General features: G+C 61.3%; 48 protein-coding genes, 1 other RNA gene and 1 riboswitch (2 of these 50 cut by a window edge). Of the genes, 23 read left to right on the top strand and 26 right to left on the bottom strand.

All coding sequences use genetic code 11. The features are described 5' to 3' along the window. The 9 genes from rsgA to WHH00_RS06490 form a co-directional block, all read left to right on the top strand. Positions 1–904, top strand: the 3' portion of a protein-coding gene (rsgA, locus tag WHH00_RS06530) for a ribosome small subunit-dependent GTPase A (RefSeq protein ID WP_406637483.1). 212 nt of this gene lie to the left of the window's left edge; the window shows 904 of its 1,116 coding nt (coding positions 213–1,116); its start codon lies off the left edge, out of view; the stop codon is at positions 902–904. Between the two features lie 47 nt (positions 905–951). Further along, the gene (gene hisN / locus WHH00_RS06525; protein ID WP_231455085.1) at positions 952–1,764 is read left to right on the top strand and encodes a histidinol-phosphatase; all 813 of its coding nucleotides are present in this window, start codon (positions 952–954) and stop codon (positions 1,762–1,764) included. Between the two features lie 160 nt (positions 1,765–1,924). Next, a riboswitch (SAM riboswitch) is annotated at positions 1,925–2,038 on the top strand. Positions 2,039–2,072: 34 nt separating this feature from the next. Then, a complete protein-coding gene (locus WHH00_RS06520; RefSeq protein WP_406637480.1) occupies positions 2,073–3,530 on the top strand; it encodes an aminotransferase class V-fold PLP-dependent enzyme in 1,458 nt (485 codons plus the stop codon). Positions 3,531–3,619: 89 nt separating this feature from the next. Beyond that, complete coding sequence (locus WHH00_RS06515; RefSeq protein WP_406637478.1) at positions 3,620–4,378, top strand: class I SAM-dependent methyltransferase; 759 nt, start codon at positions 3,620–3,622, stop codon at positions 4,376–4,378. A 49-nt stretch (positions 4,379–4,427) separates the two neighbouring features. Continuing rightward, positions 4,428–5,156, top strand: a complete 729-nt coding sequence (locus WHH00_RS06510) for a metal-dependent transcriptional regulator (protein WP_406637476.1) — start codon at positions 4,428–4,430, stop codon at positions 5,154–5,156. Beyond that, entirely contained in the window at positions 5,153–5,581 is a 429-nt protein-coding gene (locus tag WHH00_RS06505) for a CrcB family protein (RefSeq protein ID WP_231455089.1), read from the top strand. Before WHH00_RS06510 ends, WHH00_RS06505 begins: the two co-directional genes overlap by 4 nt. Continuing rightward, positions 5,578–5,991, top strand: a complete 414-nt coding sequence (locus WHH00_RS06500; RefSeq protein ID WP_406637474.1) for a fluoride efflux transporter FluC — start codon at positions 5,578–5,580, stop codon at positions 5,989–5,991. The genes WHH00_RS06505 and WHH00_RS06500 overlap by 4 nt, the downstream gene beginning before the upstream one ends. 58 nt (positions 5,992–6,049) lie before the next feature. Then, positions 6,050–6,418: a hypothetical protein gene (locus WHH00_RS06495; protein WP_406637473.1), complete on the top strand. Its 369-nt coding sequence runs from the start codon at positions 6,050–6,052 to the stop codon at positions 6,416–6,418. Positions 6,419–6,510: 92 nt separating this feature from the next. Then, positions 6,511–6,645 (top strand): hypothetical protein, encoded by a 135-nt coding sequence (locus WHH00_RS06490; protein ID WP_281359112.1) that lies wholly within the window; start codon positions 6,511–6,513, stop codon positions 6,643–6,645. 402 nt (positions 6,646–7,047) lie between these two features. Here the strand turns inward: WHH00_RS06490 and ssrA are convergent. The 5 genes from ssrA to ftsE all read right to left on the bottom strand — a co-directional run bounded on the left by ssrA (position 7,048) and on the right by ftsE (position 11,213). After that, positions 7,048–7,416, bottom strand: a transfer-messenger RNA (tmRNA) gene (gene ssrA / locus WHH00_RS06485). 73 nt (positions 7,417–7,489) lie between these two features. Further along, on the bottom strand, positions 7,490–7,963 hold the full coding sequence (smpB, locus tag WHH00_RS06480; RefSeq protein ID WP_050054575.1) for an SsrA-binding protein SmpB: 474 nt from the start codon (positions 7,961–7,963) through the stop codon (positions 7,490–7,492). Positions 7,964–8,047: 84 nt separating this feature from the next. Beyond that, complete coding sequence (locus tag WHH00_RS06475) at positions 8,048–9,496, bottom strand: peptidoglycan DD-metalloendopeptidase family protein (protein WP_406637470.1); 1,449 nt, start codon at positions 9,494–9,496, stop codon at positions 8,048–8,050. A gap of 26 nt (positions 9,497–9,522) precedes the next feature. Then, entirely contained in the window at positions 9,523–10,437 is a 915-nt protein-coding gene (gene ftsX / locus WHH00_RS06470; RefSeq protein WP_310111008.1) for a permease-like cell division protein FtsX, read from the bottom strand. After that, positions 10,434–11,213 carry a cell division ATP-binding protein FtsE gene (gene ftsE, locus WHH00_RS06465; protein ID WP_406637467.1) on the bottom strand — a complete coding sequence of 260 codons (780 nt, stop codon included), beginning with the start codon at positions 11,211–11,213 and terminating at the stop codon, positions 10,434–10,436. Before ftsE ends, ftsX begins: the two co-directional genes overlap by 4 nt. Before the next feature lie 461 nt (positions 11,214–11,674). On the opposite strand from ftsE, the gene WHH00_RS06460 reads away from it, so the two are divergent. Continuing rightward, positions 11,675–13,390 carry a S8 family serine peptidase gene (locus WHH00_RS06460; RefSeq protein WP_406638517.1) on the top strand — a complete coding sequence of 572 codons (1,716 nt, stop codon included), beginning with the start codon at positions 11,675–11,677 and terminating at the stop codon, positions 13,388–13,390. A gap of 33 nt (positions 13,391–13,423) precedes the next feature. Here the strand turns inward: WHH00_RS06460 and prfB are convergent, their stop codons facing one another. From prfB to WHH00_RS06420, 8 genes are all read right to left on the bottom strand, one after another. After that, positions 13,424–14,542 carry a peptide chain release factor 2 gene (gene prfB, locus WHH00_RS06455; protein ID WP_363937853.1) on the bottom strand — a complete coding sequence of 373 codons (1,119 nt, stop codon included), beginning with the start codon at positions 14,540–14,542 and terminating at the stop codon, positions 13,424–13,426. A gap of 116 nt (positions 14,543–14,658) precedes the next feature. Continuing rightward, positions 14,659–15,105, bottom strand: a complete 447-nt coding sequence (locus WHH00_RS06450) for a pilus assembly protein TadG-related protein (protein ID WP_231455628.1) — start codon at positions 15,103–15,105, stop codon at positions 14,659–14,661. Beyond that, on the bottom strand, positions 15,102–15,491 hold the full coding sequence (locus WHH00_RS06445) for a hypothetical protein (protein ID WP_406637465.1): 390 nt from the start codon (positions 15,489–15,491) through the stop codon (positions 15,102–15,104). Before WHH00_RS06445 ends, WHH00_RS06450 begins: the two co-directional genes overlap by 4 nt. A gap of 112 nt (positions 15,492–15,603) precedes the next feature. After that, positions 15,604–15,981 (bottom strand): TadE/TadG family type IV pilus assembly protein, encoded by a 378-nt coding sequence (locus WHH00_RS06440; RefSeq protein WP_406637463.1) that lies wholly within the window; start codon positions 15,979–15,981, stop codon positions 15,604–15,606. A gap of 51 nt (positions 15,982–16,032) precedes the next feature. Further along, entirely contained in the window at positions 16,033–16,278 is a 246-nt protein-coding gene (locus tag WHH00_RS06435; protein WP_231455632.1) for a hypothetical protein, read from the bottom strand. Between the two features lie 62 nt (positions 16,279–16,340). Continuing rightward, positions 16,341–17,282, bottom strand: a complete 942-nt coding sequence (locus WHH00_RS06430) for a type II secretion system F family protein (RefSeq protein ID WP_406637461.1) — start codon at positions 17,280–17,282, stop codon at positions 16,341–16,343. Continuing rightward, positions 17,279–18,136, bottom strand: a complete 858-nt coding sequence (locus tag WHH00_RS06425; protein WP_231455635.1) for a type II secretion system F family protein — start codon at positions 18,134–18,136, stop codon at positions 17,279–17,281. The genes WHH00_RS06430 and WHH00_RS06425 overlap by 4 nt, the downstream gene beginning before the upstream one ends. Continuing rightward, positions 18,133–19,356: a CpaF family protein gene (locus WHH00_RS06420; RefSeq protein WP_406637459.1), complete on the bottom strand. Its 1,224-nt coding sequence runs from the start codon at positions 19,354–19,356 to the stop codon at positions 18,133–18,135. The genes WHH00_RS06425 and WHH00_RS06420 overlap by 4 nt, the downstream gene beginning before the upstream one ends. A gap of 682 nt (positions 19,357–20,038) precedes the next feature. On the opposite strand from WHH00_RS06420, the gene WHH00_RS06415 reads away from it, so the two are divergent. Beyond that, complete coding sequence (locus WHH00_RS06415; protein WP_406637457.1) at positions 20,039–22,096, top strand: lysozyme; 2,058 nt, start codon at positions 20,039–20,041, stop codon at positions 22,094–22,096. Positions 22,097–22,174: 78 nt separating this feature from the next. Here WHH00_RS06415 and rfbA read toward each other — a convergent pair whose 3' ends face one another. After that, the gene (gene rfbA / locus WHH00_RS06410) at positions 22,175–23,041 is read right to left on the bottom strand and encodes a glucose-1-phosphate thymidylyltransferase RfbA (protein WP_406637455.1); all 867 of its coding nucleotides are present in this window, start codon (positions 23,039–23,041) and stop codon (positions 22,175–22,177) included. Between the two features lie 55 nt (positions 23,042–23,096). Between rfbA and rfbB the strand changes: the two genes are divergently transcribed. The 4 genes from rfbB (at position 23,097) to WHH00_RS06390 (ending at position 27,566) form a co-directional block, all read left to right on the top strand. After that, complete coding sequence (gene rfbB, locus WHH00_RS06405) at positions 23,097–24,095, top strand: dTDP-glucose 4,6-dehydratase (protein ID WP_406637453.1); 999 nt, start codon at positions 23,097–23,099, stop codon at positions 24,093–24,095. 4 nt (positions 24,096–24,099) lie between these two features. Next, complete coding sequence (locus WHH00_RS06400) at positions 24,100–25,545, top strand: sugar nucleotide-binding protein (RefSeq protein WP_406637451.1); 1,446 nt, start codon at positions 24,100–24,102, stop codon at positions 25,543–25,545. Between the two features lie 9 nt (positions 25,546–25,554). Next, positions 25,555–26,535: a UDP-glucose 4-epimerase GalE gene (gene galE / locus WHH00_RS06395; RefSeq protein WP_406637449.1), complete on the top strand. Its 981-nt coding sequence runs from the start codon at positions 25,555–25,557 to the stop codon at positions 26,533–26,535. Positions 26,536–26,753: 218 nt separating this feature from the next. Continuing rightward, positions 26,754–27,566 carry a glycosyltransferase gene (locus WHH00_RS06390; protein WP_406637447.1) on the top strand — a complete coding sequence of 271 codons (813 nt, stop codon included), beginning with the start codon at positions 26,754–26,756 and terminating at the stop codon, positions 27,564–27,566. Here WHH00_RS06390 and WHH00_RS06385 read toward each other — a convergent pair. The 3 genes from WHH00_RS06385 to WHH00_RS06375 form a co-directional block, all read right to left on the bottom strand. Continuing rightward, positions 27,550–28,599 (bottom strand): glycosyltransferase, encoded by a 1,050-nt coding sequence (locus tag WHH00_RS06385; protein ID WP_406637445.1) that lies wholly within the window; start codon positions 28,597–28,599, stop codon positions 27,550–27,552. The two genes, WHH00_RS06390 and WHH00_RS06385, sit on opposite strands and share 17 nt — an antisense overlap. A 116-nt stretch (positions 28,600–28,715) precedes the next feature. Next, positions 28,716–29,669 carry a glycosyltransferase gene (locus WHH00_RS06380; protein WP_406637443.1) on the bottom strand — a complete coding sequence of 318 codons (954 nt, stop codon included), beginning with the start codon at positions 29,667–29,669 and terminating at the stop codon, positions 28,716–28,718. A 121-nt stretch (positions 29,670–29,790) separates the two neighbouring features. Beyond that, a complete protein-coding gene (locus tag WHH00_RS06375; RefSeq protein WP_406637441.1) occupies positions 29,791–30,708 on the bottom strand; it encodes a glycosyltransferase in 918 nt (305 codons plus the stop codon). 603 nt (positions 30,709–31,311) lie between these two features. Here WHH00_RS06375 and WHH00_RS06370 point away from each other — a divergent pair. From WHH00_RS06370 to WHH00_RS06350, 5 genes are all read left to right on the top strand, one after another. Further along, entirely contained in the window at positions 31,312–32,052 is a 741-nt protein-coding gene (locus WHH00_RS06370) for a glycosyltransferase family 2 protein (protein ID WP_406637439.1), read from the top strand. Continuing rightward, positions 32,049–32,444: a DUF2304 domain-containing protein gene (locus WHH00_RS06365; RefSeq protein WP_406637437.1), complete on the top strand. Its 396-nt coding sequence runs from the start codon at positions 32,049–32,051 to the stop codon at positions 32,442–32,444. The genes WHH00_RS06370 and WHH00_RS06365 overlap by 4 nt, the downstream gene beginning before the upstream one ends. 32 nt (positions 32,445–32,476) lie before the next feature. Further along, positions 32,477–33,640: a glycosyltransferase family 4 protein gene (locus tag WHH00_RS06360; RefSeq protein WP_406637435.1), complete on the top strand. Its 1,164-nt coding sequence runs from the start codon at positions 32,477–32,479 to the stop codon at positions 33,638–33,640. A 203-nt stretch (positions 33,641–33,843) separates the two neighbouring features. Continuing rightward, positions 33,844–35,826, top strand: coding sequence for a DUF6541 family protein (locus WHH00_RS06355; RefSeq protein ID WP_406637433.1), 1,983 nt, complete (start codon positions 33,844–33,846; stop codon positions 35,824–35,826). Between the two features lie 226 nt (positions 35,827–36,052). Beyond that, on the top strand, positions 36,053–37,282 hold the full coding sequence (locus tag WHH00_RS06350) for a lipopolysaccharide biosynthesis protein (protein WP_406637431.1): 1,230 nt from the start codon (positions 36,053–36,055) through the stop codon (positions 37,280–37,282). A 244-nt stretch (positions 37,283–37,526) separates the two neighbouring features. Here WHH00_RS06350 and WHH00_RS06345 read toward each other — a convergent pair whose 3' ends face one another. Beyond that, the gene (locus WHH00_RS06345) at positions 37,527–38,102 is read right to left on the bottom strand and encodes a Mu transposase domain-containing protein (RefSeq protein WP_406637429.1); all 576 of its coding nucleotides are present in this window, start codon (positions 38,100–38,102) and stop codon (positions 37,527–37,529) included. A 723-nt stretch (positions 38,103–38,825) separates the two neighbouring features. Here WHH00_RS06345 and WHH00_RS06340 point away from each other — a divergent pair. Then, entirely contained in the window at positions 38,826–39,311 is a 486-nt protein-coding gene (locus WHH00_RS06340) for an ATP-binding protein (RefSeq protein ID WP_406637427.1), read from the top strand. A 686-nt stretch (positions 39,312–39,997) separates the two neighbouring features. Here WHH00_RS06340 and WHH00_RS06335 read toward each other — a convergent pair. From WHH00_RS06335 to glf, 4 genes are read right to left on the bottom strand one after another with little or no spacing between them, the layout of a single operon-like run. Then, positions 39,998–40,723, bottom strand: coding sequence for an ABC transporter ATP-binding protein (locus WHH00_RS06335; RefSeq protein ID WP_406637425.1), 726 nt, complete (start codon positions 40,721–40,723; stop codon positions 39,998–40,000). Next, entirely contained in the window at positions 40,724–41,605 is an 882-nt protein-coding gene (locus tag WHH00_RS06330; RefSeq protein ID WP_406637423.1) for an ABC transporter permease, read from the bottom strand. Beyond that, positions 41,602–43,623 (bottom strand): glycosyltransferase, encoded by a 2,022-nt coding sequence (locus WHH00_RS06325; RefSeq protein ID WP_406637421.1) that lies wholly within the window; start codon positions 43,621–43,623, stop codon positions 41,602–41,604. The genes WHH00_RS06330 and WHH00_RS06325 overlap by 4 nt, the downstream gene beginning before the upstream one ends. Beyond that, a complete protein-coding gene (gene glf, locus WHH00_RS06320) occupies positions 43,620–44,807 on the bottom strand; it encodes a UDP-galactopyranose mutase (RefSeq protein ID WP_406637419.1) in 1,188 nt (395 codons plus the stop codon). The genes WHH00_RS06325 and glf overlap by 4 nt, the downstream gene beginning before the upstream one ends. 222 nt (positions 44,808–45,029) lie before the next feature. Between glf and WHH00_RS06315 the strand changes: the two genes are divergently transcribed. Then, positions 45,030–49,181, top strand: coding sequence for an FtsK/SpoIIIE domain-containing protein (locus WHH00_RS06315; RefSeq protein WP_406637417.1), 4,152 nt, complete (start codon positions 45,030–45,032; stop codon positions 49,179–49,181). Positions 49,182–49,196: 15 nt separating this feature from the next. On the opposite strand, the gene WHH00_RS06310 is transcribed toward WHH00_RS06315, so the two are convergent. Then, positions 49,197–49,574: a hypothetical protein gene (locus WHH00_RS06310; protein WP_406638515.1), complete on the bottom strand. Its 378-nt coding sequence runs from the start codon at positions 49,572–49,574 to the stop codon at positions 49,197–49,199. 341 nt (positions 49,575–49,915) lie between these two features. Here WHH00_RS06310 and WHH00_RS06305 point away from each other — a divergent pair, with 341 nt between their 5' ends. Further along, complete coding sequence (locus WHH00_RS06305; protein ID WP_015937605.1) at positions 49,916–50,164, top strand: WhiB family transcriptional regulator; 249 nt, start codon at positions 49,916–49,918, stop codon at positions 50,162–50,164. 121 nt (positions 50,165–50,285) lie between these two features. Here WHH00_RS06305 and WHH00_RS06300 read toward each other — a convergent pair whose 3' ends face one another. The 3 genes in view from WHH00_RS06300 to WHH00_RS06290 are tightly spaced (at most 57 nt apart) and all read right to left on the bottom strand, a layout consistent with a single transcriptional unit that may run on beyond the window. Next, complete coding sequence (locus WHH00_RS06300) at positions 50,286–51,752, bottom strand: sensor histidine kinase (RefSeq protein WP_104184989.1); 1,467 nt, start codon at positions 51,750–51,752, stop codon at positions 50,286–50,288. Between the two features lie 28 nt (positions 51,753–51,780). Continuing rightward, complete coding sequence (locus WHH00_RS06295) at positions 51,781–56,634, bottom strand: NAD-glutamate dehydrogenase (RefSeq protein ID WP_406637414.1); 4,854 nt, start codon at positions 56,632–56,634, stop codon at positions 51,781–51,783. 57 nt (positions 56,635–56,691) lie between these two features. Then, on the bottom strand, positions 56,692–57,671 hold the 3' portion of the coding sequence (locus tag WHH00_RS06290) for a CpaE family protein (RefSeq protein ID WP_406637412.1). 328 nt of this gene lie beyond the right edge of the window; the window shows 980 of its 1,308 coding nt (coding positions 329–1,308); the start codon falls outside the window, past its right edge; it ends in the stop codon at positions 56,692–56,694.

The following is a 57,671-nucleotide window of genomic DNA, read 5'->3' as shown; positions in this document are numbered from 1 at the left end:
CCGGAACCCGGTAGTCGCAGGAGACTTCGTCTCGCTGGTCGGCGACGTCTCCGGGGAGCCGGACACCCTGGCGCGCCTGGTGAAGATCCAGGACCGCAAGACCCTGCTGCGGCGCAGCGCCGACGACACGGACCCCGTTGAAAGGGCAGTGGTGGCCAATGCCGACCAGCTGGTGATTGTGGTGGCAGCAGCCAACCCTGAACCACGGACCGGCTTTATCGACCGTGCCCTGGTGGCAGCGTACGACGCCGGCATCGATCCGATCCTGCTGGTCACGAAAGCGGACGTTAAAGACCCTGCGGAGCTGCTGTCCAACTACACCCATCTGGACTTTCCCGTGATCATCAGCCGGACCGCCGATGCCAGCGCTTCCGGCATTGACGCCCGTTCCGATGACGGCCTGTCCGCGCGACTCGACCTCTCCGCCGTCGCCGAGATGCGCGGCCACCTGGACGGCAAGGTCACCGTCATGCTTGGGCATTCCGGCGTTGGCAAGTCAACCATGGTCAACGCGCTGACTGGGGCGGAACGGGCTACCGGTGGAGTGAACGCCGTGACGGGCCGCGGGCGGCACACGTCGTCGTCGGCCCTTGCACTGAAGCTCGCGGACGCGCCGTCCGGAAGCTGGATCATCGACACCCCCGGCATCCGCTCCTTTGGCCTGGCGCACGTGGACCCCGACCGGATCCTCCGTTCCTTCCCGGACCTCTCCCCCGGCATAGACGACTGTGAGCGCGGGTGCAAGCACACCGCCACCGCGGTCAACTGCGGGCTGGACGCATGGGTGGGTGCGGGGCATGCCGGCCCCACCGGAGCAGCGAGGCTGGGGTCCCTGCGGCGCCTCCTCGGCACGGACCCGAGGATGGAAGCCCAGGAGGCCAAGGAACTGGGCAGCGTCACCTGACGGGCCCGCTTCCCGGCAGAACGGCGCGCAGACGGTAGTTTGGAACCATGATCCAACCCGCTTCGAGCTACAACGATGACCTGCGCCTGGCCCATGTCCTGGCCGATTCCGTGGATGACCAGACCATGAGCCGCTTCAAGGCCCAGGACCTCCACATTGAGACCAAGCCGGACCTGACGCCCGTCACCGATGCGGACAAGGCAGCCGAGGAAGCCATCCGCGGCCAGCTCTCCCGCTCCCGTCCCCGCGATGCCGTCCTCGGTGAGGAGTTCGGCAGCACGGGGCATGGGTCGCGGCGGTGGATTATCGACCCCATTGACGGCACCAAGAACTTCGTCCGGGGCGTCCCGGTCTGGGCCACCCTGATCGCCCTGGTGGATGAAGGCGAACCGGTGGTGGGCGTGGTCAGCGCGCCTGCCCTTGGCAAGCGCTGGTGGGCCGCCAAGGGCATGGGAGCCTATATGGGGCGTTCGCTCGCCGCCGCAACCCGCCTTCGGGTGTCCAATGTGTCCAGCCTGTCCGATGCTTCCCTCTCTTACTCGAGCCTTGGCGGCTGGAAGGAACGTGGAAACCTTGACGAATTTCTAGGGCTCACCGAGGACGTGTGGCGGACCCGGGCCTTTGGCGACTTCTGGTCCTACTGCATGGTGGCCGAAGGTTCGGTGGACATCGCCTGTGAACCTGAACTGAATCTCTACGACATGGCCGCGCTGGTGCCCATTGTGGTGGAAGCGGGGGGCCGCTTTACCTCGCTGGAGGGCGAGGACGGTCCGTTCGGCGGGAACGCCCTGGCCACGAATTCCATCCTCCACTCCGAGGTGCTGCGGCGCCTGAATCCGAATCTGGACGACCTCCTCTAGTCCACGGATCACGAAATAATCGACGGCGGACGCCCCCGAAAGGAGGCGTCCGCCGTCGTGATCTTCGATTCAACCGCTCCTTTTCAACCGCGCGTAACAAAGCCCTTAACATTCCTGCGGGCTTTTAACCTTCGCGGCCCATGTTCTACGCTCTTAAGCAGGTCACGAGTGCCAGCGCAAAACCCCGGTTTGCTGGCCGGCAACCCTCCATTCGCGGTGGGGTGCCCCGGGTGACGACCAGGCCGGTCCGGAAGGGATGCGGCAAGCGCGGATTCCTGCACGGAGTCCTGTTTTGAAGTGAGGTCTCTGTGACAACTGCCACCGTCTCCCCCCAAGCCGCTGTCTCCCCCCAAGCCGCTGTCCGGCATCAGGCCGTTCCGCCGGAATCATCAGCGCTCTTCGACCAGCGCCGGGCCGCCGCCGGCCGTCCGCTCGCGGCCGTCAGCGGTGCCGAAATCCTGGCTCCCCTGATCCACGGCGGCCACGTCCGGTACGCCAACCTGGATTATGGCGCGTCCGCTCCCGCCCTCTCGGTGGTGTCGGCCTACCTCAACGAGATCCTGCCCTTCTACGCGAGCGTCCACCGCGGTGCAGGCTACGCCTCCCAGATCAGCACCTCGGTGTATGAAAATGCCCGTGCGATCGTCCGCGACTTCGTGGGCGGCCGTCCGGACGATTCGGTAATCTTCACCCGGAACACCACAGACTCCCTGAACCTGCTGGCGGGCTGTCTGCCGGCCACCGACGGACGGCCGGACGGCGACGTCCTGTACCTCGACATCGAGCACCATGCCAACCTGCTTCCGTGGCAGGGCGTCCCCCACCGCAGCATCGTGGCAGCGGACACCATTGCCGGAACCATTGACGCCGTCCGTGCGGAGCTGCAGCAGGGCAGCGTGAGCCTGCTCGCCGTGACCGGGGCTTCCAACGTCACCGGCGAAATCCTCCCCATCCGCGCCCTTGCCGCGCTGGCGCACGAGCACGGCGCACGGATCGCTGTGGACGCGGCCCAGCTGGCGCCGCACCGGCGCGTCAACATCACCACGGACGACGTCGACTACCTCGCCTTCTCGGGCCACAAGCTGTACGCACCCTTTGGTGCCGGCGTGCTGGTTGGCCGGCCGGACTGGCTCGACGCCGGCACACCGCACCTCGCAGGCGGAGGCGCCGTCAAGGAAGCAAGGCTCGACGGCGTCAGCTGGGCAACCGGTCCGGCCCGCCACGAGGGCGGATCACCCAACGTGCTCGGTGCGGCGACGCTGGCCCGGGCGACCCAGGTCATCGCGGAGCTGGACCAGGACCGCTGGCACGCCCACGAATCCGCCATCCGTTCATTCCTGGTGGACGGCCTGCAGGAGATCGACGGCGTGACCGTCCACCAGATCTTCAAGGACACCAACCCGGACACCGACACGATCGGCGTGGTCAACTTCTCCGTGGAAGGATACGACGCCGGCCTGGTGGCCGCTTACCTGTCGGCCGAACACGGGGTGGGCCTGCGCGACGGCCGGTTCTGCGCGCACCCGCTGCTGAAGCGGCTGGGACTTCCGTCCGGTTCCCTTCGAGCCAGCTTCGGCGTCGGCTCAAGGCTGGAAGATGCCGAGCGGCTGCTGGCGGGCATCCGGGACCTTCGGAGCAAGGGCCTGGGCTGGGACTATGTGGTGGACGCGGGCCGCTGGGTTCCCGCCAATGACAACCGTACATACCCCCATTGGGCGCCCAACACCCCGGGAACAGCCGGCGCCGCGCCCTGCCTCGACGACTGACCTGGGGCCGGCCTGTCGGCCGCCGCCCTGCTGCAGCTCATGCGGTAAATTCGGAGGACACTAAAAGTACCGGATGAAGGAGGCCGCGCGTGGCACGGGGTGGCCCACGGCTGGATCACGGCCGGCGCCGGGAGCTCGGCCTGAGTTTCCAGGACGGCGGCAAGCACTACCAGCAGGTGCGGCCCGGCTACCCTGCCGACTCAGCGCGCTGGCTGGTGCCTTCCGCGGCCCGCGATGCGCTCGACGTTGGCGCCGGCACCGGCAAATTCACCGAACTGCTGCTGGGCCTGGGGCTGTCCGTCACGGCCGTAGATCCCTCAGCGGACATGCTCAGGCAGTTGGCCGAGCACTATCCCGCCGCCACGGCTGTCCTTGGCACCGCGGAGGCGACCGGCCTGCCTGACGAGGCCTTCGACGTCGTTACCGTAGCCCAGGCCTGGCACTGGTGCGACGCGTTGCGGGCGAGCACGGAACTTGCCCGCGTCCTCCGCCAGCGCGGAACGCTGGGACTGGTCTGGAACCAGCTGGACACGTCGGTTCCCTGGGTCCACCGGCTTTCCAGGATCATGCATGCCGGGGACGTTTACAAACCCGGCCACCGCCCGCTCATAGGACCTGAGTTTGAGGGCTTGGAGGAGCATGTCACGCACTGGCAGGACTCCGTCACAACCGCGGACCTGATGGAACTGACGAAATCCCGCAGCTATTACCTGCGCGCCGGTGAGGCCACCCGGGCGAAGGTGCTTGCAAACCTTGACTGGTATCTCCATGACCACCTCGGCCACGGGCCGGACGAGGCACTGGAGCTGCCGTACCTGACACTGTCATGGCGGGCGGTCAGGGCATGAGCGGCTGGCAGCCCGCGCGTGGGCAGGGGCAGCCGGTAGGCTGGATCCTGTGAAGACCAGCGCGCCCTCCTCCTCCATTGAGGACTACGTCAAGGTCATCTATTCCTTCACTGAATGGCAGGACAAACCCATCACGTCCTCCCAGCTGGCCCAGCGCCTGGGGGTGGCGAACTCATCCGTCTCAGAGATGGTCCGGAAGCTGAAGGACCAGGGCCTGGTGGACCACAAGCCGTACAGTGCCATCAGGCTCACGGACGCCGGCCTGCAGCTCGCCCTTTCCATGGTGCGCCGGCACCGCCTGATCGAGACCTACCTCGTCCAGCAGCTGGGGTACAGCTGGGACGAGGTCCACGATGAGGCCGAGTTGCTCGAGCACGCCGTGTCGGACACCTTCATAGAACGCGTAGCGGCGAAGCTGGGCAACCCCCAGCGGGATCCGCACGGTGATCCGATTCCGACGGCGGACGGCACGGTCTTTATGCCCCGCGCGCACCTCATGGGCGAGCTGGACCAGGGCCACACGGGCCGGATCACCCGGATCAGCGACGACAACCCGGACCTGCTGCGCTACCTTGCGGCCGAGGAAATAGACCTCGATGCCGAGGTGGAGGTGATGGGCCGCAGGCCGTTCGGAGGCGCCCTGATGGTGCGCGTCCGGGATTCAGGGCGTACGCGCGACTACGACCTGGCTGATGAAATCACGTCGGCGCTGTGGGTACACAGCGACCGGCCCCATCCAGGCTGCCTCCTCGGGGATGCCGGTTTGCCCAAGGCATGAGCGGGCTGAAGACTTCATGGGCACCCAGGGCTGGAGCCTGGCTGGCCGTTGCTGCCGGCGGCCTGGTGGGGACGGAACTTCGCTATGGCCTGGGGCTGGCCTTCCCTGAGTTTCCCGGATCGTTTCCCTGGACCACCCTGTGCATCAATGTGGCCGGCAGCTTTATCCTGGCCGCCCTGACCACCGCGTGGATGGCCCGCCCGCACACCCCCTTCTGGTTGCGGGCAGGGCTGGGGCCGGGTCTGCTGGGGTCGTTCACCACGTTCTCCGCTGTGGTCTTTTCATTGGACCAGCTGGTGAGGGCGGGGCAGCACGGAGTGTGGACTGCGTATCTCGCGGTGTCGCTGGTGCTGGGGCTGGCGGCGGCTGGCCTTGGGTGGCGGACAGGAAAGATTATTGGCCGCCCGTCCCGGAGCCGTCAGTGATTACCGCGGTCCTGGTGGGAGTTCTTGGGGTAACCGGTGCCCTCCTCCGCTTCGGCATTGACAGCTGGTTTGCCCACCACAGCTCCAGGCGGACTGTCCGTGCCGGCGGCCAGAACGGCCCCGCGCGGCTGCACTGGCCTTGGGCAACGCTGCTGGTGAACGTGGCAGGATGCTTCATCATCGGGGCCGCCCACGGCCTTACAGCGGACCTGGGGCTGGGGGCAGAGTGGCAGGCTGGGCTGGCTACCGGCCTGGCTGGCGGGCTTACCACCTTCAGTTCGTGGACCACGGCCACGGTGCGGCTGGTGGCAGAAGAACGCCTCGGATCTGCCGCGGCGAACGTTGCCGCCAACCTGGTCCTGGGCCTCGCTGCGGCCGCTGCAGGGATCGCCCTGGTGTCCTGGGGATAGGAAGCGCGGCCCGGGCCGGAAAGCACTGATTTGGCGGGCTCCCGTATCGTGGATAGTGATGATTAGCAGACGCGACGCGGCCATTGCCCTTGACGTACCGATGGAGATGGCACAGCGCCACGGCCTTCCGAAATGGCTGACTGAGGCGGAGCTGGGTGAGATCCTGGATAACCCTCCGCCCTGGCTGGTTCAGTCCCGTGCGAACCGGACGGGTAAGCGGCCGGTCTGGGTCCACCTCGAATGCGCCGTGTGCGGTTACGAGGAAGCTGCCCGGCCCAAGAAGTGGTGGCCCGACTTTACCTACGTGATCTGCGGCCACCACCGTCCGGACGAGGTGCCCGCTGCCCGTCCGGGCTTGGTCCGGAGCGAGTTCGACGGCGTGGGCACGCGTTTCGTGGGCATCGCGGATGTGCCTGTCCCGGACTGACTTCCTGCTGCTCCAGGCCATTACATTCGGGGCTGAAAAGGCGTAGTTTACGAGGAGGGACGCAGCCCGTCCCCTGCTGTAAGGAGCACGCCATGCCGGACAAGACACCCCACCAAAACCTGGCAAAGAAGCCGGTCAAGACCATCAAGGAAAAACGCGCCGAAAAGAAGGCGAAACACCCTGAAGCCGCCCAGGACCCGGTAGCTCACTTGAAGAAGCGCCGGTAATCCCCCCGCCGTCGGCTTGCGTTCCATTCCGGCGGCCGCTGAAGGTGACGACGGTGCCCGGTGCGGTGAAACCAACCCAGCCGCGCGCATAACCGCGTCTCCGCATATGAGTCCAGCGGGCCGTCGTCGAACTTTTCCGGAGTGGATCCGTGCTGCCGCCCTGGCCTACCTCATGGCTGTTCCGGTCGCCGCGGCTGGGGCGCCTGGATATAGGGAAACGAGCCAAGAACAGCGGCCCGTGATCCGGAGCCGCCACTCCGTCGGTAAACAGATCTTTGTGTTCCCGGGGTTGGGCCCACCTGCGCGGTGGCCGCGCGGCCGGGCATTACGCCCCCAGTTAAGCAACGAAAGACCCGGACCCAAGTGTCCGGGTCTTTCGTTGCGCCTCGCGGCGTTTTGCAAATGTGGAGATGGGGGGAATTGAACCCCCGTCCGATGTCGTGTTGTCAGGGCTTCTCCGGGCGCAGTTTGCGTCGGATTTTCTCGGCCCCAGCCATGCTGCAAACAGCTGGCTGATCCGGGCCCAGTCATCTAAAAGTCCCGTTCACCCCGATGACGGAGGTGGACAGCAGTGGCTATCTAAATGACGCCAGGATCCGGGGCGATAGCAACCTCGGGCTGACGGACTGTCTTACTGCTTAGGCAGCAAGAGCGAAGTCAGTGCGCTTAGATTCGGCACTTATTGGTTTGCAGACAGCGTTTACGAGATAATTCTGCATCCTCGGCCCGCTTCACCTGTCGCGACTAACATCGTCGAAACCGATCATCCCCATATTTTTTTATCAAACCGGCAGGCTGGCCCACCGGACTATTAATCATAACGCACCTGCGCAGAAAAACATTCCTAGCGGCGCCGGTTGCGCTCCCGCATCTCGCGCTGCGCTTCGCGGTTGTCCTGCTGCTCGCGCAGGGTCTGGCGTTTGTCGTACTCGCGCTTGCCGCGGGCCACGCCGATTTCCACCTTCGCACGGCCGTCCACGAAGTAGAGCTGCAGCGGGACGATGGTGTAGCCCGATTCGCGCACCTTGTGGGAGATCTTGATGAGTTCCTCACGGTGCAGCAGGAGCTTGCGGCGCCGGCGGGCCGCGTGGTTGGTCCAGCTTCCCTGGTTGTACTCAGGGATGTGGATGGCCTCCATCCACAGCTCGTCATTGTAGAAGGTGCAGAAGCCGTCCACCATGGAGGCATGGCCCTCACGCAGGGATTTCACTTCCGTGCCCATGAGCGCGATTCCAGCCTCGTAGGTATCCAGCACGTGGTAATCGTGCCGGGCCTTTCGGTTGGTGGCCACCACTTTACGGCCACTTTCTTTAGGCAAGGGAAAGCTCCTCCTTATAAATCGGTTGTCCTCCGGGCCAGCCGGCGCGGAGTCATACCAGTGTACGGCAGGTCAAAGAAGGTGCTACAGCAGCCTCATCGGGTCCACCGGGCTGCCGTTCAGCCAGGTTTCGAAGTGGGCGTGGCAGCCTGTGGAGTTGCCCGTGTTGCCGGAGTAGGCAATCAGTTGTCCCTGCGAGACCCGCTGGCCGTTGGAGACCACGATGCTGGCGTTGTGGTAGTAGATGGTGTTCAGGGTGTTGCCTTCGATGAGGCCGTGGGAGATTTTCACGCGCCAGCCGCCACCGTCACCGGAGTTCCAGCCGGAGCTGAAGACCTCCCCTGCTGCTGCCGCGTAGACGGGTGTGCCGCAGGCCGCGCCAAAGTCCAGCCCGGTGTGCATGTACCCGCCCTGGCCGTAGAAGTCGATGGTTCCCGGCGGGGTGGCCCGCCACCCGAAACCGGACGTAATGGGAACGCTGCCGTCAAAGGGATGCCGGAGGCCGAAGGCCGACGGCGAACCTACCGGCGGCATGAATGACTGCGCCGGCGGGGCGGGAGGCGGCGGCTGGTTTCGCGCAGCGGCTTCTGCTGCAGCAGCAGCCGCAGCCGCAGCGGCGGCTGCTTCAGCCTTCCTGCGCTGCTCTGCTTCCCAGGCTTCCCGCAGCCTGCGGTCACGCTCCTCAATCTCGGCCGCCACCGCATTCTGGCTGGCCTGGACGCCGGCCAGCTGCGACTGGATACCCGGCTTGGCAGCCTGCAGCTCCGCGTCCAGGCGGGTGGTGTCAGCGATGAGTTTATCGACCTGTTCCTTCTTCGCGGCCGCTTCGTCGCGCGCTGCTTTCTCACGCTCCAGGGCTGCATCAGCCTTGGCTTTGAGGTCCTTGATCTCGGCCTCGACGGCTTGGAGGCGCGCTTCAGAGTTCACGTTGGTGGCACTCTGCTGGGACAGTTTGTCCATGGCAGCGTTCTGGCTCCGCATGGCCTGATCCGCCAGGTCCATGGTTTCGGTCAGGCTGCCGCCGTTGTTGGACCCGAAGAAGAGGGACAGGTTGGACGGCACGCCGCCGGACTTGTAGGCCTGCGTAGCAATCTGGCCGATCAGCTTCTTGGTGTCGGCAATCTTCTGCTTGTCCGATTCGAGCTGCTGCGTGATTTTGGCCTTGTTCTGCTGGGCCATGTCAACGCGCGCAGAGAGCGCCTCGACTTCCTTGACGGCACCGGCTACACGGCCCTGCGCCTCAAGGAGCGCTTGCTGCGCACCGGGAAGTTGGCCTTGGTAGATCACGAGGTCGCCGGCTGCCTTGGCGATGCGCGAATCGACGAATTCCAGAGACTGCTGGACCCGCGAAGCCTCAGCTTCGAGGGCTTTCTGCCGGTCTTCAAGCTCGTCAGCGAAGGCCGCCGGCGTGGAGGATGCCAGGCCTGCGGCGAGGACGACGGCCAGCACACCACTCAGGAGGCTGGTGCGGGGCGCTGCACTGCGCGCGCCGTTTCGCCGGGAGGGGGAAGCGTTTTTGTCCGGTGCATTCATGGGCATTCCTTGTTTGGTTTGCATACCTAGACGCGAAGGTATCTGCGTAAGGTCAAGAGAGACGAAATTCCAGCCAAGGATGCACCAAGGATTAGCAGCGCGGGAACCAGGATCAGCGTCTGGCCGGAGGATATGAAGGCAGTGTCCGGGTACTGCTGGGACATGAATTCGCCGAGGAAGAAGTGCGCCACGGCCCAAAGCGTTGCGGACGCCAGGGCGGCGCCGATCACCGCGGCAATGACCCCCTCGAGGATAAACGGCAGCTGGATCACCGTCTTGGATGCGCCCACCAGCCGCATGATCCCCGTTTCGCGGCGGCGGCTGAACGCCGAGAGCCTAATGGTGGTGGCGATCAGCAGGATTGCGCAGACGATCATGACCCCGGCGATGCTGACTGCCACCAGGGAGGCGCCGTTCATCACCGAGAACAGGCGCTCAAGCAGCTGGCGCTGGTCGATGACCGTTTCAACTCCGGGCTGGGAGGAAAAGGTCTCGCTGATGATCTGGTACTTTTCGGGATCCTTCATGTTGATCCGGAAGGAAGCCGGCAGCTGGTCCGGGGTTACCGAGTCCACGATGGGCGAGTTGGAGAACTGGTCCTTGAAGTGGTTGTAGGCCTCCTCCTTGGACTCGAACTGGAAGTCGTTGACATATTGCGACACGGCGGGCGATTCCAGCAGTGCGTTGAGGCTGGCCTGCTGTTCGGCGGTGACCGGTCCGCTGGCGCAACCTGCCGCCGTCGAGCCCTCACTGCACAGGAAGATGGCCACCTGGACTTTGTCGTACCAGTAGCCCTTCATCTGGTTGATCTGCATCTGCAGCATGCCCGCCGCGCCCACGAAGGTGAGCGAGACGAAGGTGACCAGGATGACCGACACCACCATGGACACGTTGCGTCGGAGTCCGCTTCCGATCTCACCGAGGATGAACGCAAGCCTCATCGTTTCGCCTCTCTTTCGCCGGGAAGGCCTGATTCGGGGGTCTCCCGCCCGCTGGCATCCTTGAGCCTGCGCGACTGCCCTACTACCGGAATCATCGAGGTGTAAAGCGCCTTTGCCTCGTCACGGATCACGACGCCGTTCTTGAGTTCAACCACGCGTTTGCGCATTTCGTTGACGATGTCGTCGTCGTGCGTTGCCATGACCACGGTGGTCCCGTTTTGGTTGATCTTGTCCAGGACGCCCATGATGCCCATTGAGGTGGTGGGGTCAAGGTTTCCCGTGGGCTCGTCGGCGAGCAGGATGCCGGGACGGTTGACGACGGCGCGGGCGATGGCCACGCGCTGCTGCTCACCGCCGGAGAGCTCGTGCGGCATGCGGTGTTCTTTGCCTTCAAGGCCGACGGTCTTAAGGACCTCGGGGACGGTGTCGCGGATGACGCTGCGGCTTTTGCCGATGACCTGCATGGCGAAGGCGACGTTTGCGAAGACGTTCTTCTGGGGCAGGAGCCGGAAATCCTGGAAGACGACTCCGATTCCCCGGCGGAGCCTCGGCACGCGCCAGCTGGAGATCTTGGCGACATTCTGGCCGGCGACGTAGACGGCACCGGACGTTGCCCGGTCCTCCTTGAGGACGAGCCGGAGGAAGGTGGATTTGCCGGAGCCGGATGCACCGACCAGGAAGGCGAATTCGCCGCGGTCAATCTCAAGGTTGACAGCGTCCAGCGCGGGCCGGGCTTTCTGGTCGTAGACCTTGGTGACATTTTCGAATCGGATCATGGCCCTAAGTACCCTGCAGGGCATGGCTGATTCTGATGCAGCCCAGTTCTGCAGCCGGTGCGCGGGTTTCGTGTGGGGGAAGTAGGGCCCCGGCCCCTTGACTATACGCAGGAGTTCCCGCGTTTCACACGGCTTTCAGGAGGCGTGTCGCCGGATCTGCTGGAGCGGCGCCGCTGTGCCTCACCTACGGTGCTGCCCGCAAATGGCCGCCCTGTGGCTCCGTGAGCGGAAACGCCGCCTAAAGACCGCTCGGTTTTGCGAAGGTTCCACAAATTCCCCACAGGATCACCTGAGGTTCGTCTGGAGGACACTGGACGCCCCATAAGCTCAGATTCGAAGGCGCGAATGCATTTTCAGCACCCGCCAAGTTCTATGAGGAATCAAACATGCCTTTCGCTTCCCCTGGGCGCGGCGCCCTTGTCGTCCTCCTGATCTCAGTCGTCATTCTCATCTCAGCTCCAATGGCGGTGGCTGGGGAAATGGCGCAAGCGACTGCACGCCCTATGGCGGCGAACGAACCCGGGCGCTACCTGGTTGAGTTCGCACCGGGTGTGGATGTCCCGCGGGAAGTGCTCGCACTGCAGTCCCAGGGAATCGGTGTCAGCCGCAAGTTTGGGACAGCGCTACGCGGTGCAGCAATCAAGGCGACGGTGCGGCAAGCGGAGGCATTGGCCCGCTCAGAAAGGGTTGCTGCCGTGGAGATCGATGCACGGGTGAGCATTTCCGAAACCCAGCAACCAGCTCCATGGGGATTGGACAGGTTGGACCAGCAAAACCTTCCCTTGTCCGGCTCCTATACATTCCCCTCCGGCCAATCGGGTGTCAGGGCCTACGTTCTGGACACGGGGATCCTCGCATCCCACTCCGATTTCGGCGGGCGCGTGACTTCCGGCTGGACTGCACTGAATGACGGACGTGGAACGACCGACTGCAACGGTCATGGCACGCATGTCGCTGCAACCGTCGGCGGGCAAGTCCACGGGGTGGCCAAGTCTGCGATGCTCGTCCCGGTCCGGGTATTGGACTGCAGCGGTTCGGGATACTACTCAGATGTGATAGCCGGTCTCGACTGGGTTGCCGCCGACCACCGTGAAGGAAGCCCTGCCGTAGTCAACCTCAGCCTGGGCGGGCCGACCAGCAAAATGCTCGACGTCGCTGTCCAAAATGTCATTAACGACGGCGTCGCCGCCGTGGTGGCTGCCGGAAACTCCGCCATAGATGCCTGCAACAGTTCTCCTGCGCGGCTTCCCGCTGCCCTCAGTGTCGCGGCCAGCGATTCGTCTGACCGGCAGGCTTCCTTCTCGAACTTCGGAAGCTGCGTGGACTTGTACGCCCCGGGCGTCGGAATCAGTTCCGCTTGGCACACGTCGACAACCGCGACCGCGTCGGCGAGCGGAACCTCAATGGCGGCACCCCACGTAGCTGGGGCCGCGGTGCTCCTGCTGACCCAGGACCCCTTCCTGACGCCTGCCCAAGTAGCCGAGACAATTGTCTCTGCCGCTGTGACAGGGGTCATTGCCAGGTCCGGGGCTAACACGCCAAACCGACTGCTGCATATTCGGCCGGCCAAGACCTCGACGCCGGTTACAGCGTCCCCCTTCACCGACGTATCTACCGATCACGTGTTCTACAAAGAGATAACCTGGCTCGCCGGTAACGGGATCAGCAACGGCTGGACCGAAGCCGACGGCACAAAGACCTACCGTCCAACCCTCGCCGTGTCCCGCGAGGCCATGGCCGCCTTCATGTACCGGCTTGCAGGAAGTCCCGCGTACGTTCCACCGGCAACTTCCCCCTTCACCGACGTATCCACCGATCACGTGTTCTACAAAGAGATAACCTGGCTCGCCGGTAACGGGATCAGCAACGGCTGGACCGAAGCCGACGGCACAAAGACCTACCGTCCAACCCTCGCCGTGTCCCGCGAGGCCATGGCCGCCTTCATGTACCGGCTTGCAGGAAGTCCCGCGTACGTTCCACCGGCAACTTCCCCCTTCACCGACATATCCACCAATCACGGGTTCTACAAAGAGATAACCTGGCTCGCCGGTAACGGGATCAGCAACGGCTGGACCGAAGCCGACGGCACAAAGACCTACCGTCCAACCCTCGCCGTGTCCCGCGAGGCCATGGCCGCCTTCATGTACCGGCTTTCAGCCACTACCTCCAGCCCCTAGCCCGACCGGCGATCAGCCACCGGTCGGAGCAACCTAGGACTTGGCGGCGTTGCGGTTATCCGTGCGCCAGCGGATGCCGGCGTCGATGAAGTCGTCAATTTCGCCGTCGAACACGGCGGAGGTGTTGCCTACTTCGTGCTCGGTCCGAAGGTCCTTCACCATCTGGTAGGGGTTGAGGACGTAAGACCGCATCTGGTCCCCCCAGGAGGCCTTGACATCGCCGGCCAGTGCCTTCTTCTCGGCGTCCTCCTGCTCCTTCTTGAGTAGCAGGAGCCTGGACTGCAGCACCCGCATGGCAGCGGCGCGGTTCTGCAGCTGCGATTTTTCGTTCTGCATGGAGACCACTGTGCCGGTGGGAATGTGGGTGAGGCGGACGGCGGAGTCGGTGGTGTTGACCGACTGCCCGCCGGGCCCCGATGAGCGGAAGACATCGACCCGGATCTCGTTGTCCGGAATTTCGATGGAGTCTGTCTGCTCGATAAGCGGGATGACCTCCACGGCGGCAAAGGACGTCTGTCGCCTACCTTGGTTGTCGAAGGGGCTGATCCTGACGAGCCGGTGGGTGCCCGCCTCGACGCTGAGCGTTCCGAACGCGTATGGCGCCTTCACCTCGAAAGTTGCGGACTTCAAGCCGGCTTCTTCGGCGTACGAGGTATCCATGACTGTTGTGGGGTAGCCGTGGCGCTCCGCCCAGCGGAGGTACATGCGCATCAGCATCTCGGCGAAGTCCGCGGCGTCCACGCCACCGGCCCCTGCACGGATGGAGACGACGGCTTCCCGCTCGTCATACTCACCGGAGAGCAGGGTGACCACTTCGAGTTCCTTCAGGGCCTTCTTGATGGACTCGAGCTCTGCGGCCGCCTCGCCCATCGAATCGGCGTCGTCCTCGTCCTGTCCCAGCTCCACCAGGACTTCGAGGTCGTCGATCCGTGAGGCGAGCTTATTAAGGCGCTCGAGTTCGGACTGCTTGTGCGAGAGCTTTGACGTGATTTTTTGCGCTGCCGAGGGGTCGTCCCACAGGTCCGGCTCGCCTGCCCGCTCGCTCAATTCGGCTATGTCTTCCTTAAGCGCGTCGACATCAGAGACCCGCTCAATGGAGTCGTAGGTGGCGCGAAGGGCGCGGATTTCAGCGGAAAAATCAATATTGGCCATGGTTGTTTAAGCCTACGCTATCCGGCAAAGCCTGCGGCATGGACTGGTTTTGCTGCCTTCCGGGGCTTGGGCAAGAGGCCAGCCGGTACCGGCCATGTGGCCCCGCCGGGGATCGGTCAGCGCGTCAGCCGTGAGCGTGCCGTTGACGTCGCTTCGATCCTTATGCCGTCCGGCACCAGGAAGTTAACCACCGGAGGGTGGACAGCGGCTGTCAGCACCACGACGGCGGTGGAACCATCGGGGCTGCCCGTTGCCCCGGCGACGGCGAGTCCGCTGAATCGCTGGGCAGCAGGGCTCCTTGAGACGAAGTCCGCCGCGACGTTCCTGACCCGTGCCGGGTTCAGTGTTGCAGAAGGACTCCCCCCTTGCGCGTCCACGTCGCCCAGGGTGTAGCTGTCCGCTGCCGCCAGGGAGGCGCCGTCAGCGAGCGAAAGCAGCCGCTTGTGTTCCAGGTACACGGAGGAAATGCCGATTACCACAGTGGCGACCAGCAGAGCCAAGGTCACGTAGCCGAGGATCATGACCATCATCTGGCCGTCTTCATGGTTGGTCCTGGCGGTCATCGGAATCTGCCCACCAATTGTGTTGCGGAGGCCTCAACCTCGCTTGCGGCCAACCGGAAGTCACTGTTGAAGGGCGCAAACGGCAGGGGCACCGACAGGCTCACCGTGATGGTCACCGCTGAGCCTGGAGCTTGGCAGTCTGCGGGGTCGCACGTCGTTGAGATGCTTGCCTTGTCCGGCTGGTGGCCGAAGTCGGCAAGGGCGATAGACACCGCTTGTTCGGCGGCAGCCTGGGCCGTCGGTTGGTCAGGCTGGGCGACGTAGACCTTGGCTGCCTGGTCCGCTGCTCCCACCACGGCAAAAGAGCCGCCCTGGATTTGCCCCACGGTAATGACAAAGTAAACCAGCGGGACCATAAGCAGGAGGGCAAGAAAAGTGAACTCCACAACGGCACTCCCCTGCTCGTGTTCTGCCCTGCCTTTCTGGCCATTGCCTGCTGATTGCGGCCTCAGGCACAGTGCTTGGACCAGCCTGCGTTTCAGGAACAGCGCACAGAGCCTACGGCTGCACGGCTGCATGGCCTTTCACCTCCAGCATGTCCCGGGGACCGATAAGCCCGATGACCGGCATCGGCGCCCGCACTGTCACTTCCAGGGTTCGGAGGCCTTGAACGGTCACTTCGCTGGTGCTCACCTGTTCGGCAAATCCGGCATTCAGCGCTGAGCCGATCAGGCTGCGTGTCCGCTCTTCGGCGTCGGCTGGTCCCCTGTCCGCGAGGGTGCCGTACCTGGCGCCGGAGGCCGCAGCATCGATCAACGTGTTGCGGACGTGCAGGATCAAGGTCAGCTGGATGATGGCCAGGAAGAACATCGTGAGGAGTCCACCCACCAGGACAAAATCCACCACCGCCGAACCCTGCTCCCGCGCCGCGGGCAAGCCGCGAACCCTGCAGGCCTGGCTTGGCGGGCGGGAGGACCTCGACACGGGCTAGCTTCCGACCGTATCCATCGCCTGGTTGAACATCGACTCCAGCGCCGGTCCGGCAAGCGCCAGCAGCGCCGCCACCAGCACAGCCGACATCAGGGTGATCATGACCCATCCAGGCACATCTCCCCTTTCATTGTGGTTGTCATTGTGGTTCCCACCGCGACGGACTCCCGCGCAAAGGGCAGTGCCCAGGGCGGTGTTCACAACAAGGAGCAGGGATGCCCAGCGAGTTCCCATCATTTTCATTTCCCGTCCTATTCCTGGTTCGGTTCTTCGATCAATTGCATTCCGGCGTCCACTGGTTGTTCCTAAAACCCCAGGTTGATGGCCGCGAGCCCTGGGAAAACGGCAAACACCACAGTCAGCGGGAGCACGCCAAAAACAAGCGGCACCATCATGGCGATTTCCTTCTTGCCGGCGGCCTCCATAAGGTCGCGTTTGGCGATATCCCGCACGTCCTGGGCCTGGGCACGCAGGACATCCGCCAGGGGCGTGCCTCTCTGGACAGCGACAATGATGCCGTCTACGAACCTCACCAGAGGGGCCAGATCGGTCCGTGCCGAGAACTCCTGCAATGCCTGCACCAGGGGCTTGCCCGCCCGGGTCTCGGCAAGAATGTCCGCGAACTCCTTGGTGAGCTCCCCCTTGGCGCTGCGACAAACCCGGTCGAGGGCTCCGGTGGCGCTCTCCCCTGCGCTGACGGCCAGCGCCATCAGTTCAGCCAGGCTCGGAAACTCCGCCATCATCCTCGATTCACGCCGTTTGACCTGTACACCAAGCCAATAGTCCCGCAGCATGAAGCCGCCCACAGCACTGCCCAGGACGGCGACCGCGGCGAGCAGTGGGTTGAACCTCCCGGCTGCGGCTCCCAGGGCAGTGACGCCAAGGGCGGCCACGAATCCGGCAGCGGCCCACAGTAGCTGCTCGGCCCGGAAGTCGATGGAGGTCTTGGTGATTCCCGCCTGCGCCAGCCGTCGTGCGGTCGCTCCGGGCGATGGATTCAGCCTCCCCAATGCCGCCATGCCGTCCCGGATCACCGGACGCAAAATCCTTTCAAGCGGACCGAAAGGCGTCAGGTTGGCTTCCCCCAGGCTCAAGAGCCGGGATTCAAGGTTTTGGGACTTCAACTGCGGCTCAATGCGTTCTGCCAGGGTGGTGGCGCGCATCAACGGCGATCTGAAGATGACGAGCCACAGACCGGTCCCCAGGACAATCCCGCAGGCGACGGCGGCAGGAGATATGTCGATCACCTGAGCACCCGCTCATCCTGGGGCAGGGCCCCAATCCTCAGCATGATGGAGTAGCAGACCAGCGAAATTACCAGGCCACCAAGCAGGACTGCTGCACCCATGGCGGTGTTGTATGCCTGCACCGCCTCCGGTCTTGTTGCCAGCAGGAGCATAACGATCCACGGGGCAGCGACCGCAAGGCGTGCGGCGTTGACGGTCCAGGACTGCCTGGCCTCCAGTTCACTTCGGGTGCGGGCACTCTCGCGGAGGAACTCAGCCAACGTGCCGAGCAACTTTCCCAGGTCCGAGCCTCCAACTTCGCGGGTCAGCCGAAGGGCTTCGACTATACGGTCGGCGACCGGGTCTGCGAGCCTGTGCTTAAGTTTGTTGAGCGAGGCGTCGAACTGGCCTCCGGCGCGGTAGTCGGCACCGAACTCCCGGAATACGTGACGAAGCTCGTCAGGCCCCTTTTCCCCCAGCTGAATGAGGGCTTCCGGCAGCGGCAGGCCGGCACGTATGGCGGAGCGGAGGTGATCAACGACGTCGGGCCACAACTGGCGCAACAACGCGCTTCTCTTTTTTGCCCTCCAGCGCAGGATGCTGATGGGAAGCCATGCAGCAAACAGCGCGAAGCAACAGGCGATAGGCCAGGAACGGCTGACGGCGTAAAACACCAATGCCACAAAGAGCCCCAGCCCCGCGCAGGTGCCGATGAGGCCACCCGGGGATACTTTGTCGACGCCGGCGGAGGCGAGAAGGTCGGCCAGGCGGCTTACCTTCGGCGCCATGGGGCGCTGCTCAGGTGTCTCCCAGAAGGACCACCAGATGAGGAAGAGGCCCGTCCCGGCGCCGATACCCAGCAAAGCCGACGTCATCGCGGATCCAGCAGCGCCGCGACGTCGTACCCTGCCCGGCTGAACTTTTCCGCGGCCGGCATCGAGCTGGCGCGTGCCTGAAGGGTACCGTCCACCATCGCAAAGACGGGAGACGACTCGATAATGCCGTTCTCCACTCGCCGGCCCAACGAGAGGATTTCGGTGACCTCCCTACGGCCGTTGGCCTTCCGGCTGCAATGAACCACAAGGTCGATACAGGATGCGACCGTTGGGACGACAAAGGCTGACGAGATGTTCTCGCCTGCGAGCAAGGGCAGCGTGCAGATCTTAGTGACCGCGTCATGCGCCGAGTTCGCGTGTACGGTGCACATGCCTGGCAGACCACTATTCAGGGCGATGAGCATGTCCAGGCTCTCAGCTTCACGGACTTCCCCCACCACCAGGCGGTCCGGGCGCATGCGGAGCGCCTCCTTGACCAGGCGCCGCAACGGAATTTCGCCCTCCCCCTCCAGGTTCGGTTGGCGGCATTGGAGTCCCACGACATCGCGCAGGGGGAACTGCAGTTCGAAGATTTCCTCAACGGTGATCACCCGCTCCCGGCTGCCTATGCTCGCAGCCAGGCAGTTGAGCATTGTGGTTTTGCCGGCCTGGGTTGCGCCTGATACCAGGATGTTGAGGCCACTGGAAACGGCTGCACCCAAAAAACGGGCGGACTGCGGCGTCAGCGTGCCCAGCTCGACAAGATGTTCAAGGCGGCTGGCCTTGACCACGAACTTCCGGATATTGACTGCCCAGTGCTTGCGGGTCACATCCGGGATGACCACGTGGAGCCTTGACCCGTCAGGAAGCGCTGCGTCCACGAACGGAGAGGACATGTCCAGCCGGCGGCCGGAGCTTTTCAGCATCCGCTCAACCAGGTCCCGGACCTGCTGCTCAGTAAGGCTTAGCGAGGTCAGCTCGGATTCACCGTTCCGGGCCACAAAAATTTCGTTGGGAGCGTTCAGCCAGATCTCTTCGACGGTTGGATCGTCCAGCAGCGGCTGTAGGACGCCGAAACCAGCGACGGCGTCAAAGAGGAATCTGCGGGCCGCGTCCAGGGGCCCGAGGGGAGGGAGCGGACCCAAAAGCGCCCGCTCATCGTAGTCCGTTACGGCCGCCTCTACCAGGCGGCGGACCTCGCCGGCCTGATGAAGCGGATCAAGCCCTCGACGACGGATAAGCTCGCGAACTTCATCCTCGACTATTCCCAGCGCGTCCATACGTTCCCCAATACAACTGCCGCCCCCGGCGGAGGCAGTGCAACTGGGATAAAGACTAGGGACCGGACAAGAAGCTGCCAAGTCATAAACATTGTCTGTGGATAAACGCAGGATTGTCACAGGATCCACACATGCACCACCAGCACCTCTGTTGTCACCAGCACCATGGTGCTATGGTGAGCGCGTTAAGTGTCAAATCCCTGTTCGGCTGATTCCTGGGGGAACCATCCGAAACAGCAACCCAGATGAGGACTCCCAGGAGCGCCTCGTTGTTTCCGGAGCCAATATGAAGCGGAACCTGTCTCAGTCCCGTCGCCCCGTCATGAAGTCCTTTGGGATAGCCCTCCTGACTGCATCCCTGGTGGCCGGCCCATGTTTGACGGGTACTGCGTCCGCCGTTGAGCCCGCTCCAACGCCGACAATGTCCTCGCTGCCGAGTGAAACCTCGACTGCTGTCGCACCCTCTCCGGCGGTTCCCTCGGCAACGTCATCCGCCGAAGAATCAGTCCCTGCGGAAGCACCTGCTGCCCAGCCCACGGCCGAGGCCACACAGTCAATGGCGGAAGCAGCCGGCATTGGCGGAGCTGAGATGGGACAGCGGTCTGCACGCGTTACGGCGTCGGCTTCATCCGATTCCTTCAGGCGGCTAAATGCGGAGTCGCTGTCTACCGAAGGCACCTGGATGCCTACTTTCGGCATCCAGGGACTGGACGTTAGCGGCCACCAACCGACCGTGGATTGGCAGCACCAGTGGAACATGGGTGCCCGCTTTGCCTACGTCAAAGCGACTGAAGGCAATTACTACAAGAACCCTTCATACAGCTCCCAGTATCAGGGTTCCCGCAACGTTGGGATGATCCGCGGCGCGTACCACTTCGCCATTCCCAATTGGTCTTCCGGAGCAGACCAGGCACGCTACTTCGTACAGAACGGCGGCGGCTGGTCGGCAGATGGCTATACCATGCCGCCAGTGCTCGACTTTGAGTTCAATCCGTACGAAGGCCGCACGATTAACGGTTTCTACTTCGGCAACACCTGCTACAACATGTCTCCTGCCCAGCTCACGTCATGGGTACGGGACTTCGGCAACACTATGCAGGCCATGACTGGCCGGTTGCCTGTCATTTACACCAACACCAGTTGGTGGAACCAATGCCTGGGCAATCCCGCCGGCTTTGGTGACTACCCGCTGTGGGTTGCGGCCTATCCCAGCTCCCCCACGAACAATGCAGGACCGGTTCCCACGGCGAGCTGGAGCACCTACAGCATGTGGCAGTACAGCAGCACGGGCCCCTTCGCCGGTGACTCGAACGTTTGGAACGGGGATTACGCTTCGCTCCAACGATTTGCCGGTGCGAACTTACCCACTGGCAACTTCGACGAACTGTCTGTCAGCCGCAATGGGCCTGAAGTAAACCTCCGGGCGCGAGGTTGGTCAGTCGACCTAGCCAACGTACCTGCTTCTAATCAAACTCATATCTACGTAACTTCGCCCGACGGACAAACAACTGGATATCCTTGGACAGCCAACGTCTCCAGGCCGGACGTTAATCAAGTTTTTGGTTACGGCCCCTCACATGGGTTTGACGGGGCCGTTCCCATCACGAGATCCGGGACGTACAAGGTTTGTGCTTACTCCATCGGCATCTTTGCTAACACGCCACTTGGCTGTAAAAGTATTGTGGCGACAAACGTGGAGCCACCTATCGGATCGTTTGACGGCTTTGACCAGGTCAGGGCGCCAGAGAAAGTGACCCTGCGCGTGAGCGGCTGGGCGGTTGACCTCGCAAACCCGAGCGCCCCCACGTATGCCGACACTTACATCACGCGCCCAGACGGGACCACGACGGGCTACCGAATGACCGCAAACACCGCACGCCCGGACGTGCATTCCGTAACGGAATTGGGTATGAACCACGGCTTCGACCAACAAGTGACGATTACGTCTCCCGGAATCTATCAGGCCTGTACTTATGCGATCGGTCAAAACTCGAATCGACCACTTGGTTGCAAGACCCTTAATGTCGAGCCCAGCCCAGCACCAATCGGCAACTTTGACACGCTCAGGCTGCTTCTGGATCCCAATTCAGCCATGCTGCGCGTAAGCGGATGGGCTCTGGATCCCACTCAACCTTCCAAGAGCATCAGTGTGAACGTCTCCGTTTCTTATAAGGACGACAGGGGTGTGACAGGCCCTGCGACGGTTTTCGCAGCCAACTTGAAGCGACCTGACGTAAACACTGCTTTGGCGACTGTCGGCGACCACGGCTTCCAAGCGTCTATTCCGATTCGAACTTATGGCGCCTACGCGGTCTGCATTCAGGCCGTCGGAGTAGAACCCATCTCTGCGGGACCAACTTCGCTTGGTTGCAAGGAAATCACGGCTCCTCCAACTCCGCCTACGATGGGCTTCTTGGACCGCGCCAGCATTCAAGTTCTCAACGGACAGGCGTCCATCCAGACTCAAGGATGGACCTTGGACCCCGCATTTCCCGCCACATCCAATCCGGTACACGTGTACGTCACGTATCCCGACGGCAGCACTAAGGGTGTCGCTTTCACCGCAAACCTGCCGCGACAGGACGTAAATAAGACACTCAATACAGTCGGCGATCACGGCTACACGACTTCTGTCCCGGTGAGCGTTCGGGGTCAATACACAGTCTGCGCATATGGGGTCGCGGTTTCCGTGCTCAGCTCGAACAACTCGCAGTTGGGCTGCCGGACACTCACCTATTAACGCAGGAAAGCACCTATAAACGCGGGAAAGCGGGAGACCACGCCTAAATGGCGGGGTCTCCCGCATCTCCGCATAGCGCTATTCTCCTTCGAGGAGTTCCAAAAGGTATGTCCCGTAACCGCTTTTCACCAGGGGTTCGGCCCTCGCCCTCAACTCATCATCGCTAAGGAAGCCAAGGCGCCAAGCGATCTCTTCCGGAGCGCCAATTTTCAGCCCCTGTCGATTCTCAACGGTTCTGATGAAGTTCGACGCATCGTTGAGATCGTTGAAGGTACCGGTGTCCAGCCATGCTGTTCCTCGCGGCAGGATGTCTACTTGGAGCTTGCCGCGCTCCAAGTAAATACGGTTGACGTCTGTGATTTCGAGCTCACCGCGAGCGGACGGCTTGAGGTCCTTGGCAATATCGACGACGTTGTTGTCGTAAAAATAAAGGCCTGGTACCGCGTAATGGCTCTTGGGCTGTAAGGGCTTCTCTTCCAGTGAGAGTGCCTTTCCATTTTCGTCAAACTCGACAACGCCATAAGCCGAGGGATTCTTCACCCAATACCCGAAGACAGCCCCTCCCTCAATGTCCCGGAATCGGCGCAACTGCGTGCCCATGCCCTGCCCGTAAAAGATGTTGTCGCCCAGTACAAGGGCAACATTGTCGTCACCGATGTGCTCTTTGCCCAATATAAACGCCTGGGCCAGCCCGTCCGGAGATGGTTGTTGTTTGTAGGTGATTGAGACGCCGAAGCGGGAACCGTCCCCCAATAGGCGCTCAAACTGCTCTGCGTCGTGGGGTGTGGTGATAATGAGGATGTCCCGGATGCCAGCCAGAATCAGCGTCGACAGCGGGTAGTAAATCATAGGCTTGTCGTAGACTGGAACGAGTTGCTTGCTAACGCCCAGTGTGATGGGGTGAAGCCGAGAGCCGGTACCGCCGGCAAGGATTATTCCGCGCATGCCCCCATCCTTCCTTTCGCTAATGGCCGCGGCAAATCCGGTAGTCTTGGGGACTATGCAGCGACTTCTTGTTACCGGTGGTGCCGGATTCATTGGTTCGAATTTTGTCCACTACGTTCTAGGAAACACAGACGATCACGTCACGGTGCTGGACAAGCTCACCTATGCAGGCAACATCGCGTCCCTGAAAAACCTCCCGGAGGAACGCTTTACGTTCGTTGAGGGAGACATCACCGACGCCGCCCTGGTGGACGGACTCGTCGCTGACACCGATGTGGTGGTGCACTACGCTGCCGAGTCGCACAACGACAACTCCCTGCACGACCCGCGCCCCTTCCTGGATACCAACATCATTGGTACCTACACGCTGATCGAGGCTGCACGGAAGCACAACAAGCGTTTCCACCACATTTCCACGGACGAGGTCTACGGCGACCTGGAACTGGATGACCCGGAGCGGTTCACCGAGCAGACCCCGTACAACCCCTCTAGCCCGTATTCCTCCACGAAGGCCGGCTCTGACCTGCTGGTCCGCGCCTGGGTCCGTTCCTTCGGGCTGCAGGCCACCATCAGCAACTGCTCCAACAACTACGGGCCCTACCAGCACGTGGAGAAGTTCATCCCGCGCCAGATCACCAACGTGATTGACGGGATCCGGCCCAAGCTTTACGGCAAGGGCGAGAACGTTCGCGACTGGATCCACGCTAACGACCATTCCTCGGCCGTGCTGGCGATCATCGCCAAAGGCAGGATCGGTGAAACCTATCTGATCGGTGCCGACGGGGAGAAGAACAACAAGGACGTTGTTGAACTGATCCTGAAGCACATGGGCCAGGCCCCCGACGCGTACGACCACGTTGTCGACCGCCCGGGCCACGACCTGCGCTACGCCATCGACTCCTCCAAGCTCCGCGACGAGCTCGGCTGGGAACCGAAGTTCTCCAACTTCGACGCCGGCATCGAGGACACCATCGCCTGGTACCGCGAGAACGAAAACTGGTGGCGCCCGCAGAAGGCCCAGACCGAAGCCAAGTACAAGGAACAGGGCCAGTAAAACGATGTCGATCGAGTTCTCAAAGAAGCTGACCGCACACGAAACGCCGATCCCCGGCGTCGTCCTGTACGACTTGCCGGTCCACGGCGACAATCGTGGCTGGTTCAAGGAAAACTGGCAGCGGGAAAAAATGGTGGCACTCGGGCTGCCGGACTTCCGCCCGGTGCAGAACAACATCTCTTTCAATGAGAAGGCCGGCACCACCCGCGGCATCCACGCGGAGCCATGGGACAAGTTCATCTCGGTGGCCACCGGGCGGATCTTCGGCGCCTGGGTTGACCTGCGCGAAGGTCCCTCGTTTGGTGCCGTTTTCACCGCTGAAATGGACGCCAGCCAGGCGATCTTCATTCCACGCGGCGTGGGCAACGCCTTCCAGACCCTGGAGGACAACACGGCCTACACCTACCTGGTCAACGACCACTGGTCAGCGGATGCCCAGGGTCAGTACACCTTCCTGAACCTCGCCGACGAGACGGCGGCGATCGGCTGGCCGGTGCCGCTCGAGGAGGCAGAACTGTCCGACAAGGACAAAGCGCACCCCCGCCTCGCGGACGTTGTTCCGATGCCGGCCAAGAAGATCCTCGTGGTAGGCGCCGACGGCCAGTTGGGCAAGGCCCTACGGGAACAGTACGACGGCGATGCAACAGTTGAGTTTGCCGGCCGCGCCGGCTTCGATTTGTGCAGTGAAGCGTCCTTCGCGGAGCGGAACTGGAAGAACTACTCGACAATTATCAATGCCGCCGCGTACACCGCGGTCGACGCCGCGGAAACCGCGGAAGGCCGGGCAGCCGCCTGGGCCGTCAACGTTGCTGCCGTCGCACGGCTGGCGCGTACCGCCGTCGACCATGACCTCACACTGGTGCACGTCTCCTCCGACTACGTCTTTGATGGTGCGCGGGAGAGCCATAACGAAACTGAACCCTTCACGCCCCTGGGTGTTTATGGCCAGACCAAGGCAGCAGGGGACGCCGTGGTCAGCGTGGTTCCCCGCCACTACATCGTGCGGACCAGTTGGGTTATCGGTGAGGGAAACAACTTCGTGCGGACCATGGCATCGCTCGCCGGCCGCGGCATCGAGCCGTCCGTGGTCAACGACCAGATCGGCCGGTTGAGCTTCACGACCGACATTGCCGCCGGCATTGACCATCTATTGAGATCCGGGGCGCCCTATGGCACTTACAACCTGACCAGTGACGGCCCCGAGCAGTCCTGGGCTGACATCGCCGCGGACGTGTACGAGCTATCCGGAGCGTCACGGGAGTCAGTGAGCGGCGTGAGCACCACGGAATACTTCGCTGACAGGCCAGCCGCACCGCGCCCGCTAAACAGCACCCTGGATCTGCGCAAAATTAAGGACACAGGCTACTTACCTCACGAATCTATTCACAGATTGACCGACTACGTTCGGGGACTCGTTTTGGAGTCAGTCCAAATGCAAAGAAACGGATAGGCACAGCAAATGAGCATCTTGGTAACCGGTGGTGCCGGGTACATTGGCGCGCACGTAGTGAGCTTGCTGGCCCAGCGAAACGAGGACGTCATAGTGGTGGACAATTTGTCCACGGGACTCGCTGACCGGATCGGCGCAGCGCCGCTTATCGAATTGGATCTCGCAGCATCTGATGCCAAGGAACAGTTGGTGCAGGTCATGCGTAACTGGAGCGTTGAATCCGTCATACACATTGCCGCCCTCAAACAGGTTGGCGAGTCAATGGCCAACCCTCTGCTCTATTACCGTGAGAACGTCGGCGGCATGATCGCCCTGCTATCTGCAATGGAGGACTGCGCCGTAAAGCGCCTGGTGTTCTCGTCTTCCGCCGCCACCTATGGCATGCCTGGAATTGAGACAGTCACGGAGGCCACTCCCACCCACCCCATCAGTCCCTACGGACAAAGCAAGCTCATCGGCGAATGGATGACGGCTGCGTCGGCCTCCGCTTGGGGGCTTCGTCCCATCAACCTGAGATACTTCAATGTGGCTGGCGCTCAATCCATCGAGCTGGCCGACCCTGCCGCGCTCAATTTAATCCCCATTGTGATCAACAAAGTTCTCAACGGGGAAGAACCGGTTATTTACGGCAATGACTACCCGACCCCCGATGGCACGTGTATTCGCGATTACGTCCACATTGGCGATCTGGCCGACGCGCACCTTGCTGCCTTGGACTCCACGGCAGGTAGTGCGCCACTGGAAACAGTGTTGAACGTCGGAACAGGGCATGGGGCGTCCGTCAGCGAAGTTCTTGACGTCCTTCGTTCTGTTTCCGGACGGAAAATTGATCCCTTGGTTGCTCCGCGCCGACCGGGGGACCCTCCCAAGCTTATAGCCGACGTCACAAAGATTCAGTCCGCGCTGGGGTGGAGCGCCCGGCGGACTCTTATAGACATTGTGGAATCGGCATGGCTGGCCGAAGTCGCTAAGCGGGGGGCTCTCGCGTAGTGATTACAGTCGCCACCTACGGCAGGAACGGTAGCAGCGCAAGGGTTCGCATACACGACTGGTTGGATTATCTCAGGATCGAAGCCACGCGACATTATAGCTACTTGGGCAAGGCTGACAACAGCATCACCACCCTATCCAGTCATCTCCCGCAGGTGATAGCTGCTGAGATTTCGCTGCGTCATCTGGCCGAGTCAGGCACATCGGAGACTCTCCTGATGAGCAGGGAAGCGTCACCGTTGAGCAACGGTCGATTGGAAAGCCGCCTGCTGCGTTCTGCGCAGTACTCGGTATACGACTTCGATGACGCCATCTTCCACAACGGTGCGCCCTTCCCCTACAGCCTGTACCCGAAGGGAAGGGTCTGGCATCGTTCAGTCCGTGCAGCCTCCACGGTCATTGCAGGCAACGACTACCTGGCCGAATTCGCCGCGAAAATCAGCCAGCAAGTGGTGATGATTCCGAGCTGTGTCAACCCTAGTGCCTACCCACTAAAGTCCAGCTACGAACTATCCGAGATCCCAACATTGGTTTGGCTGGGCTCTCCTGCAACGGAACCCTTTCTCAAGATGCTCACTGAACCGCTCTTACGAATCAACGCTGACACACCCATACGGCTGCGCGTGATCTCAAGTGGTGCTCGGAGCCTTGGAGCCTTGGAGGAAATCGTTGACCGAGTTCAGTGGAGTGCAGAGAGCTTCGCTTCCTCATTGGCAGACGCAGACATCGGCTTGATGCCTTTACCTGATACCCCATTTACACGTGGAAAGTGCGCCTACAAACTCCTTCAGTACGCAGCAGCAGGTCTACCTGTTGTCGGAAGTCCAGTCGGGACCAACAAAAAGGTACTTGATGATTTAGAAGGATTGTCCGCTCCGACGCCGTCCGGCTGGGAAGATGCAATACGGGACTTGCTTGCTACTTCTGCCCGAGCACGTTCGGAAATCGGCAAGGCGGGTAGAAATGCAGTGGACGCCGGCTATAGCTTTGAAGCATGGGCACCTTTTTGGCGGGCTACTGTCGGCCTCTAGTCCAGGCTGGACGCATAACAATTCTTCCAAAAGAAACTGCGGCATCGCCGATGATATATTCGAGAGCCGCTCGCACGGTTATTTCACCAGACCGCCACCCGCCGAATACCGACCAATAGGTGCGCCACCTTTCACGGCCTGAACCGAAAATGCGAACAGCCACCGCAATGTCACCGTCCAGGTTGGGAGCTCGCTTGCCTAGCTCATCGGCCATGACTTCGCGCCACCCGGCGCCGACATCGTAGATGGTCCGGAAGAGATTGCGGACAGAACTCGATCCTCGAGTTTTTTGCGAAATGGCGAGCAGGTTTGTGCAACTCCGCCAGAGACTGAATCCCTCCTTCGCTTCCCCCAGTACGTTCTCTCCGTGTTGAACATAGTCTTGGAGAACGTCGTCAATGACAATGCATTGTCCCTCAGAGGATGCGCAGACTGCGATCCAGTGATCGTGGACCTCGGACGGCGAGTCAAAGCGCGGAAAAGGTAGGGCAACGTCAAGGACATTTCGACGGAACACCATGGTTCCTCCTGTGAATTGGTTCTCCACAAAGTAGCTCTGCGGTCTCACAGTGTTGCGTCGGGTCCGTTGAGACAAAACCAATCCACTTGGGTGTTCCACCACTCTCGCTTGGCTTGCAACCAAAGGATATGCCACGAGCTCTGAGACTAAACGCTCAATCTTGTTTGGATACCAATAGTCATCTTGGTCGCTGAGGGCAACCCATTCAGCCGCCGATGGGACGTTCCTTAAAACTCGTTCAAAATTCCCGTAAAAACCAAGCCGTTCATCAAACCCCAAAACTTTGAAACGCGGGTCGCGGCCGACGATACGTGCAAGCTCTGACTCAAGCGCCGCAGAACCTCCATCCGCCGAAATAAGGCAGAGAAAGTTCTCGTGCGTCTGAAGCTTTATCGACTCAATCTGTCGGCGGAAGAGATCCATGTTGGGGCGGTAAGCGGCCATGGCAATGACGCCAAAGGCCATGTTCTGTGGAATGAGGGCTCCCGCGAGCAGGTCCCGATCATTTGGCATTAACTGATCCTAGTATTCGTAGCAAAGGGAGTTAACTTCAGGTTGGCCAAGACCGGGCTGAAGCAGGCTGACAAAATCCAGGGTGGCTACTGGTTGCCTGGTTCCTAGGAGCATGTCTAGACGGCATGGCCGTCCTCGAAGCGGCCTGCCCGTCTAGCCAAGCCGTCCTTGGCCCCAGCAACTATCATTCTCACTACGGTCGTTTTGTCTTCCGCGAGAACTAAGCGAACTGCCTGGTTCAGGATGTCGTGGAATGCCTTGCGAACGAACCACTTAGGATACTTAACCGCAAAGTCTTGGGCAAGAAAAAAACTGTTCCGAGTAATGTAATAGATTCGCTTCGGCGCATGATAAGTATACTCAACCTGACGCCCGAAAAACTTTCCAGTTCTTTTTTCGCCTAAATTATGATTGAGATTGCAACCTTCGCCCATGATGGGCGCATAACCAATTGCCTTGATGCGGAGAGCGAATTCCGAGTCCACATTATCGATAAAATACGCCTCATTAAACCAAACACCTGTATCGAAGACCTCTGAGGGAACGAGCATCCCCGACTGCCAAGGGTCAAACGGAACGCCAAAGGTTCCACCAATGAAGCCGTCTTTTAGGGCAGGAACGCCATTGAAGGTCTCCGCTGACACCAAACCGACATTAACGCCCGCCGTTCGCGCGGCCTCGTATGTCGATATCGCTCTCCGCACGTAGTCGACATCAAGAGAAGAGTCCTGATCCATGGTCAAGGCAAAAAAGGGGTTGGCCAGCTCCAGCGCCCGGCGTACACCAGCATTTAGTGCCGTGGCAATACCGGAATTCCTCAAGTTATGTATAACCAAGGCGCCCAACTCAGAAATCGCGTCAAATGTCTCGGCGTAACGTTGATCCGACCCATCGTTTACGACAATGACTTTGTCAACGTGGGGTTGAAGAAGCTCAAACCGCCTGACAAACTCCGCGTCCGGATTAAATGCCGCTACTATAGCAAAAACAGGCCGCGGCGCCGGTGCCTCATCATTATCTTTCAAAAAGCTCAATCCCTTTTTATATCGGCGGAAAGCTTTGTTATCCACCGTGAGAGAATCTGTCTAAGATGCCGTGGCTACGGACTCAAATGGACGAACTTCGCAATTCCGCGGTTCGGTCGTGCAAAGACGGTTGCCATTCCTCGGCATCTGCAAGGAACTCGCAGACCTAACTCAGAGGGGCGACGTTGCCGTCCGCAACTTTGCTGACCAGGCTTCCGGGCATATCGACTTTGGGGTTGGAAAATACGCCCTGCCAAAGGCCCGTCGCCGAACATCTGAGCCACTGCTTTTTGTTTTCAGTCACCTTCAGCTGTTTAAGCGACAACCCCAGCATCGCTAATGTCACAATGCTCGGCCTGTCAAGAATCGTGGTTCGGTTCGTTTTGAGCTTACTCAGCCAGATGGAGTTCCGAATAAAGAAAAAAAGACGGCCCCCGAGGTCAGTGCGATTATTCTTCTCAGGATGTTTGATCTTGCTGAGTGGTATACATAGCCCCCCAGATTGACTGGCGAGGCGTCTGGTGTACTCGACATCGTCCAGCCAGATGAAGAAATCGCTGTACGGCAAAGGCTGACGGGCAGCTAACTGAAGGTCGATAAGAACCCCAACAAAACTGGCACTTGATACTGCAATGGCGTCCAAATTTGTGGCTTCGAGCTGGGCCTTTGTGTCGTTGGAAACATCCAGCGTATGGTCACGGCTCGCGATACCTTGATCATTGACGACCAGAGAAGTCACGAAACCCGGCCTGCGAGTAGCGTTTTTCATCGCGTTGCACAGATGCTCGACTGCATCGTTGTGCGGTTCCGCATCATCGTCCATGAGCCAGGCGCTTTCGTGTCCGTTGGCAATCGCAATATCTACACCAAGGGCGAACCCGCCGGCCCCGCCCAGATTCTCACCGGTCTCGTGCAGGGTGACCCCAGGATAGTTGGCCCTAATGAACTCGGCACTTCCGTCGGTCGATCCATTTTCTACGACAATGATCTCGTCCAGCTTGCGTGTCTGGCGGGTGAGGGCGAGCATGCACTTCTTGAGATATTCAACACGATTGAATGAAACGACAACTGCAGCTACCGACAATATTCTTCCTGACCTACAAGAGCGGGTTACCCAGCCATCATACCGGAGCGCTCGATTCCCCCTGATTTGGCCGTAGAGGTGGGTTCGCAATCGCCCCTTCAGTCCGCACCATGCCGGGCTTGGTCTATGAGCAAGGTAGGCCTTCAGGGGATCGACACGAGGCTCAAGTCGCCCGTCTATGTCCCGACGTCACAGCTCTTCCCAGAAATCAGCGTGACTGTAACTCGACCACGAGGCTTCTAGGAGTCCGTTCTGGCCATACACATAGGCGCTCGCGGTAGCTGTGCCCTCGCCGCTCCAAAACGTTGTTTGTGTCCTGTTTCCAGTGACTGAGAGTCGTCTTTCAGGCACGAATAACTTCATCAGTGGCAGAGGCACTCTACTACCGGCCGCTGCAAAGTATGCATAGCTCAGCGTTGGGCTTGCGCGACAAGCGCGCCAGACGTTCCCGAGGTTTTGCATGAGCCGCAGGCACCCCCTACCTGGGGCTTGTCACAGTAGGAGCGTCACGCAAATCTTGACTGGCCTCATATGACTTCGCTCGCCCAGCCAGTCGCGACCCGGAGTGAGTCTGCCTAGGCCTTGTTGGTACCATTGGGGGTGATGTCAGCACAACAAGCCCGCACCCTTGTCATTATCCCTGCGTGGAATGAAGAGGCGATCATAGGTTCAACGATTCAGGAAGTCCAGGAGCATGCACCGCACTGCGACGTACTGGTTGTGAGCGACGGCTCAACGGATCGAACAGCCAAGGTGGCCATCGACTCTGGGGCGCAGGTATTGATTTTGCCCTTCAACCTGGGCGTCGGCGGGGCTATGCGGGCGGGCTTTAGGTACGCCGAACGCAAGAGCTACACACAAGTTGTCCAAGTCGATGCCGATGGTCAGCACGACCCGAGAGATATCGAGCATGTTCTAGAGGGATTATCTCAGGCCGACATATGCATCGGCGCGAGGTTCGCAGAACGCGGCAGCTATCAAGTGTCCGGTCCACGGAAATGGTCGATGCAGTTCTTAGCAGCAGTTGTCTCCCGAGTGGCCAGGACGAAACTGACTGACGTGACCAGCGGTTTCCGCGCTGCGAATACGAAGGCAATTGCCCAGTATCTTGACCATTACCCTGCCGAGTATCTGGGAGACACCATTGATTCCCTCGTGGTGGCAGCGCGCTCCGGCTGCAAAGTGGTTCAGGTCCCTGTCGAGATGCGCGTTCGTCAGGGCGGGACGCCAAGCCACAACCCCTTCAAGTCCAGCATCTATCTGGCCCGGTCCATTCTTGCTCTGTTCTTGGCCCTCACGCGAAAACGTTCCGGTCTGAGGCTAGACGAAGGTGGTGTCCGATGATTGGCAGCGCTATAACATTCTGCGTCGCGGTCCTCACCGTTGGAATAGTTATTGCCTTGGTCCGCCAACGAAAATTACGCGAAAAATACGCTGTACTATGGCTTTTCTTGGGCATACTGACCATCGTTTTGACGGGTTTTCCCCAGATACTCGTTTGGACAAGCCAACAGTTTGGCGTCGTCGTGCCAGCCAACCTTATTTTCTCAATGGCTTTAGTTCTGCTTGTTGGAGTGACCCTGCACTTGTCTTGGGAATTGTCCACAGTGGAGGATGAGACGCGGGTTTTGGCTGAAGAGACGGCGATCCTCCGAGCTGCCACAGAAAAAATGCAGTCGGACATTGACGAGTTGAGCCGCCTTCTTATCGAAGGCAGAAACAGCTCAGAGGTCTAGCATGACCAATTGTAGATAGGTTTAGAACGTTCGTGACTCACCGCCAGCAACATATAGCCTTCGTCGTCAATAACTACCCGCCAAAAATTGGCGGCTTGGAACAACATGTGCATCAACTGGCGCACCATGTGGCAGAACTAGGTCATCGGGTGACCGTAATCGCACTCGACAATTCGCGTGCAGGCGTGGAAGAGGGCAAGGTGACGGTCCATCGCCTCCGCGGGAGCCGGACCATTGCGGGCGTTTTCTCGGCGCCTTATCCTGGAACGAAACGGCGTCTTCACGCGCTCCTCAAGGATCAGGGCGTGACTCTAATCTCCGTGCATACCCGTTTTTTTCCAATGTCCTTTGTCGGCCTGAGGCTGGGTAAGACGCTGCGGGTCCCCGTGGTCCATACGGAGCATGGCTCGGATCACGTCAAGGGTGTATCACAGTTCATAGGTATGGTCAGCCGAGTTGTCGACCGCACAATGGGACGCTACATCCTCAAACAAGCGACCGGAGTACTTGCTATCTCGACGAGTGCGAGGGACTTCGTCAAACGTCTCGCCGGAGTTCACAGCATTGTGTTCCACAATGCAATAGACACGAAATCCTTCACGGCGACGCCATCAGCTCCTCACAGGCAGAGACTCGTTTTCCTGGGGAGGATTGTTCCAGGCAAGGGATGGGACCAAACACTCAAGGTTGCGGAGTCTCTTCATAGGAACTTCCCGGACCTTGAAGTGCACTTCATCGGTGACGGCATAGAACGCCAAAGGCTGCTGATGTCTTTGGAGTCGTCGCCCCTTGCTGAGAACGCCGTTTACCATGGCTACTTGCGCGGGTCTGAAATCCAAGACGTTCTCGCAAACGGCATTCTGCTCAACCCAACCCTCTTGGCTGAAGGCTTCCAGACAACATTGTTGGAAGCCATCGCCTCCGGGGCTGCAGTGGTCAGCACGCCAGTGGCTGCTGCCGTTTATTTGGCGAAGGAAGGTGCCGAGGTAAGGATCGTGCAAAGCCGCGAAGCTGACGTTTGGTCTGCCCAAGTCCAGGATCTTCTTGAGAACGGCTGGGCGGCACCGCTCCCGGGACTTATAGAGACCTTCGACTGGAGGAGCAGGGCCCAGGAATTCGTAGCGATTGCAGAGGACATGAACGGCGACACGGCGCCCCTAGCCGTCCAGAGGAATTCTAGCCCTCCCACGGGTTGAGAATTGAATGCTTTTCGGCCCAAGCTGTAAAGCGTTGATTATTACCTTTCAAGGACGCCTCTTCCCTCCGTGGCATGCTTCACCTACTGGCACGGGTCAGGTGGTGTGGTCGCGTAGGATCCAAAGGGCGGTCCGGCCCAAGACTATTAAAGGGTTCGGAGACCTGCCGCACGCCCACACGTTCATATTTAGGAAGGTTTTCTGTGTCCTGGTGGTCCACGCTCCCCTTGTTGATTGCTACGTTAGCGATCCTCTTCATCCCCGGAGTCCTGATCGGTTGGGCCAGCGGACTCAGGGATTTCAGCCTTGTGGCGCTCGCGCCGGCCCTTGCAGTTAGTACGCTGGCCATAGCCGGAATGGTGGCTCCAGTGTTGGGTCTCACTTGGAGCCCGCTGCCGGTCTTATTAGTAGCCGTCCTGGTGGCCCTAGTGGCGTTGCTCGTATCGCGGCAGTTCCGCGAGCCGGTGCCCCAACAGAGCAGACCACCTGCCAACTGGAGACTACTGATCGTTGAACTGCTGGCCGTCGCGATTGGAACCTTGCTCATCGGCCGCCGACTGGTAGCCGTTTTTGGACAGCCCGAGGCTTTCTCGCAGACTTTCGACAATGTTTTCCATCTGAACGCCATCCGTTACATAGTTGATACGGGTTCTGCCTCATCATTCAGCATTGCCGGGATGACAGGTGGATCAGGCTTCTATCCCGCGGCATGGCACGACATTGTTTCTCTGTTAGTTGGACTAACAGCGACGCCTATCCCAGTCGGGGTAAACGTAGTGAATCTTGTAGTTGGAGCCGTAATTTGGCCCGTTGGCTGCATTTTTCTCGTTCAGCAAATCGTGGGACGAGATGTGCTAGCCAGCCTGAGCGCCGGCGTCCTTTCAGCTGCATTTGGCGTCTTCCCGATCATGCTGATGGACTTCGGTGTCCTCTACCCCCTGGCACTGGGTATTAGCCTGTTACCCATTACTCTTGGCGTCTGCCTGCAACTCCTGGGCAAGTCCGAGACGAACGCGTTCCCAAAGGTCGTTGGTTCCCTACTCTTGCTGGCCATACTGCCCGGACTAGCCTTGGCCCACACAAGCTGTGTCATGGCACTGATGGTCATCCTGGTTCCGGTTGTCTTGGTGCTCTGGTGGGGAAGGGTTAAGGCGTATCTGCTCTCGTGGCGGAGCACCTGGCGATATCTCGGTCTTTACATCACCGGACTTATACTCGCATTCGGCATGCTTTTCCTTACCTGGGATTTCGTGCGACCTGCTGAGGTAGCCGCATTTTGGCCTCCGATCCAAACGACTGGGCGTGCCATAGGAGAAGTCATCACGAGCTCTGCCATGGGGCGACCCGTCTCGTGGGCTGTGGCGCTCTTGGCTGTTGTGGGACTCTATGAGCGTGTGAAGCGACGCGACAAACTTTGGGTTGTCGGGATGTACTTCGTTGTGGGCTTCTTATTCGTTGTTGTCAGTTCTATGCCGTTCGGCGACGTTCGAACATTCATCACCGGCGTTTGGTACAACGATCCGCCAAGGCTTGCCGCACTTCTCCCTGTATTGATTTTACCCGTGGCGGTCATGGGAACTATGCACCTCGCGGATCTCGGAGCGAGGCAGGTCCTACCAAAGCTTAGGACCGTAACGGGCCCAAGCCTCCAGCATCAGTTATCCGGTGCGCCCCGCTATTCCGGCGGCGCACTCGTCGCATTGCTCTTGGTCGGGCTGGTCTGGACCACGCAGCAGGCCAACGTCCGGCAGTCGCAGTCGGCAGCGGCCCCCGGGTACCAGGCGACCGAGGCGTCCCCGCTGCTCTCCTCCGACGAGTTGGCCCTCATCGACAGACTGGATGAACATGTGCCTCCTGACGCGGTCCTGCTTGGAAACCCTTGGAACGGTAGCCCACTGGCGTACGCCTTGGTAGGACGTAAGACCCTCCAACTGCATATTCTCAGCGCAGTACCACAAGGTGGAGAAATCCTTTACGAGCGTTTAAATAGGGCGAAATCAGATCCGAGTGTTTGCCCTGCGGTACGTGAACTCCGGGCCAAGTACGTCTTGGACTTCGGTCATAAAGAAGTGCATGGCGGTGACCATGGCTTCCGTGGACTCGATGACCTCGCTGGTAATGCAGTCGGCACCTTAATAGACCAGCAGGGAGACGCAAAACTATATAAGCTGACGGGCTGCGACTAAGCTTGAATCGCGTCTCCCATGACACTTGAAAACCCGATTTTACGAAGCCATCCATTTTGTGAAGGCATGTCATTTAGCGGAAAACCGTCCGTTGATTCTCAAAGTTGGACAGGCAGTCTGCTCAGGAAATGTTGCCGCTTCTCGCGCAGGAAGATGCCGACACCAAACCCGTAGTCATGCCGATTGAATGGACGTCTAAGCGCTCGATTAAAAGGAATAGTTTTTTATGGCTCCCGATTTTTCCGTTTTGAGGCGATTGACGACATTCGCAGCAACAGTCGGCGCGAGTACGCTTGTCGGAATTCTTGCAATTCCAATCATCATCAGGGTTGCTGGCACGGAAGCTTGGGCGGTGCAAGTCGTTTGCCAATCGGTGGCCTCACTGTTCGCCGTAGTGATCGGATTTGGCTGGGGAACTACGGGCCCGTCGATGGTGGCGAGCACACCGCGACAGGGGCGCTTCCAGCTCTTCGCTGATTCGTTGGTCAGCAGAACATATTTGTTTATTATTGGCGCTCCGGCTATGGCGACACTAATGATTGTCTTGCAGCCGAATTACGTAGCCCTAGTTGTACTAGGGACGGTCGCTTACTTATTGCCATCTGTTGGCGCGGCGTGGTACTTCATCGGAGAGTCTAACCCCAAGCGGCTGTTCTTTCTTGATGCCTCACCTCAATTATTAGGAACAATTGTTGGCATTGTGGGGCTTTATTGGACAGGCCAAATAGAAGCACTGGTCTTTTGCCAAATGGTTTTCACATTGCTCGGAGTGATCCTCAGTGCCTCTGTTGTGTTGCGGGGCGGAAAAGGCCTATTCCATTGCGATTTGGGCCTGAAAGCATCCTTCAGTCGACTTTCGCATCAACGGCATGGAGTCATCACGGCAGCTACCGGAAGTCTATACGTCAACCTCCCGCTCGTGGCCGTCAGCGCTTGGCTGCCTCTCCAGCTTGATCTCTACGCAATGATTGACCGCATATTTAGGTACAGCGTGACAGCCTTTTCCCCGGTGCTGCAGTTTGTCCAGGGCTGGGTTCCAGAGGGCGGCGACGAGAGCCTCCGTCACAGAATAAAACGAGCCATACAAGCGGGAGCTATGTTGGGAGCCCTCGGCAGCGCGGCGATATTCTTGCTTTCTCCTGTTATTTCTTCACTGCTCTCTGATGGAAAGCTAGTAGTTCCCACATCCCTAAGTTTGCCCGTTGCACTGTCGTTTTTTTCAGTCGCTCTTTCGCAAATTCTAGGGCTGGCGTGCCTTGTGTTAATTGGACGTGGGGCGGCCCTCGCAAAATCCACGGTTCTTGGGGCTGTTGCCGGCGCGCCCCTGATCCTCATTACGGCGTTGAACACCAACGTCACTGGCGTGGCTTGGGCAGTGGCTGCCTCCGAGCTAGTGGTGACGATCTACCAACTGGTTGTGATCAGGCGCTTCTTCAGAGGTCTGCCGCAGAGATAGTCCACGTATACATGGCCATGAGCTATCTTAAAATCTTGCTGGAGGTGTTTGTGACCATTCAGGCGCGACTAGCGGGACCGCGATGGGCGACACGAATGCAACAACGCGTCCAAAATGGCGCTCGTATGGCAGATAGCGTGAGTTAACAATGTCGTGGCCTGTGGGTGCTGCGCTGTAGGTGAAGCGGTGCACTGGGCGCCGCCTCTTCCTATGTGAAGAGGCAGCATGGCCGAGTTCAAGGCCATCATGACCCTGACGGGCCCACAGTGTGGTCGATGATCCCGGCGATGACCGCCTCGGTGGCGGGCCCGGGCGCGGTCCGTGAACCACCGCTTGGACCACAACCGGTCGATACCCGGTGCCGGGTCGGGGCGTGCACCACGTGGGTGGAATACTGGCCGTTCCGGCTATGCCGTCGGGCGTGTTCGCACATGACCTGGTCCCCGTCGAAGACGGTCACCGTCGTGGAGGTGACCCGGACCCGCAGTAGCTGTCCGGCGTAAGTGTAGGGCATCGAATAATGCTGGGAATCGCAGCTGACGTGGTAGTTTCGTCCGGCCTTGAGATGCTCCCATTCCACCGTGTCGAACCCGTCGGCCGGCCGCGGCCTTATCGCGGGGGCGTTTCGCTCGGGCCGGCACGATCCCCGTCGAATATTGCTCGGCCAGCTGCTGGTACCGGGCGTTGAGCACCGGGCCGAATCGCCCCGCTTCGGCCGGTGGGTCGAGGTCTCCGGATTGTCCGGGACCACCAACTGCGGGACCCCGCCGTAGAACGAGAAGGCCGCCACGTGTGCGGCAATCCAGGACAGCGATGTCATGTCCGTGTACCCACGGCAGAACACTGCCCGAAATACGGCACCGCCACGACAGATAGACCCCGACCACCTCCCCGCTGACCGCGTCCACGACCTCCAGGGTGTCCCCGGCCCAGCCCACCAGCATCGCCCGGCCGGGCTGGTGGTGCTGTGCTATCTGGACTGCCAGAACATCCTGGAGTCCATGAGCAAGCGAAACAAGGCCCACTTGGAGGCCGCTTGCCAGGTCCTGCTCGACACCGGTCAGGGCCCGGGAATCTACAGCACGCTCAAGCGGATCATGGCCACCATCGACGCGGACACCAAGAAACCCAGAACAATCACACCGGCAGCGGCCAACTCGCAAACCAGCCGGCGGCGAGGACCCCGGCGCAGGCCCCGGGGCCGCGGTGCACGTGCACTCGGCCGAGCACTACCGCCGCGACGGACGGGGAGGCCAAGACTGATGTTCACCAGCGAGGACCACGAGAAATTCCGGACCCTGCGCCCGCGTACCTGGCCGTGCGGTGCGAGGAACTGATCACCGACGAGCCAATGACGAGCTCACATCAGAGCAGATCTTCCTCACCGCCGTGGACGACGCACTCCAACAGCGCCGGGCCCACAGGATCGACAAGCTCATCCGGGCAGCCAGGTTCCCCATCCCACAAGCCTCGGTCGCCGAGATCAACTACCAGGAAGGACGCGCAACCACCCCGGTACGGATGAAACGCTACGCCCCCACCAATGGCGCCAGGACCCCACGAACCTGCTTTTTTCATCTCACCGACCGGTGGCAGCAAGACCTACCTGGCCTGCGCCGTCGGGATCGCCGCCCGCCCGGGCGGACAGACCGTCGCCTACACCCGGATGGACGACCTCGCCCGCCGGCTGGTCATCGAGCGCGGTGACGGCATCAGCCACCAAAAGCTGCTCAACGAACTCTCGGACGTGGACCTGCTGGTCATCGATAATTTTCCTCACCGTGGGCATCGACCCCGAAGCGGCCAACGACCTCTTCGCGGTTCTGGCCGACCGGGAGCACCGCCTGCCCAGGCTCATCGCTTCGCAGTCCGCCCTGCATACTGGGTCGAGGCCCTACCGGACCGGGTGGCCGCGGACTCGATCGTGAACCGGCGGGCCCACAACGCCTGCCAACTCAACCTCGGCGAAGTCGACATGCCACGACTCCGCGACGACAGGGCCCGTGCCCAACCGGACCACTGGGAATAGACACCACCCAGGACATGGTGTCGGCCCCGAGCAGACAAGCGAAGGGCCAGTACCATGTTCCCAGAATCCAAGTACCAACTATCCAGACCAGCCGTGCCAACAGAAGCTATCTGCCACACGTGGACACTTCCGCCATTACCGTCATTCCGGGCGGTATCTGCGCGGGAACCATCCAGCGCCCGGGTCGGCCCTAGCAACGGCAACTCAACCGGCTTCACGCTGCTTGGTGTAGTTGATGGTGAAACAGCTTCCGTGCATTGAGAGGCTGCATGAGCATTCAGCTCGGGCCGGAAAGAGCCCCCTATTCAGGGCTATGGCGGCCTTGCGGTCCACCGGCACAACTTCTCATCAACGTTCTGGCGGATCAAATGTCCCCGCGTAGCGCCTACCAGTCACAACAGCATTGTCACTGTCGAATGTGCCTTACCTGACTGCTGCCTAGCTCATGCAGTACCCGAGCGCCCCAACAAGGACCCTGAAGCTTACACTCCGCTCCCCGCAAGCCCTCCAAGAACAAAGTCCTGTCGTATTGGACGACCCAGGCTCCCAGGGTAGCAGGTCATGCCCGATCCCTTAACCCGATAATCGCGCCAAGAGAGCTAGGTCCCTTTAGCGATGTCAGAGCACCGTGGTCCTACGAACAATCTTGTCCAAGCCTCCGGCACTGCGACTGTCTCAGCCAAAGACTATGACCGCAAAATGGCAACTGCTTCATCTATCCGTCCATCGAACTTCACGTTGCCGTGCTCCAGCAGGATGCCGCGCTCACAGATCCTGGAAACAAGATCGAGGTCGTGGCTTACCACGACGAGGGTCTTCCCGTCGCGGGCCAGTTCCTGGATTTTGTCGATACATTTTCGCTGGAACGGTTCGTCGCCGACAGCAAGGATTTCGTCGATCAGGAATACTTCCGGATCGGTATGCACGGCCACCGAGAATGCAAGCCGGAGGTACATGCCCGAGGAGTAAAACTTGACCTCGGTATCGATGAACTGGCCAATCTCGGAGAACTCGACAATGTCGTCAAACCGATCCTTCACCTGCTGCTCGGTCATTCCCAGGATGGCGCCGTTCAGAAACACATTGTCCCGCCCCGACAGATCAGGATGAAAACCAGCACCCACCTCGATAAGGCCAGCAACCCGGCCCCTTGTTTTAACGGTGCCGGAGTCGGGAAGCATGACCCCGGAAATATGCTTGAGCAACGTGGATTTACCGGAGCCGTTGAGGCCCAGGAGCGCCACAGTTTCCCCTGTCTTCACCTCCACAGTCACGTTTTTCAGCGCATGGAATTTCTCTGAGAGGTCGCCTTTACGACCTTTCACCAGCCACACCACTGCTTCCTTGATCGAGCGGGTATGCCGCAACACGAATTGCTTGCTGATATTTGAAACTTCTATTGCGTTGACCACTTACAGCTCCTGCGCGAAACGGCCCTCGAGGCGCCGAAAGGTGAATTGGCCCAGCGTGACTACTGCCAAGGAGACCGCGAGGCCCACTGGCAGCCACAGGTTGAAGAGATCAGGTGGCATGGCAGCGGAGCCGTCCGTGGTGGGGAACCAGAAGGCGTAGTGGAACAGTTCGACCCCGATGGTGATCGGATTGGCCTGATAAACGGCAAACCAGCCTGGGCCCAACTTTTCGTGCACCATGGTCCAGGCGTACATAACGGGCGAAGCCCAAGTCGCCACCATCAACAACATGTCCACGAGGTTTTCCGAGTCGCGAAAGTAGACGTTGGCGGCTCCGAAGAGCAGCCCCAAGCCTGTGGCAAGCAGCCCTACGATGAGGAATCCGGCCACAGCGGCCAGCAACTGAAAGAAGTTAGGTTGCCAGCCGGCGATGATGCAGCCGGCTACGAGCACCACCAACTGCGGGAAAAAGTGGACTGCTGATACCCAGACCGAAGCCACCGGAAAGAGCTCCCGCGGCAGGTAGATCTTCTTGATCAGGTTCCCGTTATTGACGATTGACCTTGCGGCATTTCCTAGAGCTTCTGAGAAGAAGTTGATCAAAACTATGCCGGAGAAAAGGTAGACTGCGTAGTTTGCCAGGCCGTCGGGGTTTCTTGGGCTGCGCTCCAGCCCAAGAAAAACGCCCAGGGCCACGTAGAAAACGACGAACTGCACGCCAGGTTTTACGTACGACCACAACAGTCCGAGAACCGAACCGCGGTAGCGAACCTTAAGTTCCTTACGCACCAACAGCTTGAGCAGAAAGCTCGACTGTCTTATATCGCGCAGGCCGCTCCCAAGCCCAGGTGTGGTTAGTTCGCTTGGAGAAATTGCGCTCACTTGATCTCGTTCTGGGTGTGCTCCTCGAACGTCTTCCTCCAGGATTCAATGGAGGTGAGATCGTGCAGGGCAGCCTTGTAGTTTTTGCTGAGCGCGGGCCACTCCTTGAGGAGGGCCGCGTGAACCCGAGCGCTCTCCGCTAACATTTTCCGAAGCTGCTTTGGATTGCGCCGGTACCAGGACGCCCCGGTTCCTTCGGCGTTCGAGACGACGGCACTGTCGTACTGCGCCATGCGCCACCAGCGGTTGTCCTGGTGGGCAACCGTGGTCTGGGGCCGTTCGGCAGTACTGCCTTTGACGGGGCTTGCCAACTGCCGGACAACGGTCTTCGCTGCCCATGGCAACAGCGTGATCTTCGATGGCTGCGAAGGTCCATGACCGCGGCGGGGCGGTTTGTCCATTTTCGGCGAGGGAAAGTCCTCCGGGTCGGGACGGAAAACAGAGTCGGAGTGTCCTGACATCATCTCGCGGATTTTGGGCAGTTTCGTGCCAAGCAACTCCGGCAGAGCGGCCGGGCCCTTCAGGACGTCTTCCAGCGCCCATTGGCGGCCCTCTGCTGTTGCATACTGCATCGAAACCAGATGCTTTACGTCGGCGTACTGGGATTCCTTGATCACACGGCCACCAAATTCGTAGGGGCTGTGCAGGAGGGCAGCCACCACCCGGTTCCGGGCGTGGAAGTACGCCTGCCAGCCGACAAGGTCGTCCTTGTCAATCCAGGAGACATGCCATACGGCGGAGCCGGGAAGCGAAACAGTCGGATAACCATGGGCCTTAGCGCGAAGCCCGTACTCAGAGTCGTCCCATTTGATGAAGAGCGGTAGCGAAAGTCCGATTTCCCGGATTACTTGGGTGGGGATCAGGCACATCCACCATCCGTTGTAATCGACATCGCAACGGCGATGCAGCCAGGATGTTTGACGCAAATTCGAGGACATGAAGTCGTGACCCAGGATCATGTCCTCGCTGGGCAGGGACGGCTGAAACCTATACGGGTTCACAATCTCGCCGAAGGTGTGCAGCACAGTTCGGTTGTACAGGTCAAACATGTGGCCGCCCACGAGCGTGGGCGTCTTGCAGCGATCGGCAAAGGTCAGGAGCCGAATGATACTTTCCGGTTCGACTACGACGTCATCGTCCATGAGCAGCACGTAGTCGCTGCCGTTCTCCACCGCTTCAAACATGCCCCGGGCGAACCCGCCGGACCCGCCCAAGTTGGATTGGTTAATAATGCGTAGTTTCCCGTTCAACGACCTTTTGACGTCGTCGAAGCCTTCTGCCTCTGCAAGCTTCTGGGTGCCTTGATCGACGATGAGGATCTCTTGAACATGCTCGAGGGCTTCCTCGCTCTCGGCAAGGAGCCGAAGATTGTTGAGGCAAAAGTCAGTCTTGTTAAGAGTTGTGATCTGAAGAGTGACAGATCCCGGCTTGCTCTCCGCAGCCGGCCCCTGCCACTCGGCGTCGAGCATAATGAGCGGCTCCGTGCCGGCGAGAAGGTCAAACCAGTACCAGCCGCCGTCACCGAAGGGCGCGAGGGAAAGCTCAAAGTGGTTATCGGCTATCCCCTTGACACGGCGCGTGTCCACACGCTGCAGAGAGCCCCGGGCGTTGGATTTGTACACAATGACTGAGCCCGTGCCTTGAGTCCGGACCTGGAGGCGGATCTTGTCCACGGTGGTCCAGCGCCGCCAGTAACTGGCAGGGAATGCATTGAAGTAGCTGCCAAATGACACCCGCTCGCCTGCACGGACGGATGTCGAATGCCGGGAAAGGAAGTCCTCAACGTGGGCTTCCTTTGTAGGGCTGCTGATAGTCCGGGCACTCGCAGGTTTCCCGTCCCGATCACCCACGGTGGGCAGTTGAATACCGGTCGCAGTCCCCATATCCATGTAGAGGGGGACCGTATCCATCTGACTTGCACTCGGGAGAATCACCCTCTGCAGTGTGTCCCATCGTTCAGAGGCACCCTTGTCCGAAGCAGACGTCCTGTTCTTTGGGCTTTCGGTTGAGACACTCATGCGTCCACCCCTCCGCTTTCGAGCTTTGCGCCGCTTTCATAATGCGGCCGGATCTTGTTGTCGAACATGCTCAGTGCCGATCCGATGGCCATGTGCATGTCCAGGTACTTATAAGTGCCGAGCCGGCCCCCAAAGAGGACATCCTTCTCCGCGGCAGCGAGGTCGCGGTACTTGAGTAGGCGTTCCCTGTCAGAGGAGGTGTTGACCGGGTAGTAGGGTTCGTCGCCCTTCTCGGCAAAGCGTGAGAACTCACGCATGATGACGGTCTTCTCCGTCTGGTAGTCGCGCTCCGGGTGGAAATGGCGGGGCTCGATAACCCGGGTGTAGGGGACGTCGTCGTCGTTGTAATTCACAACTGACGTGCCCTGGAAGTCCTCAATATCGAGAACTTCCTCTTCGAAGTCGATAGTGCGCCAGGACAGGTCACCTTCGGCGTAGTCAAAATAGCGGTCCACGGGGCCCGTGTAAACCACCGGGATATTCCCGACTACCTTGTTCTTGCTGTACTCATGCGACTCATCGAAGAAATCAGTATTAAGCCGTACCTCGATATTCGGGTGTTCTGCCATCCTTTCAATCCACGCCGTGTAGCCGTTGGTGGGCAGGCCCTCGTACTTGTCGTTGAAGTACCGGTTGTCGTAGTTGTACCGCACCGGGAGCCGCGAAATGATGCCGGCGGGCAGGTCCTTGGGATCCGTCTGCCACTGCTTGCCGGTGTAATGCTTGATGAACGCCTCGTACAGCGGGCGGCCAATCAGCTGGATACCCTTGTCATTCAGGTTCTGCGGGTCGGTACCGGCGAGCTCGCCCGCCTGTTCCTGAATGAGCTCCCTCGCCTGGCCGGGCGTGAGATTCGCGCGGAAGAACTGGTTGATGGTGGCCAGATTGATCGGCAGGGAGTAAACCTCGCCCTTATGGACGCCGTACACCTTGTGGACGTAGTTCGTGAACGTGGTGAAACGGTTGACGTACTCCCACACGCGCTCGTTGGACGTGTGGAAAAGGTGGGCCCCGTACCGGTGCACCTCGATACCGGTCTGCTCTTCGTTTTCGCTGTAGGCGTTACCACCGATATGGTGGCGGCGGTCGATGACGACGACCTTTAAGCCGAGCTCAGTAGCGGCCTGTTCTGCGATTGTCAGGCCAAAAAAGCCGGACCCTACGATGACAAGGTCAGCGGTCACAAAATCTCCTGGTTTGAATGCGGGCAGCGCAATGATGCGCATTGTCTGCTGCTCTAGCGTACCCGAGTGACTGTGGCACCCGTCGAATCGGCTGGGCACCAGGATGCTCTCAGCACCTCTGCCACGGACATACGGAACTTGTCCACATAGGACATTCCGGAGTGTCGCGCATTGTGTGACCCTGGCTAGCGTAAGTGCAAAGGCACCCAAGGATCTGCACCCATGACGCTTCACTGCACCCTGGTCCGAGGCCCGCGGTCACCGCAGGCCGGACCGCCCCTGGAACTCACTGTCACGGCTCCGTCCGGCACGTCCGGGAAGGCAATCCACACTGAGCTTGTCAGGACGTTCGGCACGGGAGCTGTCTATGTTGACGGTGAGAACCTGTGTTCCCTGAGCCTCGGAACGGCACCCCTGATCGCGGGCGCCGTCCTGGTTGACGGCGGAAGCCGGCCCGCTGGCCGGAAAACCCGGCAGCGGCCTGCCTCCGATCCCAGTGCCCCCATCGCTTTGGCCATTCACAGCGGTGCCGGAGCCGGCACCCTGATCCCCTTGCAGCGCGGCACCTACACCATCGGCAGAAGTAATACCCGCATCGTCATCCCGGATCCTGAGCTTTCCCGGGAACACGCCCGCCTGGTAGTCACCGAAAAGGACATCATGATCGTTGATCTGGGCAGTGCCAATGGCACGTTCATCGACGGCGAGCGGGTACGCCATGCCCTGATCTCCACGGCTACCTCAATCCGCTGCGGCAGTTCAACGATGTCCCTGGTCTTTCTCAATACACCGGACAAAGCACTTGCCGACGCCGGCGCTTCAGTCCAGGATCCCCTCACCGTTGCGGGCCGTCCGGAGTCCGGCAACCGTGGAATCCTTGTGCTCACCGCAGTGCTCCCCCTGGCCATCGGCGTGGGACTCGCCGTCCTCACGGGCATGTGGATGTTCCTGGCTTTTGCGGCGGTTTCGGCAGTATCCGTGCTCATCCCGCTGGCTGCCGGGCGCCGGCAGCGGCGCGAATTCGCCAGCAGGATCAGCGCCGCCGTCAAGGCGGACCAGGAGCGGCGGAAGCGCGCCGGCCCGTCACTGGCGCTGCTGGTGCTCGCTGCAGCCCAGTGCAAGGTTGCGGCGTCGGCAGCTCCCGGGGAGGGCAGGGTGTGGCTGCGGCTTGGACTGGCTCCCCAGGCCGCCAACCTGAAGATCGAATCGGGGAACGCTCCGCAGGCGGTTCCGTCCGCCGGGGAGATGCCCGTGATGTTGAACCCGGCGCACAGCCCCGCCACCTTGTGGGGACCCCGGACAGTGCAGGAGGGAATGCTGCGGTCACTGGTTATGCAACTCGCCGGGTACCCAGGAGGCTGCAGGGCACGCATTGTGATCTGCGGCCATCCGGGAACCCTTCCCCTCCCTGCCCGCTTTCTCCGCAGTGTCACGCTGGCCGCCTCCCCGGAGTCGTGCCTGCGCTCGCTCACGGAAGGTTTCAGTCACGACCATGATTACGGCGTGCTCCTGCTCACGTCCGCCTTGGGCGAGGATGAGGCAGGGCTGCTCGAGCAGGCGGCTCAACGGGGCTGGCAAGTGCTGGAGTTTCGTTCGGCCGACAGCCCTCCCGGTATCGCCGACGCAGAACTCACCGAAAAGGAGTCGCGCCTGCGCGAGCCAGGCAGGGAAACCACGTTCATCCCGGACCTCGCGCCTGAGGATGTGTTCAGCAGCTACTGCCGGCAACTGGCGGCCTCCCCGCAGCGGCTGGACCGCGCGGAGAACCTAGTTCCCCCGGCCTGCACCCTTGACGGGCTGCTGCCTCCCTCCCCCGCGGACACTGCTGCCCGCTGGAACTCCCCTGCGCTCGCGGGCACTCTGGCAGTCCCCCTGGGCCTCCAGGCAACGGGCCCCTTGATCTTGGACCTGCAGAGCGATGGTCCGCACGTGCTGGTTGCAGGAACAACTGGATCAGGAAAGTCCGAGCTGCTGCGCAGCCTGGTGCTGGCACTGGCCCTGGCCCATCCGCCGGACCGCGTCAATTTTCTCTTTATTGATTTCAAAGGCGGTGCCGGGCTCGGTCCCCTGGGCGGGCTGGTCCACTGCGTCGGCGTCCTGACCGACTTGTCCGCCCATGAGCTCGAACGTACGCTCACCTCGCTCAATGCTGAGATCAGGCTCCGCGAGCAAGCCCTCGCTGCGGCAGAGGTCCCGGACCTTGCAGCCTACCGAACCTCTCCTGCCTCCCGGGACAACCCACTTCCCCACCTGGTCATAGTCATTGACGAGTTCCGCATGCTTGTGGACGATGCGCCCGAAGTGCTCCGAGAACTGATGCGCATCGCCTCGATCGGCCGCTCGCTTGGCCTGCACCTGGTTATGGCCACCCAGCGGCCCCAGGGCGCACTGACCGCAGATATCCGGGCAAACGTCACCTCGAGCATCGCGCTCCGCGTTCAATCCGATATGGAGTCGCACGATATCCTCCACAGCAACGCTGCTGCAGGAATCAGCCTCAACACCCCGGGGCGTGCCTTCATCGCCCGCGGTACGGAGCCGCCTGTGGAGTTTCAAGCTGCATCAACCGGGATACCTGCCCCGGACGGGGACACGGTAGAAGTCAATGTGCAGCTCGCCGCCGACTTCCTCTCTACCCGCGGCCAAGACAGCCTGGCACCTGCAGGTGCCAGCGGCCGGACTCCCGCGCAGGCTGCAGCCCCTCTTGTCGCTATGGTTCGGCATCTTTGGACCACACAGGCGGGTCCAGCACCGCGGCTTCCGGTGGCCCCTCCGCTGCCGCTGAAGCCCGCCCGCCCCGAATCCGGCATGGCCGTGTTGCACCCGGGGGACGGCAGGACAAAGGGTCCAGCGATTGCATTGGGCCTGCTCGATATGCCCCATCGGCAGGAAATCAGGTCCTTGGTCTGGTGCCCGTCAACGGACGGGCATCTTGCCTTGATAGGAGGTCCCCTGTCCGGAGCATCCGAAGCCCTCGAACTGGCAGTCCATGGCTTGGCAGAGAATGCGGAAGAAACCCACTTGTACTTCCTGGATGCGGCTGCGGCCTTACGCAGGCTGGCAGCGCACCCGCGCACCGGAGCCCACGCCGGTCTGCATGAGCTGCGGCGGGGCGTGCGCGTCCTCGAGCGGCTGGGCCAGGAGCTGGCCACCCGGCTAAGCCGGACTGACCACGGGGGTGTTCCGCTGGTTCTCGCCATCTCCGGATGGGGTTCCTGGGTGTCGGCTTTTCGGGCTGGCCCGTTCGCCTGGGCCGAGGAAGTAATGCTGGATCTTGTCCGCGACGGAATGAGGGCCGGAATTACTGTCATCATCTCCGGGGAGCGGGAACTCGTCACCGCCAGGTTCTGCGGATCGCTTCCCAACCGCATCTATTTCCCCGCCGGTTCAAACGAGGACAGCAGGATAGCGTGGCCAAAACTGCCTGCCACAGCGGCGGTCAGGGGCAGAGGCGTGGCGTTTGGCTCAATCGCCTGCGGCACCGCATCTGTGTGCCAGCTTTACGAGCCCGCTGCTGACACTTCCGGGCCCCACGGGACCGGCAGGGCCGGGACCCAGCAGTTCCTGGCGCGACCCTTCCGGATTGAGCCGCTGCCCGTCCGGGTGACAATCGCGGAGGTCAGGGCCGCAGCACATGGAACTCAAGGTACCGAGACGGGACGGGGACAGTCTACCGCTGGAAATGCTGTGGCCCAGACAAAGGCTGCAGGAGCCGCAAAAGACGGTCCCAGGCAAGCCGGGGAGAGCGCGCCGGAAGGCATATCCGCGCCCGCACCGGCCCGGGTTGCCGGACAACGGCCTGAGGCCGGTGCATCCGTGCCGCGGGATGTGCTTCTCGGTGTCGGTGGCGACGAGCTGGACCCCGTCTTTGTGCATGTGCCGCCAGGGGGCACCTTTGCCGTCCTGGGAGGACCCGGATCAGGGAAAACAAACTTCCTGCGGGCCCTGCAGGCGCTGAACCCGGGTACGGATGCTTGGGTTCACCCTGGCACAGTGCGCGACCCCGCTGAGTTTTGGAAGGGAGCCCTGGAGAAGGCGAGGCAGGGAACCCTGCCAGGATCAGCGGCGATGCTGGTGGACGACATCGATATGATGGCTGCCGGTACCCTCAGGGATCTCTCCGAGCTGCACAGCCTGGGCCACGGAATGGTCTTCACGGCCAGCTACAGTCCTTTGCTGATCCAGCGCGTTCCGCTGGCGATGGACGCCCGGGCCGCCGGGAGGGGGCTCCTGCTGGCGCCGCGATCGACGTCGGAGGGCGACCTTTTCGGAATCCGCTTCGAGGTAGAACCCAATCCTCCCCCGGGCAGGAGTGTTCTGATTGCCCGCGGGAAGTCCTCGGCGGTGCAGGTGGCCTGGGCCGGGACGCCCTGATGCGACGGGGCCAGGTCATAATGCCGGGGTGGCGCCTCCGGTGCGGGAGGCGTAGCTGATTACCTTGTTGTGGAACAGGAGCACGATCGCGGTGACCGCAGGAACCAGCATTGCGAGGCCGGCGGGCACGAGGCCGCTGCTGAGGGTTGGGAACCCGATGGTCAAAACGAACAGTTGCGCCACAAGGGCAGCGGCACGGGTCCAGCGGTACCCCCGGTAAAGGAAGGCGGCAACCGCGTACAGCCACGCAGAAAAGGCAAGCAATAAGCCTAAGGTGAATACAGCTCCCCAGAAGGACAGGACCGGGCTCCCGATTGCCAACTGGTACCCGTACCATCCGGCGGCGAGCAGGAGTGCCGTGGCTTCCACAGCTACCACCAGGGCCACGACAATAACGGCCGGCGGCCGGTGTCCATGGGCACTCCCGTCAGGCCGCTGCGGGCCCTGGCCGGGTTCTTGGGAGGAAGGCTGGGGGTTCGTTGGGTTTATCGGGGGTCTTGACACACTGGCACCCTACCGGACATAGTCGGACAGTGGTTGGGGCCGCCAGCGCCAGTGTGATGTATCGCTCAGCTTTCTGCGGATATCAAGCCTTATTACCTCTTGTTTACACGTCGTTAACATGACAGGCTTGATTCAGATGACCAAGGGGGCCCTGCCGGGCCCTTTTCCTTTGTAGCTACTAGTGAATAATTTCACAAGGGCTCTTCCCAGAAATGGAGCAACTGATCAGCATGGATTGGCGTAACCGCGCAGCGTGCCTCGAAAAGGACCCTGAACTCTTCTTCCCCGTCGGGAACACCGGGCCAGCCCTTCTGCAGATCGAAGAAGCAAAAAGCGTCTGCCGCCGCTGCCCCGTTGTGGATACTTGCCTGCAGTGGGCGTTGGAATCGGGCCAGGACGCAGGCGTCTGGGGTGGCATGAGCGAAGACGAGCGCCGTGCGCTGAAGCGCCGCGCTGCACGCGCCCGCCGCGCTTCCTAGGCACGCCGCAACGAACAGACAACAGCCCCGGCTGCAACCGCAAGGTCGCAGCCGGGGCTGTTGCTTGTTCGGCCTACCCAACGTGAAGGCCGGGCTAACCGAAGCTTCCCGTCCCGAGGACCTACTTGCCTGCCAGGCTTATCCTGATCTCCACTGCGGTGCCGCCGCCTTCGCGCGGCCGCCACTGGATAGTCCCGCCCAGCTCGCTTGTCACCAAAGTCCGAACGATTTGAAGCCCAAGACCCTCAACGTGAGGCGTATCGGGAAGCCCCACGCCGTCGTCGGCAATGGTGACAGTGAGTTCCTCACCATCATCCCCCTCGGACCGGTCAGCGATGAGCCAGACAGTCCCGGCCCTGCCTTCGAGCCCGTGCTCCACAGCGTTGGTCACCAGTTCATTGATGACCAGGGCCAGCGGGGTGGCAAGATCGCTCGGCAGCTCTCCGAAAGTGCCGGATCGTTCCGTCCGGACCTGCTGCGAGGGTGAGGCGACTTCGGCCGACAGCCGGAACTGGCGCCCGATCAGCTCGTCGAAATCAACGCTTTGCGTGAGCCCCTGGGATAGAGTCTCGTGGACCAGCGCGATAGTGGCGACCCGGCGCATGGCCTGCTCCAGCCCCTGCTTTGCCTCGTCGCTGACCATGCGGCGGGACTGCATGCGCAGCAGCGCCGCGACAGTTTGGAGATTGTTCTTAACCCGGTGGTGGATCTCACGGATGGTTGCATCTTTGGTCACCAACTCCATTTCACGCCGGCGAAGCTCCGACACATCACGGCAAAGGACCAGCGCACCGAACCGTTGCTGCTCATCCCGCAACGGAATAGCGCGCAGTGACAGGCTCACTCCACGTGATTCAATTTCACTGCGCCAGGGCATCCGCCCTGTGACCACCAGGGGCAATGTCTCGTCCACCATGCGGCGGTCCTTGAGCAGGCTGGCGGTCACCTCGGCCAGTGAGCGGCCCTCCAACGATTCCCCATCACCGAGCCGCCTGAACGCCGAGACGCCGTTGGGGCTCGCGTACTGCACGATTCCCTCCGCATCCAGCCTGATGAGCCCGTCCCCTACGCGGGGTGCGCCGCGGCGGGAACCGGTGGGCGAGGCGAAGTCCGGCCACAGCCCCAGCGTGCCCATCCGCAGGAGGTCGTATGCGCACTGGCGGTACGTCAGTTCAAGGCGCGACGGCATCCGCGAGCTGGAAAGGTCCATGTGGGTGGTGACCACCGCCAGGGTGCGCCCATTGCGGACCATGGGAACGGCCTCCACGCGGAGGGCCATATCGCTGCTCCAGTTGGTTTCGCTGGAACGCTCGATGGACCGGCTGTTCCAGGCCTTGTCCACAAGGGGCTGCAGGTCCGAGCGGATGCCCTCCCCCACGAAATCCCCGTGGAACACGGTGTGCGTGGTGGAGGGCCGCACGTGCGCGAGCGCCACGTAGCCAAGCTCGGGGTGTGGGAACCACAGGGCCAGGTCGGCGAACGCAAGGTCCGCAACCATCTGCCAGTCCCCCACCAGGAGGTGCAGCCACTCGGCATCGCCCGGCCCAAAATCAGCGTGTTCCCTGATAGGGTCCGTAAAGATTGCCACTGCACCTCCATTTTCGACGCCGGATTTGCTAGCGTCGGACGATTGACCTCAAGAGCCTCAATGCTACCGACAGTGAAGCCATATCGTCGGCCTCCAGCGAATTCACCTCGTCGAACATGCTCTTGGCCCTGGTGAGCTGCTCGGCATTCCGCGCCTCCCAGTCCTTCAGCCGCGCCTCCGGCGAGTCAGCGGCGGCAGTGGCGTCCAGCACCGCCGTCGTCATGTCCGAAATGGTGGAGTACAGGTCATCCCGCAAAGCCGCCCTTGCCAGCGCCTGCCACCTGTCCTGCCGGGGGAGGCTGCTGATCCGCTCCAGCAGTGAATCGGCGTGGAACCGGTTGAAGACGGTGTAGTACACGGCCGCGATCTCCTCGACCGGGTCCTTGCGCACGTGGGCAATCTTGGCGATGTCGAGCAGCACAAAGCTTTCGAAAAGTTCTGCCCAACGCAGGGCAAGACCTTCCGGCAGCTCCCACTCGCGTGCGTTCTCCAGCCAACTGGCCACGCGTTCCCGGTCATCACCGCGCAGGTATTCCAGCAGGCGCCCCCGCATTGGCTCCATTACGGGTTTGAACTCGGAGACCACGTCTGCGATGGGCCGCGACAGCGTTCCCTGTCCCAGGAGCCAGCGGACTGCCCGGTCCAGCAACCGCCTGATGTCCAGGTGCACGGTGCTCCAATGCTCTGTGGGGAAGGACGCCGGGAGGCTGTTCAGTTCCCCCACCATGGTGTCCAGATCGTAGACCTCCCTCAGCGCAACAAACGCCTTGGCCACGGCCACTTCACTGGCGGAGGTTTCCTCCATGACCCGGAAGGCGAACGTGATCCCGCCGAGGTTGATCATGTCGTTGGCGACCACCGTGGCGATGATTTCGCGGCGGAGCGGATGGGTGTCCAGTTCGGCGTCAAAGCGCTCGCGCAGCTGGGCCGGGAAATAGGCGCGCAGCGTCTGCCTGAACCAGGGGTCGTCGGCCAGGTCGCTTTCCCTCAGAGCCGTCGCCAGCTCGATCTTTGCGTAGGCGGCCAGAACGGAGAGCTCCGGAGACGTCAGTCCCTGCCCCTGCTGCAGCCTCTCGTGCAGGGCCTCCGTTGTGGGAAGCGCTTCGAGATCCCTCTTCAGGTCGGTCTTCTTCTCCAGCCAGTCCATCAGGCGTTCGTAGCTGGGGCTCCACTCGGCAACCCTGGTCCGGTCATTGAGGAGCAGGATGTTCTGGTCGATGTTGTCTTCGAGCACCAGCCGGCCCACTTCATCGGTCATTGATGCCAGGAAGCCAGCACGCTCTTCCGGCGACAGCTTTCCAGCCGCAACCATCCGGTCCACGAAAATCTTGATGTTGACTTCATGGTCGGAGCAGTCAACGCCGGCAGAGTTGTCAATGGCGTCGGTGTTGAGGATGACGCCCTGCAGCGCTGCTTCAATGCGGCCGCGCTGTGTCATGCCGAGGTTTCCGCCTTCGCCCACCACCTTGACGCGCAGGTCCCGGCCGTCGACGCGGATTGCGTCGTTCGCCTTGTCCCCGACCATGGCGTTGGTTTCGGTGCTCGCCTTGACGTACGTACCGATGCCGCCGTTGTACAGCAGGTCCGCCGGGGCCAGGAGGATGGCGCGGAGGAGTTCGGGCGGGCTGAGCTCGGTTGTCTCAGCCGGCAGCCCTAGTGCAGCACGAACCTGGGCTGACACCGGGATTGATTTGGCCTGCCGGGCAAAGACGCCGCCGCCCTCACTGATTAGGGACTTGTTGTAGTCGTCCCAGGAGGACCGCGGCAGCTCGAACAACCGCTGCCGTTCCACGAACGAGGATTCCTCGTCGGGGTTGGGATCGAGGAAGATGTGCCGGTGGTCGAAGGCAGCGAGAAGGCGGATATGGCGGGACAGCAGCATGCCGTTGCCGAACACGTCTCCGGACATGTCGCCCACGCCGACCACGGTGAACGGCTGGGTTTGGGTATCAAGGTCGAGCTCGCTGAAGTGGCGCTTCACCGACTCCCAGGCGCCGCGGGCGGTGATGCCCATGGCTTTGTGGTCGTACCCCACGGAGCCGCCGGACGCGAACGCGTCGCCCAGCCAGAATCCGTACTCCTCGGCCAGTCCGTTGGCGATGTCCGAGAAGGTCGCCGTGCCCTTGTCGGCGGCCACCACGAGGTACGAATCGGCGTCGTCGTGCCGGACAACGTCCGACGGCGGCACAAGCCTTTCGTTGTCACCCTCAGTAATGAGGTTGTCGGTGATGTCCAGCAGGCCCCTGATAAAGGTCTTGTAGCTTTCGATTCCTTCCGCCATCCAGGCAGCGCGGTCGGCGGTGGGGTCCGGCAGCTGCTTGGCGAAGAACCCGCCTTTGGCGCCCGTCGGCACGATGACCGCGTTCTTGACAGTCTGTGCCTTCACCAGTCCGAGGATCTCGGTCCGGAAATCCTCGCGGCGGTCGGACCAGCGCAGCCCGCCGCGGGCCACCTTGCCGAAGCGGAGGTGGACGCCCTCAACCCGCGGCGAGTAGACCCAGATCTCGAACATGGGACGTGGGAAGGGCAGTCCCTCGATCTGTGATGGATCGAGCTTGAAGCTCAGGTGGGTTCTGTTCTGGTAGTAGTTCGTCCGGAGCGTCGCCTCGATCAGGTTGACGAACGTGCGCAGGACCCTGTCGGCGTCGAGCGTTGCCACCTTCTCGATGGACACTTCAAGATCCTTGCGGACGGAAGCCTGCGCCTCGGCCCGCTCGTCTTCGGAAAGGGACGGATCGAAGCGCGCCGCGAACAGCGCATTGAGCCCCTTGGTTACATGCGGGTTAGCCAGCAGGGTATCTGCCATGAACCCGAAGGAATTGGTGTTGCCCATCTGGCGCATGTACCGCGCGTAGGCCCGCAGCACGGTGACCTGCCGCCATTGCAGGCCCTCCCTCAGGACCAGGCGGTCGAAGCTGTCCGATTCGGCTGCGCCGGTAACTGCCGCGCCGAAGGAATCGGCCAGCAACTGCCCGGTTGAGAGTGGATCCACCTTGGCCGGGTACTTCAGGCCGAGGTCGTACAGGAAGAAGTCGCGGCTGTCCGCGGTTTCAATTTCAAAGGGCCGCTCGTCCAGGACTTCCAGGCCAAGGTTGTGGAAGTAGGGCAGAATCTGGCTGAGGCTCTTGGGTTCCAGCATGTAGAGCTTGACGCGGGCGTCTTCCTCCAGCGTCGCGCCCGCTCCTTCCGGGAGGTAAACGTGCACGCCGGGCCGCTCCTGCACGGCGCCTTCAGACCGTTCCGCGGCCGCGCCGTATTTCTCGAAGCGCGCAATGTCTTCGAGGGCGTCCTCGACTTCGTAGTCCACGCGGTAGCTGGCCGGGAAGGCCTCGGACCAGATGGCGGCAAGCTCCTTTGCCCCCGCAACGTCACCCTTCTCGCGCAACACCTCCGCGATGCCCTCGCTCCAGGACCGGGCGGCACGGACAAGGCGCTTCTCGAGCTCCACGGTATTCACGCCACTGAAGTCCGCATTCTTGGGCAGCCTGATGCGGAAGAACAGCCGCGCCAGCGCCGACTCCGTCATGCGGGCTTCGTAGTCGATGGAAACAGCCTGGAACGTTTCGCGGAGCTCCTGCTCGATACGGAGCCGGACGTTGGTGGTGTACCTGTCCCTGGGGAGGTACACCACGGCGGACATGAACCTGCCATAGATGTCCGGCCGGAGGAAAAGCCTGGTGCGGCGGCGCTCCTGCAGCTTCTGAATCCCAAGAGCCGTTGCGGCCAGGTCCTGGATCTCGATTTGGAACAGCTCGTCCCGCGGGTACGTCTCCAGGATTCCCAGCAGGTCCTTGCCGGAATGGGAGTCCGGCGGAAAGCCTGCGCTCTTGAGCACCGCGTCCACCTTCTCCCGCACGATGGGGATGTCCCGGACGGAGCCGGTATAGGCACTGGTGGCAAAAAGTCCAATGAAGCGGCGCTCCCCATTGACGTTGCCCTCGGCATCAAAGCTCTTGACCCCGATGTAGTCCAGGTACGCCGAACGGTGGACGGTCGACCTGGAGTTCGCCTTGGTGATGACCAGTGCACGCTTTTCACGGGCTTTTTTCCGGCCGGTGTCTGTCAGGTGCTGGATGTGGGGCGAGTCCTCGGAATCCCGCAACAGGCCAAGGCCGCTGTTATCGCGCAGCTCCAGGACGTCTTCACCGTCGACATTGACCAGGTCGTATTCCCGGTAACCAAGGAAGGTGAAGTTTCCATCGTCAAGCCAGCGCAGCAAGTCTTTCGCTTGCCGCAGTTCTGCGATTTGTGCAGGATGGGCGATCTGGTCCAGGCTTTCGGCGATCTGGATGGCCTTATGGCGCATCTTCGGCCAGTCCTCAACGGCGGCGCGGACATCCTTAAGGACACGTTCAAGGCCCTCGAGGAGGGCAGCCTTTGCTTCCTTGGACACACGGTTGATCTCAACGGCAATCCAGGACTCCATGTGCGAGGCATCCCCGCCCTGGGCAATCAGGTGCGAAAGGCTGGGCATGGCAGCCGTGTCGCCGCTGGATATACCGAGGTGGGCGGGGACCCTGCTGACCTTGGTCAGCTGGCCGCTCTCCCGGTTGCGTGCCGCTACAAAAAGCGGGTGGATTACCAGCTTGATGGCGGCATGCTGCCGGACAAGTTCGGCATTCACGGAGTCGACCAGGAACGGCATGTCATCCGTGACTACGAAGACGACGCTGCTGTCTTCCTCGTCCATGACGGCGATGTTCGCCTGTCCGCGCTGCCGGACCGAAGCAACCTTGCGGTGATAGCCCGCCCGCGCCACGAGCACGTCCCGATGGTAGGCCCTGGCGTCCTCTTCGGCTAGGTGCTGGTAGTAGTCCCCGATGAAACTCTCATCGCCTTCTATGGAAAGGGGCTGATCCTCCACGCTGGATCCAGACGACATCGACAAACGCCTCCATCACGAAATATTTGCTGCACCATTGCAGGTCTTATGGCGAGCCTAGTCCTTCCCCTGGCGGCTTGCTGTAGAAGAAAAGACAGAGGATCTCCGCTTTTGCTGGGCGGGTGCACAAACCAGTTCCCGGATGGCGTGGCGAAGAGGAGAGTCTGGTGCCGCTTCAAGCAGCAGCGAGCCTCCCAGGAGTGCGGCATCGGCCGCGGCACCATCGTGGGGCAGGAACCCCTTCAGGTCGGATGCCGGCCCATACCGTTCCCACGCATCCCTCAACTGGCGTTCGGGCCCCCTGCCCACGGCCGAAGCACGCACCTTATTCATAACGACAACGGGCGAGACGCCGGGCACGGCCTCGTCGAGCTCGGCAAGGCCGCGCACCAGCCTTGGAACCCCCACAGGATCGGCGGCGCCGACTGCGAAAACCGTGTCGGCCAGTTCGAGGGACCGCAGCGTTGCCGCATTCCGCCGCGGCGCCATTGTGTCGAAGCTGAGCTCCTCATCCGCTTCAAGGCAGAACCCGGCATCCACCACCACAACCTCAGCTATTTCCCGCGCCCGGCCGAGGACGAGCGCGAGGGCTGAGGCGCGGAGCTCCGTCCAGCGGTCTGCGCGGGTTATGCCCGTGAGCACCCTGAAGGTACCGGACTTCATTGCGACAGGCGCTGCGATCTTTTCAAGGGCTCCGCTGTCCAGCAGTCCCTGGTCTGCGAGCCGGCAAGCTTGCGCCAGGCCAGCGGACTCGTCGAGGAGCCCGAGCACGGCAGCGATGCTGGCGCCGTAGCTGTCAGCGTCGACAAGAATTACTCCTTTGCCATCCGCCGCCAGCTCGCCGGCAATGTTTGCAGCCAAGGTGGTCCGGCCCGGCGCTCCAGCCGGTCCCCAGACGGCAATGATCTTGCCCGGCCCAGGATCGTCCGTGCCTGGAGGCGGCTCCGCAGGCACCGGCTTCAGCGCGTCGCCGGGATCAGCCGGGCTGCTCCGGGCGGAAGCGCGCAGTCCCGCTCCCGACAATTGGGACACAGCTT

The organism is Pseudarthrobacter quantipunctorum (assembly GCF_045291495.1).
In the GTDB taxonomy this organism is placed as follows: Bacteria; Actinomycetota; Actinomycetes; order Actinomycetales; family Micrococcaceae; genus Arthrobacter; species Arthrobacter quantipunctorum.
The sequence above is the reverse complement of the archived record's forward strand: the minus strand, read 5'-3'. Positions and strand labels throughout refer to the sequence as shown.

Coding starts and splice junctions, on each gene's coding strand:
- WHH00_RS06295 (WP_406637414.1), bottom strand. CDS start 56,634: ATGTCGTCTGGATCCAGCGTGGAGGATCAGCCCCTTTCCATAGAAGGC.
- WHH00_RS06400 (WP_406637451.1), top strand. CDS start 24,100: ATGTCGATCGAGTTCTCAAAGAAGCTGACCGCACACGAAACGCCGATC.
- WHH00_RS06325 (WP_406637421.1), bottom strand. CDS start 43,623: ATGAGTGTCTCAACCGAAAGCCCAAAGAACAGGACGTCTGCTTCGGAC.
- WHH00_RS06315 (WP_406637417.1), top strand. CDS start 45,030: ATGACGCTTCACTGCACCCTGGTCCGAGGCCCGCGGTCACCGCAGGCC.
- rfbA (WP_406637455.1), bottom strand. CDS start 23,041: ATGCGCGGAATAATCCTTGCCGGCGGTACCGGCTCTCGGCTTCACCCC.
- prfB (WP_363937853.1), bottom strand. CDS start 14,542: ATGGCCAATATTGATTTTTCCGCTGAAATCCGCGCCCTTCGCGCCACC.
- galE (WP_406637449.1), top strand. CDS start 25,555: ATGAGCATCTTGGTAACCGGTGGTGCCGGGTACATTGGCGCGCACGTA.
- rfbB (WP_406637453.1), top strand. CDS start 23,097: ATGCAGCGACTTCTTGTTACCGGTGGTGCCGGATTCATTGGTTCGAAT.
- hisN (WP_231455085.1), top strand. CDS start 952: ATGATCCAACCCGCTTCGAGCTACAACGATGACCTGCGCCTGGCCCAT.
- WHH00_RS06420 (WP_406637459.1), bottom strand. CDS start 19,356: ATGGACGCGCTGGGAATAGTCGAGGATGAAGTTCGCGAGCTTATCCGT.
- WHH00_RS06450 (WP_231455628.1), bottom strand. CDS start 15,105: ATGACCGCCAGGACCAACCATGAAGACGGCCAGATGATGGTCATGATC.
- WHH00_RS06340 (WP_406637427.1), top strand. CDS start 38,826: ATGGCGCCAGGACCCCACGAACCTGCTTTTTTCATCTCACCGACCGGT.
- WHH00_RS06365 (WP_406637437.1), top strand. CDS start 32,049: ATGATTGGCAGCGCTATAACATTCTGCGTCGCGGTCCTCACCGTTGGA.
- WHH00_RS06475 (WP_406637470.1), bottom strand. CDS start 9,496: ATGAATGCACCGGACAAAAACGCTTCCCCCTCCCGGCGAAACGGCGCG.
- WHH00_RS06370 (WP_406637439.1), top strand. CDS start 31,312: ATGTCAGCACAACAAGCCCGCACCCTTGTCATTATCCCTGCGTGGAAT.
- WHH00_RS06345 (WP_406637429.1), bottom strand. CDS start 38,102: ATGACATCGCTGTCCTGGATTGCCGCACACGTGGCGGCCTTCTCGTTC.
- WHH00_RS06425 (WP_231455635.1), bottom strand. CDS start 18,136: ATGACGTCGGCTTTGCTGGGTATCGGCGCCGGGACGGGCCTCTTCCTC.
- WHH00_RS06305 (WP_015937605.1), top strand. CDS start 49,916: ATGGATTGGCGTAACCGCGCAGCGTGCCTCGAAAAGGACCCTGAACTC.
- WHH00_RS06415 (WP_406637457.1), top strand. CDS start 20,039: ATGCCTACTTTCGGCATCCAGGGACTGGACGTTAGCGGCCACCAACCG.
- WHH00_RS06490 (WP_281359112.1), top strand. CDS start 6,511: ATGCCGGACAAGACACCCCACCAAAACCTGGCAAAGAAGCCGGTCAAG.
- WHH00_RS06435 (WP_231455632.1), bottom strand. CDS start 16,278: ATGAAAATGATGGGAACTCGCTGGGCATCCCTGCTCCTTGTTGTGAAC.
- WHH00_RS06460 (WP_406638517.1), top strand. CDS start 11,675: ATGGCGGTGGCTGGGGAAATGGCGCAAGCGACTGCACGCCCTATGGCG.
- WHH00_RS06385 (WP_406637445.1), bottom strand. CDS start 28,599: ATGCCAAATGATCGGGACCTGCTCGCGGGAGCCCTCATTCCACAGAAC.
- WHH00_RS06505 (WP_231455089.1), top strand. CDS start 5,153: ATGAGCGGGCTGAAGACTTCATGGGCACCCAGGGCTGGAGCCTGGCTG.
- WHH00_RS06495 (WP_406637473.1), top strand. CDS start 6,050: ATGATTAGCAGACGCGACGCGGCCATTGCCCTTGACGTACCGATGGAG.
- ftsE (WP_406637467.1), bottom strand. CDS start 11,213: ATGATCCGATTCGAAAATGTCACCAAGGTCTACGACCAGAAAGCCCGG.
- WHH00_RS06350 (WP_406637431.1), top strand. CDS start 36,053: ATGGCTCCCGATTTTTCCGTTTTGAGGCGATTGACGACATTCGCAGCA.
- ftsX (WP_310111008.1), bottom strand. CDS start 10,437: ATGAGGCTTGCGTTCATCCTCGGTGAGATCGGAAGCGGACTCCGACGC.
- WHH00_RS06390 (WP_406637447.1), top strand. CDS start 26,754: ATGAGCAGGGAAGCGTCACCGTTGAGCAACGGTCGATTGGAAAGCCGC.